The organism is Herminiimonas contaminans, from assembly GCF_015645465.1.
Lineage (GTDB): Bacteria > Pseudomonadota > Gammaproteobacteria > Burkholderiales > Burkholderiaceae_D > Oxalicibacterium > Oxalicibacterium contaminans.
Genome location: NZ_JADOEL010000007.1, coordinates 1 through 57671 on the forward strand (window position 1 = coordinate 1; position 57671 = coordinate 57671).

Here is a 57671-nt window from a genome sequence, read left to right on the forward strand (position 1 = left end):
GCTCGCGCCAATCGGGTATATTCCTCCTGCCGAAGCGGAAAGAAACTACTACCGGCAAACAAGCGAACATCCTACCGTGCAGACTTAACTTAAACCAACCAGCCTCCACGAAACCCGGGGCGGTTCACATAGCCGGATCAAGGAATTTCTAAGCACCTTAAAGCGCAGCCTAAAGAATTTTATATTTTCTTTTTTTTGGCCCAGTAGTCATACCCTTTTGGCAAAACCTCTTCTACGAATATTTTGTGTTTCAGCTCGCGAATTTTGGTTTGTGGAATAAAGTGCACATGCTCAAAAAGATTCGCAAAACTTTTTTCTCCTTCTCCCAGCAGTGCATAATCAGGTTGCTCCAGTTCTGTGTAGAGGTTTGGTGTGGCTTTCCTGTTCGAGGTCGGCAGGGCAATTGCAATCTCTGCTTTTTCAATCAGTTTCGCCCCGCTGTGTGCTGCGAAGTTATTTCTGAACGCTATGGCCAAGTCATGCACCTCACGAAACTCCTCAGAAACTTGTCTGCGCTCTAGTTTCACTCTGCGACCATCGGCTTGTGCAAATGCCTTGCCATAAAAAGTTAATGCAGCAACAAACAAGCCCTTGACGAGATTGTATCTCTCCCTGTCCGGTGAGCTGCGGCTGCCATTTTTGTCTTGCGCTGCATCGTCACCACGTATCTCATCAATATGACTGAGCCACCCTTGCGCACTTCGAATGTCTTTTTCGATAAGGACATAGCCAGCTAGCTGTTTTGCCATCGGAGAGTCTAAAACGATGCGCTTACAAACTTTCCCTTTAAAGGAATAGATGCGGTGAATTTCGCCAGCTTTTGGCTCCACAAATTCTTTAATCGACCAAGGCGATTTCTGCTGGAGCATATGTATAGGCAATGTAGGCATGAATCTATCCAGGTAATAACGAGCTGTTGTGACATTATTTCGTAAGGCAAACTATTCGGATAAATTCGAGCGGTTGACTGCATCCACGTATTTACGTCGTATTTCTATGGTTGTATCTACGAAAGGTTCCGGCGTTGTTTTGAGAGATAAAGCGCCGCAAATTTCGCCTCAACTAAACCGACATATTGCATTTAAAAGTTGTATCCAAGGCCGAAACCGGACATCAATTGTTGGGCGCAAGTCTGCTTTCAATAGCATCATTTGGTATCATCATTTGGTATCTTCATTGCTTTAAAAAGTCGCATCAGTTAACCCGCCTTTTTTAATCTTAGCAGCACCGAACTCCCGCCCGACGGGCATGACATTTCCCCATACTTCATTGCCGCGCTGTAGGGGATCAAAATACCGCATGCGTTCCTTTAGCCATTTCTCTTCACGGGATCTCTGCTGATACCCAAAATAAAAATGTCTTTTCTTGATTCTATTTTTCATATTGATTCCGTTGTTACTGGTTCATGGTTTTTAACTGACAAAAGCCATTCTCAGTAGTCAAAAAGTCTATCTAGTGATTTCTTTTTTTGATTTCGCTCTATTTCCTGCAAGACGGGATTGTGAGCGACTTACATAAGGCTTTAGTGACTCTGGATGAGCATGCCCTAGCTCGACAGCTACAGATGCAGCAATAGACAAAGCGCTGGTATCCATACCAAGCGTTAATCGTCGTTGTATCTCATCGACCACCCGACATTCAGCAAATTTCCGCCGAAAGGAATGGAGACCTGCCCCCTTGGGCCTTCCAATTACTTTAAAAGCATTACCGAATATGCGCGATATCGCTTGATCGGTGAGAGGCTTTCCATTTCGAGCTGAAATAAAAATGTGATCTTCAGTTCTAGCTTCGTCCCATCCCATTTCAGCCAATAAGAGGGCGCGCTCGATATTAATAAAATTTAAAATGCGGTTGGCGAGAGCAAACTCCACTTCAAAAAACCACCCATATCCGAATTTTTGTTTAGCCGGAGCGATTCGAATCTTCTCTGAGGATCCTTCTCCTGCAGAGAATTGAGCGCATTTTAATGAGTTAATAGAGCCGCGGCGCCATCCTTGTGCATCTGCAATATCCATTAATAGTACGTTGCGAGTAAATGTGAACGTAGTCCCATTGCGCGCAAAATATTCGCCAAGTGCAGATCGATCACTATCAGTAGCAAAATACCCTTGATCGGGACCTATACCAGCTTGCGCTTTGCGATAGAGAAGGGGGAAATCATTAGTCGCATTGTTTCGAAAACCGCCACGCCATTTTATTCCTTTAATTTGATCGCAGCGCGCTGTCACTTTGCAGTTGTAAGCACCAATTGATCCGCTACTCAATCTTTGGGATTCTTGGCACCAGATTATAAAAAGATATGCACGGCGCAACTTCATATTTACTGTTCGACGCGCAGTTACTTCAGAACCTCGCGATATCTTATTCTCGAGCGTCCGTGAAAGTTCCAAATCTCTAAATTTTAGCAATAGCGAATCGTTAATATTTTTAATTGAAAAATTCGGAATAAGAAATTCGAATAGAGATTTCAAAAGTACAATTTCATTGATAACTGTTTTTGATGAAAGGCTCTCGCGTTGAGAAAGATGATCAGCATAATCCATCAATTCAGGCACAAGCTGGTTACGAATCAAATCGTACGCAACTAACCTTAGGCCACCACATTGATGCCATGACAATCGAATTTTCCGATCGAGCCCCATCTTATTTTCCCTTGTTGCCAGTAGCATCGCCAACCGTTCGTTTGACGTGCGGCAGGCGATCGCGATTGCTTCTAGCGAGGGCTTGCAAAGCGATGTTTTGATCACGAAGGCGATCGTTGTCTAAATTCATTTGGGCAATAGCTCGGCGACATTCAATTAGTTCGAGTTCGATAATTTTTCGTAATGCCTCTGACTCTTTCAATTGCTCGTTGAGCTTTCTCAATGGATTAGAAGTTGTACGCTTTCCTAGGTGAACGCAGTGCTCGTTAAGTTTTGTAATTACAACAGCTGTGCGACGATGAAGCACTCTGTGTTTTTTTAGCGTTTCGTTGGCATTTTTTGAGACTTTTGCAATTGTAAGATTGGGATAGTTGTCGGCACTGTCTGAATCCCAAAAATTGAATTGACGAATTGTCTTTGGAAAATCGCAATACACACCGTTAGCTCTGGGAAGGGTACCAACTGGAGTCTGAATTGCCTCAAGTCCAAGTGCTTCGACAAGCAAGAACTCTAGCGCGTCGATTTTTGCGATGATATTAGATTCAGCTTTTTTTTGATTGACGAATGCGATCGCTGGCTTGATCGTTTCTTTCTTAATCATAATTATCCCGATGAATTAAACATTCTCTTCTTAAAAAATTTCAAAGCTTGTCGCAGATTTCCAATCTCATTTTCGGTTGCAAGCCATTTCACTGAGTTGCGAGGCTGCAACTGCAAAGCCTTTTGTAACTCCCGTTCATCAGCCTCCAAATTGGTCAAATAAGCTGGTGACGTAAGATGGAATATACAAGTTGAGCATGTTAACGGCGTCGCATTTTCCCGTCGAAGTTTGCCGTTTAAAGGGTCAGAGCAGTGCGCAGCTCTCTTCTCGATAACGCTCCCAGCCATACACTGACCGTGCCTCATGGGTTTAGGAAAATTTCCACGTTGTTTAAGGGCGGCAACCACAGCAGTAGCACCCTCCATAGTATTCACATCGAAGCTGACAATCTTTGCGAGCCGATTCTGTATTCGTCGAATATATTTGGAATAGCCTCCGGCATATATACCACCTGACAAAATTGCGAAAACATCTGCAATATGCTTTTCCGTTCCAGTCTCTTGGATTTGTTCGTCAACCTCGCGAACATGTTCCTTCCAAATCAATTTTCTTTCGTCGTCTGAAGATCCGATAGTGTTTGTGATTAACTCAAAATCCTTTCTCGACGATGGATCAGTAATATAAATCAATGTTGATGAGAGACTGAGATGTCCCAACTGAAGAGCAAGCGCTTGTAGGTCTGGATTTTCATATTGGTAGAAGAAAATGAGCGCATAGAACCTGCGAAACATGTGAGGAGTCACTACTTGAGTTGCGCCCGCCCCCAGGGCTAATTGAAAAAATAATGCAGCATCTGTTTCATGCCCTCGATATAAAAATTTGAAATAGTTTGTTCCAGGCGCAAAGCCTCTCGTGAGACTCATTCTTTTATACGAAAACAAATGTCTTTGACTCGAGCCGGAATGATTCTCATCAAAGTCGGATCGAGGCAATATACCAAGAACACTGTTGAATGATTCAAGCATTTGAATTGCGTCAACCGTGATTTTGTTCACGTAAAACGGAACACGTTTTCTATAAGATTTTTCTACATAAAAATTCACTTCATACAAACCTAGTGTCTCGTCGACCAACTGGAGATCATTAGAGCGCAATCCATATTTCGGGTGCAAAATTTCGTCACGTCTCCTCGCGTTCATAGTGGCTATGATCACGAAACATGCCGACATCGCGCATAGCAAGGCATTACGTAAGGAGTGGCGGCCGTTAATACTTCTGTGACCGAAATCCAAGAAGTCAATTTTGAAGGGGAATTCCGCCGGGTCGCTTGTCCGCTCACCCAATTCCTTAACATACGAAGATAAGCGTAATCGCAATGGTGTCTCGGTAGAACGAGAATTTTCCTCAATAATTCGAGCCAACTCTGAATAAAATTTCAAAACTTGAGGAGCATACTCGTATAGCCATTTTGCTGCATCGGCCACCAATTTTATAGCGGCAGCGGCAGGCAGATTACCCGTCCGCCCCCGCGATAGACCTAGCCTCTTGGCAGTCAAACCAACATTTGGAAAGGGGTGGAAGTCAATTCCAAACTGACTGTCCAAGTAGTGGAGATTGTTAATGACTTCTAGATTCTGAAAAAGAGTGCTCTCGGCATATGGCGTGTCTTTTTTTTGTTCTTCAGCCATTTTCTATATTGGTTATATATGTGGTTAGTACTTGACCCTAATGCCAACTGCAAATCTCGTTGCCTACCTTGTTGCCCTTGATGCAGTGAGTATGGTTTCTTGCTCGTGGTTAACGCTTCGTATTGAATGAGAGGCAAACTTTCAATCCTCGATCCAAGTTCGAGAGCCTTCCACCATCCGCCTTGCGCGAGAAGTCGAGGAAGATGCTCAACGTGCCTTGGGCAGAGCCGCTTAAGATCGACTATGTTTTGAAGCCATACATATTCGATGAAGCGTAAAGAAACGAACAAATATAACTGAGCTCTTTCGGTTCGAGATTTCGAATTGGTACATCGATTGAGATATTCTTGTACAGATAAAACTATGGTTGCAATAAGTTCTGGATGGTTGATTAGCAGAGATGTGTGTTCGTAAATTGCGTTGCCGGGAAGTTGCACTTGGCTGAAGTCGTATCTCCAATAATTGTCTTGGTCAAAGTGTGCCTCCAGTCTCTTAACGGTCAGAATATAGTTATTCGAGATCGCAATATCGGAATGATCCAATAATGCTCTCAACCGCTCCATTACCGATGCTTCAAGTTCATCATTAGCTACCCGCAGTTTAGTCATCGCGATCCTCGACGGCCCCAAAAGCATCTATAACTTCGCAAACCTTGTCGCGATGAATACTATTTTTCAGGAAACTCAGCAGCGCAAAGTTCATGATAATCGCGGGGCCATGCAATTTTTCAAAAGCATCCGTGTTAGCTTCGTATAGCCTTTGCCAGTTTCGCTCGTAGTATCCATTCCAACATACAAGCTCTTCTATTCTTTCCCGCGTCACTTCTATCCGACTGTTGATACACCCCTCTCCCGAATGACAATGTCTTGCGTCACAGGTGCCATTTACCAACCAAGTTTCAAATGGCGGAGTTCTAGGATTAACGCAGCTTGTTCCATCTCCAACGAGATATAAAGCGCGCTGCATATTTTCTTCAGGGCCACATAGCTTTCGTGCAAGACGATTCTGGAAGTCAAGATTGATGCTTTTACTGAGAATTTTTTGCAGGAATTGATCGAGATACGTTCCGGTCACATCAATCGATGTATGGCCTGCAATACGGCTTACATCTTCTATGGACCTGCCACGAACTTTGTGCCTTAACAACATGTGAGTTCTGAGTTGTTCTAAACTGAAAGGAGCTATTCCATTCCTAGAACAAATCCGTAAGATGTATTGAGTGATGTTTTTTATGTGCTCGACTTCACAGGGATATCCGCCTCTTTTCCAAGTGGCCCACGCTTCGTTATTGCTATCAGAAATGATCTTAAGCTTTTTAAGCTGATGGTGATTCCACATCAACAAGTTCAGCGCTTGAACCGCGCCTCTGCTAGCTGAATCAAGAACAACCTCTGACGTATATTTCCCCGTTTTACGCTTGAAGCTTTTAATCAAAAAACTACTTCCATCCTGAACTATTGAGTCAACTTGTAGCGCTCTCAGCGTGTCGGCGTTCCAAGCCGTATGGATCATTAGCAAAATAAAAGCTGCCGATAATTCGCAAACGTGCGAGTGCCGATTCATCTGCAAAATTTGCGCGTGAGGGACAGGTTTCATTTGATCAAGGCTAGCCACATCTTCCAGCATAGCCCTCGATAGGGCCGAGGTTTTACTCCAACCTTTGCTTCTAACAACTGCAAAGTCGTGATTTAAAGTGATATTGGTTACATGCACTATTGCACCAAGCAAACGTTTAGGCTCCATGCAAAGAAATTTTTTTGCATAATAGCCGCTAGGGATTCCCTCTAAGATGTAACTATTCGCGTTGCGTAACTCATCTTCTGTGAATTGCAGCATCGAGTGCGCCATCAGAGTTTGGCGAACGTCGTCCCAAAAATTTAACTCAGCTATGCAAGCATCAATCAAGGCGCTTATTTGACTATCCAGTAGGGTACTAATTTTCCGCTTGAGTTCATCGACGTCACTGTGGGGCAATGCGTCTAAAGGCATTTCGCCCGGATTTTGAGGAAGGATTGGTCTAGAGGATCGAAAATTGGAAAGTCGGGAGCGGAAGGGGCGCCCTACGAATTCGTACATTACCCCATCGTTAGAAATCGCCATCAAATATCTACGGAATAACCCCGACGTTCTAAATTGAACAGCTCCGGACCAGCTGGATTTTTCCTCAGCCAATATAGATTCCATCATCGTGAAAAGCGAATGTATATCTCGTCTTAAAACGGCAGTAACCGGTTTGGATAACAGATTTCTACAGTCGGGGTTGGTCGCTACTATCGTTAATGCATTTTTGAACGATCTGACATCTGCGGTGAAATATTGTTTCAAATTGCTGTCTCGCGCCATCCGCGCGATTGCATGCGCGAGCCATCCGTCAGATGCCACCCCATAGTCGGTTAACAGAAAATCAATCTCATAGCTAAATCTACGAGCATTGTTAATCGAGGAAGTGCGTACAGTATATTTACTCATGACGAGTTACATAGGCTGATAGCTTGAAAGGGTGATAACCGCTGGACTAGGCTACATTGTTCAATGTAACCACACTACATTAGTCAATACCGTCAACCTGGCTCCTGCAGATCTGCCCAAGGAATCCGGTCGCTTCGATCTCCCTATCGCCCTCGGCATCCTCGCCGCTTCGCAGCAAATGCCTGCTGATACCTTGGAACGATACGAGTTTGCCGGTGAGCTATCGCTATCCGGTGAACTACGCCCGATACGCGGCGCACTTGCCATGACTTATGCGATGCACCATCGTGGTGATCAGAATCGCCAACAACGTGCATTTATCCTGCCGCGCATGAACGCGGATGAAGCCGCTCTGGTTGCAGATGTCACCATCCTGCCCGCCGATTCGCTGTTGCAAGTATGCGCACATTTCGCCGCACATGATCCTGATGCACGCCTGCAACGTCATGTAGCCACACCAGTCACTGCCTTGCCTGACTATCCGGATCTGGCCGAAGTAAAAGGACAAGCTCAGGCCAAGCGCGCACTGGAAGTGGCTGCTGCTGGCGGTCATAGCGTGTTGATGGTCGGGCCGCCAGGCACCGGCAAGTCCATGCTGGCGAAGCGTTTCGCAGGTATCCTGCGACCGATGACGGATGAAGAAGCGCTGGAATCCGCCGCCGTGCAATCACTGACCAGCGGCTTTAGCAGTGCGCGCTGGAAGCTCAGGCCATTCCGCGCGCCGCATCACACAGCATCCGGTGTCGCATTAGTTGGCGGTGGCGGCACACCGCGCCCCGGAGAAATTTCACTCGCCCATCACGGCTTACTCTTCCTTGACGAACTACCTGAATTTCATCGCTCAGTACTGGAAGTTTTGCGCGAACCGCTGGAGTCTGGCCACATCACGATTTCGCGTGCAGCGCGACAGGCTGATTTCCCCGCACAGTTTCAATTGATAGCAGCGATGAATCCCTGTCCTTGTGGCTATCTCGGACACACGTCAAATCGATGCCGCTGCACACCCGATCTGATCGCACGTTATCAGGGAAAAATTTCCGGCCCTTTACTGGATCGTATTGATATGCAAATCCAGGTCGGTGCACTGCCACATGAAGACTTGCTCAAGCAGGCTGATGGCGAATCATCTGCCGGTATTGCCATGCGCGTCGCACACGCGGCAGCGACGCAACTCGCACGTCAGGGAAAACCCAATCATGCCTTAACGGGAAACGAGATCGAACTGCACTGCCAGCCGGATAACAGCGGCGAACAATTACTGCGCACCGCGATGAGTCGCCTCAACTGGTCGGCGCGTGCTTATCATCGTGTCTTGAAAGTGGCGCGCACCATCGCCGACCTGGGCAATGAAAGCACTATCAGCAAACCGCATGTGGCAGAAGCGATTCAATATCGCAGAGCCTTGCGTGAGCAATGAGTCCCGAGCAAACACTGACATGTCACTGGCATGATCATTGCTAAACCATCACTGCCGAATTGAAAGCGGTGGTTGCACGTGATGACATTGCCGGTCGATATTTTTCCCTTTTATCGATCGGCAATCGAGCGTTTCAGATCTTTAGCAACGCATCAACGCGCGTCAACGATCTCCGGCTCACCATTCGGATAAGGATGCAGGCAATAGACTTTGCCGGTCTTGCCCTGCATATGGGCTTGCGGCCACTTGCCGCGTATTTTGTAGAGAATGTCGCCAGCAAACAGGACCGGCCCCTCGATTAGCTTGGCATTCTTCAAACCGCTTTTTTGCAGACATGCTTGTTGCGTGCTTTTATATAGAGCATCCCACGCATCTGGTGATGAGGCATGAGCAGATACATTGAGAAAAGCAAATGCTGCAAATACAAGGATGTGACGCATAGCGATTTCCTTCTCAGGTATGCAACAGGTCAGCAAACTTATTCGACCGGGATGATTTTGGTTTCATACATTTTAGCCAGTGGCTTTTTCGCTTTGGCCCACGCCACTGCTTGTTGCGCTTCGGCCAGACTCATGGTCGAGGCCTTGTCCTTGCTGCGTATGAAGGAGACTCCCTCAAAAACGCCTTCCTTGCTTTTCATCAGTTTGGCATAGACCGGCAAGTCTTTCTCCTGCGGGCCCGTTTTGCGTTGTTCGATAAAATAAAGTTGTTCTTTATCAGTCATAAGATTCTTTAAATAGTGGCGAGAGAGGCTTAACCCAGCTTGCTGTTGTCGAAGGCCAGCATATTCCAGGTCACACCCATGCGTACATCGTCTTTCAGTGCGACCAGCTGACGCGACATATACAGCTGATCCTTATCCTTGCGCAGCTTTTCACCCAGGGTGTTTTTAAGGATGCCGGCACCCGCCATGATGCGATCAATATTGCCGTAACTTTGCAGCAGCTTGGCGGCAGTTTTCACACCCACTTTGGACACACCAGGAATGCTGTCCGATACATCGCCCATCAGGGCCAGCAAATCGGTGAGCATTTCCGGCGGCACACCGAACTTGGCTTCCACCCATTTGCTGTCGTGCCATTCACCCTTGAAGTGATCCCAGATTACCGCGCCATGTTCTATCAACGTGTGCAAATCTTTATCAGTAGACGCAATGATCGCTTCACCACGGCCTTCACCCAGCCAGCGCAGCACGCCAGTCGCGATGACATCATCCGCCTCCACTTCGGGAATCGACACCACATGCAGACCCAGCTCCGCCAGTTGGACATAAAAATCAGGCAGGCGCTCCTTCAATGCGTCCGGCATAGGCGCGCGATTTTCACGATAGCGCGCGTACACATCATGGCGCCAGGTATGCCCGCCAAAATCAAAAGCAGGCAAGACATGCGTAGGTTGATGCGCCGTCAGCAACTTGCGAAAGGAGGCGACAGAATGGCGCAAGGCGGTATCTGCCTTGATGGCTTCATCCTCTTCCATATTCGCTTCATAGACGCGCCGCACTATATTCAGGCCATCTATCGCAAGCAGTTTTCCCATTAGTCCCAACCTTATGCAAACATGCGCTGAAATATGCCAACGCGGGTAAAGATGGTCATTTTACAAGCCTTTCTCCGACTCACTAAACCCTTGAATTGCCATTGTCACAAGCAAAATGCAACTGATATGTCGCATATTTGATGAAATCTGAAAAAACATAATGTTTCCACATGGAAATATTGCTCATTTCCGTCGATAATATCGTCCGATTCACTGCAAAGCCGTGCCATCTTCCGGCTACGCCAACTTCTTGCACACCCATGGCAAGACAGTCGCAAGCAATCCATAAGCTTCAACGTACGTCGCGCAGCTTCGTTATTCCACCCTGCCGTATCTTTGGAACAGACCATGAAAATCACAAACTTGAAAATCAGTACGCGTCTCAGCCTCGGCTTCGCCCTACTGCTCACCTTGATGGTCGTCATGACCGTCGTCGGCATCCTGCGCCTGCAGCAAGTCGGCACCTCAACACAAGTCATGGCTGATACCATGCTGCCGAAAGAACGTCTGGCGCAGGAATGGTTGTCAGCCGTCGACGTCAACGGTGCGCGCACACTCGCGTCCGTGAAGACCACCAGCGCCGAAGATCAAGCTTTTTTCCAAAAGCAAATGGAAGCGACCAGCACACGCGCCAGCGAACTGCAGAAAATCATAGAAGGCATGGTCAAGACGCCGGAAGACAAGCGTCTGATCGAAGCAGTAGGCGTCGCGCGTAATAGCTACCGCGACATCCGCCAAACCGTACTCAAAACCAAGGCCAGCGGCCAGATCGCAGAAGCGCAGGCCATGATCAACGAAAAAATGCTGCCTGCGATGGAAGCGTATAGCAAGTCCATCGATGCAGTTCTGCAAAACGAAAAGAAAATGATCGATGAAGCCGGTGCCAGCATCCAGGCCGCCTTCCTGTCTGGTCGCAGCCTGCTGATCGGTTTGCTGGTCGCAGCAGTTGCGCTCGGCGTGTTCTTTGCGTGGCGCCTGGCCATCAGCATTACACGTCCGTTGAACCGTGCCGTCACAGTGGCACGCACGGTCGCTTCCGGTGATTTGTCGGCCAGGATAGATGTCGCATCGAATGACGAAACCGGTCAGCTGATGCAAGCGCTGAAAGACATGACGCAAAGCCTGAACAAAACCGTCACCGAAGTGCGCAGCGGTACCGAAACCATCGCCACTGCGTCACGTCAGATTGCATCCGGCAATTTGGATCTGTCGTCGCGTACCGAAGAACAAGCCAGCTCGCTCGGCGAAACCGCAGCTTCTATGGGCCAGCTGACATCGACTGTGCGCCAGAATGCGGACAACGCACGCCAGGCCAATAGCTTGGCTATGTCAGCTTCGGATGTCGCAATCAAAGGTGGCTCGGTAGTCTCCGAAGTTGTCGACACCATGGAATCCATCAATGAATCGGCACGCAAGATCGTCGACATCATCAGCGTCATCGATGGCATCGCATTCCAGACCAACATCCTCGCGTTAAATGCCGCGGTCGAAGCTGCACGCGCAGGCGAACAAGGGCGCGGCTTTGCTGTTGTCGCAACTGAAGTACGCAATCTGGCGCAACGCTCGGCTGCTGCTGCCAAGGAAATCAAAGTACTGATCGGTGACTCGGTAGGCAAAGTCGAAGCAGGCAGCAAACTAGTCAATGAAGCAGGCAGCACGATGGGTGAAATCGTCGATAGCGTTAAACGCGTGACCGACATCATGGCTGAAATCATGGCCGCCAGTCAGGAACAAAGCTCGGGCATCGACCAGGTCAATCAGGCCATCGGTCAAATGGACCAGGTCACACAACAAAATGCTGCGCTGGTTGAAGAAGCAGCGGCTGCCGCTGAATCGCTGCAAGACCAGGCCAGCAACCTGGCGCGCGTGGTTAGCCAGTTCAAACTGGATGGCAATCAGGTTTCCCTGACCAATACACTGGATGACATCCCGCTGGTACGCAGCAACACCCCTGCAATCCGTACGGCCGCCGCCAAACCATTGTTGTCCAATCCGGCACACGCACCGAAACGCGAAAAAGCCACCGCCGGTGCCGATGACTGGGAAGAGTTTTAATCAGGCATCAGTCAGCCATATCAGGCCAGCCTAGCGCTGGCCTTTTTTATTGCGGCCATCTGCGGTGTACCATAAGCATCCATTTATCTTCATACGCGCCCCCTACTGCTTACGCTCATGAAATCTGCCAGCCGCTCTGTTTTCAGCATCGCACTGCTCAATACCTGTTTGCTGCTCGCTGCCTGCTCACCAAAATTTGATTGGCGCGAGATCCGCAGCAACGACGCGCCGTACGCAGTCGCCATGCCGAGCAAACCAAATACGGTGACACGTCAGATCGATTTAAATGGCAGCCAGGTGGCGATGACGATGACGGTGTCTACAGTGGATGGCGTCACTTTCGCAGTAGGGACTGCAGAGTTGCCGGATGCAACGCAGGCGCAAGTTTCATTGAACTCTATGAAAACTGCACTGGTCAAAAATATAGTCGGCACCATCAAGGAAGAAAAAGTGCTGACGATGCCGCACGGCACGGCAGGCGGACAGTTGGCCATAACGGAAATACAGGCGCTCGGCGCTGCCGGAGCAAACGGAGATGATCAGGTAAGGGTGTTGTTTGCCCGGTTCGTAGCAAAAGATAAACGGGTGTACCAACTGGTCGTTACTGGTGCAGAAAAAGTCGTTAAACGTGAATTGGCGGATACTTTCTTTACGTCCTTTAAATTGAACTAAAAACCAACTTAAAACATCACTCAACACCCAGCATAACTTCGCTACAACACTTGCAGAAATCGTGCTAAGGTTTAAGCGTCGTTCACTTCAAGGAGGCTGCTCATGTTAATCACGTTCAAATCCAAAGCCGCAGCCGAGGTACTGATGTATGAAGAGCATGCAAAACGCATACTCGACCTTCTGCACAAAGACCACAAACGTGGCGTCATTACTGCAGCAGAAACCGCAAATGCCATCAAATTGCTGGAGCAGGAAATCACCGAAAGCAAAGCCCACTTCGCCTCGGAAGCAGTACAACGCGATGTCGTCGCACATCATGGCGAAAACGGCGACGACAACGAACACGAGCAACCGGAACCAGTACGCTTCTCCTCGCGCGCCTATCCTTTACTGGAAATGTTGCGTGCAGCCCGCGCCGAAAACCAGGACATCGTCTGGGGCGTATAGCCCGCATGGCGCAAATATAGCCGTCTAAATCTTCCTTCCAGGCAAACCCTGGTTTCCGACAGCAGACGCGGAGCAGTTTGCAGCAGAAAACTGCCTCCGCGCTTGCGTCCAAGCCAGGACTGACACCGCTTTGGCAGCACTGGAATACCTCGTTTATCCCTGATATTCCCGATTTTTTTCGATTTATCTGCCCCGCAAGCGCGTTTCGTGCGCTCGCACCGCTACAATCACGTCATTGAAAAATTCAGGAACCGGTGAGCATCGGTTCTGGCTGGACCATGCAACGCAGGCAAGTCATGCGCGTACGCATCAGCTTTAACGAAAAGATAACGTGACCACCATCAATTTAAAGCCCGATTCCCTAGCCTTCAGTTTGCATGGTGCGGCACAAGCCGTCGCTGCCGTCGGCCGCGGTGTTGCGCTGCCACAAGCACTCGCGCAAATCTTTGCGCAAACCCATGCCATACCGCAAGCGCGCGGCGCGATCCAGGACCTTTCTTACTACAGCATGCGCCATATCGGCCGCGCCGAATCATTGCTCAATGCAATGACGACCAAACCAACTGAGCCTGCCGTTTTGCATGGTCTGCTGTGCTGCGCACTGGCCCTGGTATCGGATACGCAGGAAGCTGAACCGCGTTACAGCGATTTCACGGTGGTCGATCAGGCTGTGACCGCTGCTGCGGCAGATCCCGACATGGCGCATGCCAAAGGGATGGTCAATGCGGTATTGCGCCGTTTCCTACGTGAACGCGATGCATTAATGAAGAGTGCGGCGGGCAAACAATTTGCGCGCTGGAACTACCCGGACTGGTGGATAGACCGTATGCGTTCGGCTTATCCGGAAACCTGGCAGGCCATACTTGAAGCAGGTAATGCTGCGCCGCCGCTGACCTTGCGCGTGAATCGTCGCAAGACGACGGTGGACGACTACCTCGCGATGTTGGCGACACAATCCGTGCTCGCTACCCGGGTCGGCACGGACGCCGTCAAGCTGGCGCAACCGACGCCAGTCAACCTGATCCCCGGCTTCAATGAAGGTTTGGTCTCGGTACAGGATGCCGCCGCCCAGTTGGCTGCACCGTTGCTGGGCTTGCGCGACGGCATGCGGGTACTCGATGCTTGCGCCGCACCGGGCGGTAAAAGCGGGCATATTCTGGAAAGCGCTGATGTAGAACTGATCGCGCTCGACAATGAAGCGCGCCGTGTACCACGCATCGCAGAGAATCTGGAACGCCTGCAATTACAGGCACAGTTATTGACCGGCGACGCCAGCAGCACCGACTGGTGGGACGGCAAGCCGTTTGACCGCATCCTGGCTGATGTACCATGCACCGCCTCCGGCATCGTGCGTCGTCATCCGGACATACGCTGGCTGCGCCGCAAGGGAGATACAACACAGCTGGCGGCAATTTCTGCCAAAATTCTCGACAACCTTTGGCAGATGCTGCAAGCGGATGGTAAATTGCTGTTTGTCACCTGTTCGCTGTGGCCTCAGGAATCGGAAGCGCAGGCAGCAGCATTTGCCGCACGCAATAATGCAACCCGCTTACCCGCACCCGGCCAGTTGTTGCCAACGGCAAATGCGGATAATGACCACGACGGTTTGTTTTATGCATTGTTTCAAAAAACCGTATCCTGAACGATTAACGCTGCAACCTAACTTATCAGGCAGTTGAGCTGCCCTCCGAAGACGCGTGAAACGAAAACTTTTCTTACCCCTTTACTGGCTGTGCGCCATTATGTTGCTGGCGTTCTCGCTGCAACATAGCAATGCACAGGCGGCGGAAGGCATAGAAATCGTAGAAGCGCATCTGGAAGACAGCACGGAAGGTTATCGCCTCGCAGCAACCTACTCGTTTGATTTGAGCCGGGGCCTGGAAGATGCGTTGACACGCGGTATCCCTCTCTACTTCACCACCGAAATTGAAATCAACAAACCGCGCTGGTACTGGTTCGATGCCAAGGAAGTAAGCGAAAGCCAGACCATACGCATTTCCTACAACGTCCTGACGCGCCAGTATCACGCCGCCATCACTGGCCGGCTGCAACAAAGTTTCGCCTCACTGGATGACGCCCTGTCTATGGTGCGCCGTCCGAATCGCTGGGTCATCGCCGATCGCAACACGCTGAAAGTAGGCCAGACCTACGAAGTCGCGGTGCGCATGCAACTGGATGTGGCGCAATTACCCAAACCGTTCCAGGTCCACGCGATGAACAGTAGCGACTGGCGACTGTCGTCGAACTGGAAACGCTTCACCTATACGGCGGAACGCCAGTGACCCGACTACTTCGGTATCTGCTGGTTGTCGGCGGGGCGGTAGTCAGTATTCTGTTGTTCCTGCTCGCGTCGGCATCTGAAAATTCCAACCTGTTTGAACAAAACTATCCGTGGCTGCTGATCCTGAATGCAGTCGTGGCCGGTGCTTTGCTGCTGCTGGTCATCCTGCTACTTGTACGATTGTACAAACGCTACAAACGCGGCAAATTCGGCTCCAAGCTGATGGCGCGGCTGGTGCTGCTGTTCGCCGTCATTGGCATCTTGCCAGGTGCGGTGATTTACACGGTCTCGGTGCAATTCGTCTCGCGCTCCATCGAATCCTGGTTTGACGTAAGGGTGGAATCAGCGCTGGAATCCGGCCTCAACCTCGGTCGTGCCGCGCTCGACTCGTCACTCAGTGATTTGCAAACCAAAGCGCGCAATATGGCGCTGGAACTCTCCGACCTGTCGGATGCGATGCAGATCACCCAACTCTCACGCATGCGTGACCAGAACCTGCAGCAGGAAGCGGTAATCGTCACCAGCAACGGCCAGATGATCGCCAGCTCCGGCTCGCAACTCAGTTCCTTGCTGCCGGATCTGCCTACCGCCGCCATGTTGCGTCAGGCACGCCAGACCCGTTATTACGCGGTCATCGAAGGCAATAACGAATTCCAGGACGAGACCGGCAACAGCAAACCACGCACCAATACCAATCCGGTCGCCAACAATGCCAACAGCATGTATTTGCGCGTCGTGGTTGAAATCCCGACTTCCAGCAAAGCCTTGCTGCTGCAAACCGATACCCGCTACCTGCAATTGCGCCAACCGGTACCTGAGCAGCTGGCGACCAATGCGGAAGCCCTGCGTCTCGCCTACAGCGAATACCAGGAGCGTTACCTGGCGCGTACCGGCTTGCGCAAGATTTACATCGTCACCCTTACGCTGACCCTGCTGCTGGCGATCTTCGGTGCGATCGCCGCTGCGTTCCTGATCGCCAGCGACCTGGCCAAACCACTGCTGTTGCTGGCGGAAGGCACCAAGGCGGTGGCCGAAGGTAATCTGTCGCCGCGACCTATCGTAGCGTCGAGGGATGAGCTCGGCACCCTGACGCAATCGTTTAATACCATGACGCGTCAGTTGGCCGATGCACGCGCCTCGGTCGAGAAGAACCGCTCCGAACTGGAAAATGCCAAAGGCTATCTGGAATCGGTGCTGGCGAATATGTCAGCCGGGGTGATGGTGCTGGACCGCAACTTCAGACTAGTCACCTGTAACGAATCCGTAGAGCGCATACTGCAGCACGACTTTGCCCAGCACATAGGCAAACCACTGAAGGATATAGATGGTCTCAGCACCTTCGCACAGGTGATCACGCAATCCTTCTCGGAACAAAGTGCACAATCGGCCGCTGGTCGCGCCGGTGGTGAAAGCCTGCACTGGCAGCATCAAATCGATGTGCCGCGCCGCATGGGTGGGCCGGAAACCGAAAACGATATCTCGCTGCTGGCGCGCGGTTCACGCCTGCCGGGTGCACGCGAGGGTAGCTATGTGGTCGTGTTCGATGATATTTCCGACGTCATCTCGGCACAGCGCTCGATTGCATGGGGTGAAGTCGCACGTCGCCTCGCCCATGAGATCAAAAATCCGCTGACGCCTATCCAGCTTTCGGCAGAACGCTTACACATGAAACTGGAAGGCAAGCTGGAAGAAGCCGATGCCAAGGTGCTGGAACGCAGTACCGAAACAATTGTGAACCAGGTCACGGCCATGAAGCGCATGGTGGACGACTTCCGCGATTACGCGAAAACCCCACCCGCAGTATTGTCTTCACTTGATCTGAACGCATTGATCGAAGAAATCCTGCACCTCTATCTCAACGGCGACGGCGGCGATATCATCCATGCGTCACTGGCACAGGACTTGCCACTGATCATGGGCGATCCGACGCAGCTGCGCCAGGTCATTCACAACCTGCTGCAGAATGCGCAGGACGCGGTGGCTGATCGTGGTGAGCAGGCAGCAGCGCCACGCATAGATATCATTACCGAGGAAATCCATTACCGCAGTTCCGACGGCGCCGTCAGCAATGCAGTACAACTGACCATCACCGACAATGGCCCGGGTTTCACGCCGAAAATCCTGGCGCATGCGTTCGAGCCGTACATCACGTCGAAACCACGTGGCACCGGACTCGGGCTGGCCATGGTCAAAAAAATTATCGAAGAACACGGCGGTCGCATAGATATTCAGAACCGCAGCGATACGAACGGTGCGAAAGTAGCTATTTTGCTGTTAAAGTTATCCTCCGAATGAAAGCTGAAATAAAACACAGCGCATTAGGGGGGCAATCAAGATGAGGGAGGGAAACAGATGGCAAATATTCTAGTTGTTGACGACGAGATGGGCATACGCGAATTGCTCTCGGAAATCCTGGGGGATGAAGGGCATGTCGTGGCAACCGCAGAGAATGCCCAGCAGGCGCGTGAACTGCGTGCCGCTGCCAAACCGGATCTGGTCTTGCTGGATATCTGGATGCCTGACACGGACGGTGTCACCCTGCTCAAGGAATGGCAACGCGATGGCATGCTGACGATGCCGGTCATCATGATGTCGGGTCATGCGACGATAGATACCGCCGTCGAAGCAACCCGCATCGGCGCACTCAACTTCCTCGAAAAACCGATTTCACTGCAAAAATTATTAAAGGCGGTACAGCAAGGCCTGACCCGCGGCCAGGAAGTCACGCGCATAGCCAGCATGCCGGTACGCGCACCGATCGCCCCCGCCGATCATCATCACACTCCGCTGGACAAAGCACTGCCTGCCACCTCCAGCCAGATGTATCCGCCTATCGCCAGTGCGCCGCTGATGTCAGCCGACACGCAATTCTTTACCGCTTCGTTTGAACTGCCTTTACGCGAAGCACGCGATGCCTTTGAACGTGCCTACTTCGAGCATCACCTCGGCCAGGAAGGCGGCAGCATGACCCGCGTCGCAGAAAAAACCGGTCTGGAACGCACGCACTTGTACCGCAAGCTCAAGCAACTCGGCGTCGAACCAGGCAAGATTGCAAAAAAAGGGGTATGACGCTTACCTCGCTCGTGCTGGGCGGACGCGCCGCCAACCGCGAAGCTACGATCCATAGCCGTATAGACGCCACGCAAGACACTGCCATCATCCTCGAAGGTTTGCCCGACGGGCACAGCGCCCTCGATGACTTGCCCGCTGCCACACAGCTCCTGAAAATCGCCCGTATCGCCCCCGGCTGCATGCACTGCACCGGCAACCTGATCATGCGCGTCACACTCAACCGCATCCTGCGCGACAAACCGGCACGTCTCTACATCAGCGTCGCCAACACCGAACATCTGGAGCAATTGCGCCTATTTCTGACGCAAGCACCGTATGACGCCTGGCTCACCCTGAGCGAAGACATAGATTGCAGCCAGGCAACGAACTGAGACCCTGTTTTGCCTGAATTGTTAACATTTCTTTCCGGCACTTAATTTCTTTTCTTACAGTCCGTTACCAACTTATGGGCGGAATCCCTGTCCAACACTTGAAATTGCTCCGAACAACGCCATTTCCCTATCAACGCGATGATTTCTTCATTGCAATAGCGACAGGAGATTATATGAACGTGATCTACAACAGCGAGCAATACAGCGTCGTAGAATTCGGTGCTGATGACGGGCAGGACGCCCTGCGCTTTGGCGGCTATGAAATCATGGATAAGCCAGCCAAACGTGAGATATTCATAGCCGGTGCTTCGGCCGAGTCCTTCCGCAAAAATGTCCGCGATTTGATCGCCACCGAACCCAGCGTCGAAGAAATCGATGAGTTTCTGGCCAATTACGATGTCTACATGAGCCAGGCACTGACGATACACTAAGCCGCTTTTTCCATGCCTGCATAGCCCTTTGCGGACTATGCAGGCATAATTCCGCCTTCTCCCACAGCGCTTCATCGCGATGTACGCGAACTCCCATTTCATCACCAGCAGCCAGACCGAGGCACACGCGCAATTGCAAACGCAGGTAGAGCGCCATGCGCAGCATCCGTTTCGCAAGCCCATCACGGACTACAATCGCAGCGCGTTTGACGACAGTATTGCGCGCTGGCAAGCCGCTGGCAGCAAACCGTTGATACTGGACGCGGGCTGCGGTGTCGGCTTATCCACCTTCAACCTGGCACAGCAATACCCGGATCATTTTGTAATCGGCGTCGATCAATCCGAGGACCGCATTACGCGCAACACACAATGGCCGGATGCAATACCGGACAACTGCCTGCGGGTACGCGCGGACCTGGTCGATTACTGGCGTCTATTAATGGACAGCGGCATACGTCCGCAGCGTCATTACATCCTGTATCCGAATCCGTGGCCCAAGATAGGGCATTTGACACGACGCTGGCATGGCCATGCGATCTTTCCGACCGTGGTTGCGCTGGGTGGTGCGTTGGAATGCCGCAGTAACTGGCAGATTTATATCGAAGAATTCGCTGCCGCTTTACATGTGTTGACGCAACAGGAAGTCGCTTGTGAAAGTTACGCTCCCGATCACTGCATCACACCATTCGAGCAAAAATATCTCGCGTCCGGGCATGGCTTGTGGCGTTGCCGGATACAACTGGCAGGCGGTTAGACTATTTACGCTCGCGCAGTATGTCGAGCAACTTATGTCCGGCCACATCCAGCGGGCCGCTATTATCCAGTCGTATCACTTGCCCCTGTGTCGATGGCACGAACTCCTTAGCGCGCTTGAGTCGCTTCAACAAAGCCGGGCCTTCTTCGCGCTGGCGCGCTTCCAGGCGTTCACGCAATATATTTTCATTCGCCTCTATCCAGACCACAATCGCATCCGGAAACGCCTGCAGCAATTGCGGCACATAGGCGCGCGAGCCATTGATCACGACATCGCGCCCGGCTTTCAGGTCGGCTTCTATGCCGCGCCGTACGCCGTAACATAAATCATTTGCCTGCCACACCATCGCGAACTGACCACTGGCAGCCAGCCGCCAGAAAGTTGGCGTATCCACTGCCTCGTGTTCTTCATTCCCTTGCGTCGCACGCGTAATGGTTCTTTGTGCGAATACCAGTTGCTCGTCATTGGCACACTGTTCGCGCACCCAATTCAGCAAACTATCCTTGCCTACACCCGACGGACCGACACAGAAAAATATGCGTCCGCTAATCGGTAAACTCGCACGCTCGGATTGTGCAGAAAAGGGGATGCGCTGCCACTCGACAAATGGTGCGCCCGGGTGTTCTTCACGCGCTATCGTCAATGCATCTATCGTCAGCGGTGCGCTCGCAGCCGCAACGGCAAAGTGCTGTTCCGCCGCCTTGCGTATCGTGTAAATCACATCCGCATCGGCATGCATCAAAGCATCCGTCAGTGTCATATGGAAACGGAAGAATTCCTCGGTATATGGATAGCCCCAGCGCTGCAATAAAGTGCTTTGGCGCGCCGTCAGCCCTGCCTGCCGACGCTTGGCCAGCTCAGGCTCGGTCAAAGGTGCCCGCAATAAATCGAAGTAAGTAACGCAACGCATCGCCAGTCCGCCTATCTCATCCAGCGGCCCATTCACCTGCAAAGCCAGGAAATCCATCAATGGTCGTACCCGTACTTCTTCCAGCACGATCGCTTTCTGGGTAGTACAAAAGGCGCGCGCCATCTGCAACAGATGCTCTTCGGTAAAACCTTCAAACAGGCGAAAGGGCGCTTTCAGCGTCGCATGGAAACCATAGCGACGGGCATCAGCGGTCAGGCTGGCGAGTAAAAGTCTGGGTATGCCTGGAATTTGGACTTGCTCGACCGCCTCGGGACTGGCGTGGTGTCGCCCCAGCCAGCTGCTACCAGCCTGGGCCCACGGCGAGTCGTTTGCAGGCGTATAGTAAAGGGCATAGCGCGTCATGTTTACAGATGATACTCGCACGCCGGGCACAGGGCTGCCCAAATCACCGTCAGCCTGTGCGCCCTGCACGAAACCGGTACTGCCGTGCATCAGCAAATCCCGAGTGCGCATACGTCACCTGTATATGGGTTAGTTGCAGCCATGCTAGTCGCCGATTGTGACCGGACTTTGACATGAGCCGAATCTCACTCCATGCCGTGCAATAAATGCTACAGCGCGGATTACGGTCAACGCTTCCCAAGAAAACTCTATTTCCGGGAGCGCTGCTTTAGCGACAAGGATGACTAGGTAATATGCCTGATCCAAATTACAACTAGCCTTCCTTATACCAAACGGAGCTTGTCATGACAGCAAAACGCTTACTCCATCTGGCACTCATCAGCCTCGTCATCACACTGGTGGGATGCTCAACAACGCCTATCCCTGCGAAGATCAAATCGCAAATGAGCACCAGCCAGGCCATCGTTGCTTATTTCGGTAATGGTGAGACAGCGCAAAGCTGCAACTGCATATCTGAAGTCGATGCTAACTACTCTGCAACACCGGTTCCCAATGGCTATTACCGTGTCCTACTCGGGCGCAATGCCGAGGGTCTGTTCCTGATCCAGGATTTTTATCAAAAAAATAAGCGCGCGCAGTCCTCACCCGTGTGGGTCAAAGAACCCAATGATCTCTTCAACTTCAATAGCAATGTCATCATAGGCTCCGCGACGCTGTACTACCCTGACGGCAAGATACTGGAAGTATTTACCAATACCGACCGGGATAGCAGAAACGGGGAAGGCTTCTATAAAACCGGGCAACGCGCGACCAAGTACGTCGATGATAATACCGGCACCCAGTTTGAATTCTGGTATCAGTCCGGCAAACCGGCGGCAAAATACACGCGATCAGCATCTGGTGAGTTGACCTATGCAGAAGCCTGGGATGAAAGCGGCAATAAAGCCGAAGACATTGATGCCATCATCAATGAAATCACCAAGAAAATGGATACCGAATCCTGATCATCCATGCCGTCAGCGAACCTCACAAACAAGCGCGACCATACCATCCGCTCGAACCGATGTTTTTGTGTGAAAATTGAGCCCATGTGTCACTGCGTCGCGTTTCTCAATATCAGCATGTCGCCCCGCAAAGTTGCGGGCGATTCCAGCTATCCCTTGTATCCCACAAGCTTTTGAGCCGGCAGACCACCCTAACTAAGGAAGAAAATGTGCCAGCTACTCGGAATGAATTGCAATGTCCCGACTGACATTGTGTTCAGCTTCACCGGCTTCGCCACGCGCGGCGGTCGTACCGATGTCCATAACGATGGTTGGGGCATCGCATTTTTCGAAGGTGCGGGCGTGCGCCACTTTGTCGATCATCAGGCTGCTGTAGAGTCCCCGGTCGCTGACCTGATCCGCCGCTACCCGATTAAATCGAAGAATGTCATCGCGCATATCCGCAAGGCGACGCAAGGCCGTGTCGCACTGGAAAATTGCCATCCTTTCGTGCGCGAATTATGGGGCCGTTACTTTGTGTTCGCCCACAATGGCGACCTGAAGGACTTCAATCCGGAATTGAACGGCCCTTACCAGCCGGTCGGCACCACCGACAGTGAAGCTGCATTCTGCTACATCCTGCAAGAGCTGCGTCGTCGCTTTGATGATGCTTTGCCTATGCTGCCGCAATTGACGGCCGCCATCGCCGAACTGACCAAAGAGATCTCGCAATACGGCACATTCAACATGATGCTGTCGGATGGCTCTGCGCTGTTCGCGCATTGCTCGACCAATCTGCACTACATCGTGCGCCAGCATCCGTTTGCGGAAGCAAGCTTGTGCGATGAAGATGTGAAAGTGAATTTTTCGGAAGTGACGACGCCGAATGATCGCGTCGCCATTATCGTGACGGAACCGCTGACCACGAATGAAACATGGACGGCGTTCAAAAGCGGGGAACTGAAAGTATTTATCGACGGTGCGCCGCTGGCCTGAACGGGTTTAAACCGTTTCAGCCAGCGACGGTCTGCATCAGGACAGGTTAGGTGCGAGCCAGCGCTCTACATCTTCTTTCGCTACACCGCGACGTTGCGCCATATCGCTGACCTGGTCGTCACCTATCTTGCCGACCACGAAGTACTTCGCTTCCGGATGTGCAAAGTAGAAACCCGATACCGCCGCGCCCGGGAACATCGCGTAGGAATCGGTCAGCATCATGCCTATCTCTTCTGCCTGCAAGGTGTCGAACATTTCTCTCTTGACGGTGTGTTCAGGGCAAGCAGGATAGCCAGGAGCAGGGCGGATACCGCTGTACTCTTCCTTGATCAGCGCTTCATTCGCCAATTTTTCATCCGGCGCATAACCCCACAAGTCTTTACGCACACGTTCGTGCAAATGCTCGGCAAACGCTTCCGCCAGACGGTCCGCCAGCGACTTCAGCATGATGGATGAATAGTCGTCATGCGCATCTTCGAAACGTTTTTCATACTTCTCGATACCCAGGCCAGCGGTCACCGCAAACAAACCAATGTAGTCGGCAACACCGGATGACTTGGGCGCAATGAAATCAGCCAGACACTGGTTAGGGCGTGCGACACCATCGATCACCGGCTTCACGGTTTGCTGGCGCACACCATAGTAGGTGAACGCAACTTGTGTGCGGGTCTCATCGGTATAGATTTCGATATCGTCGTCATTCACTGAATTGGCCGGCAGCAGTGCAATCACACCATTCGCCTGCAACCAGCGACCTTCGATGACTTTCTTCAGCAGGGCCTGGCCTTCGGCAAATACCTTGGTCGCCGCCTCGCCCACCACTTCATCCTTCAGGATGGCCGGATACGGACCCGCCAGATCCCAGGTCTGGAAGAACGGGCCCCAGTCTATGTACTGCGCGATGGTCGCCAGATCCACATTTTTGAAGACACGACGGCCGATGAATTTTGGTTTGACCGGTGCAAACTTACCGGTGAATTCCAGCTTCATCTTGTTCGCACGCGCTTGTTCCAGCGTCAGCATAGGCACGGCTTTTTTATTGGCGTGTTGTTCGCGTATGCGTTCGTAATCCGCTGCGATCTCGGCGATATAGGCGTCACGCTGTTCCGGTGTCAGCAACGATTGCGCAACCGAGACCGAACGCGAGGCATCCGGCACATACACCACCGGGCCGTCATAGTTGTGTGCGATCTTGACCGCAGTATGTGCGCGGCTGGTGGTTGCACCACCGATCAGCAAAGGCATTTTCAAACCACGGAAATATTCGTCGCGCTGCATTTCTTTCGCGACATAAGCCATCTCTTCCAGTGACGGTGTGATCAGGCCGGAGAGACCGATGATGTCGGCGTTCTCTTCCTTGGCTTTGGCCAGGATTTCGGAGCACGGCACCATCACGCCCATGTTCACGACTTCAAAGTTATTACATTGCAGCACGACCGACACAATGTTTTTGCCGATATCGTGCACATCGCCCTTGACGGTCGCGATGACGATCTTGCCTTTTGGTTTGCTGACGATGCCGGTCTGTTCCTGCAGCAAACGCTTTTCTTCTTCGATGAACGGAATCAGATGCGCGACCGCCTGCTTCATCACGCGCGCCGATTTCACCACCTGCGGCAAGAACATCTTGCCCTGCCCGAACAGGTCGCCGACGATGTTCATGCCATCCATCAGCGGACCTTCGATCACATGGATAGGACGACCGCCATTCGTCAACAATTGCTGACGCGCTTCTTCGGTGTCTTCCACGATCCATTGCGTGATGCCCTGTACCAGCGCATGTGCGAGGCGCTCCTGCACGGTACCGTTACGCCATTCCAGCGTGGCTTCTTCCTTCTTGTCGCCAGCCTTCAGCGTCGCCGCAATTTCAATCATGCGTTCGGTCGCATCTTCGCGGCGATTCAGCACCACGTCTTCGACTCGCTCGCGCAATTCTGCCGGCAAGTTGTCATAGACGCCGACCATGCCTGCATTGACGATACCCATCGTCATGCCGGCCTTGATCGCGTGATACAGGAACACTGTGTGTATCGCTTCACGTGCCGGGTCATTGCCGCGGAAGCTGAAACTGACGTTGGATACACCGCCACTGATTTTTGCGTGCGGCAGGTTTTCCTTGATCCAGCGTACCGAGTTGATGAAATCAACTGCATAGTTATTGTGTTCTTCGATACCGGTCGCGATCGCGAAAATGTTCGGATCAAAGATGATGTCTTCCGGCGGGAAATCCACTTCATTCACCAGCAGCCAATATGCTCGTTCGCAGATTTCTATCTTGCGCTCAAAAGTATCGGCCTGACCGCGTTCATCAAACGCCATGACGATGACCGCGGCACCGTAGCGACGGCACAGCTTGGCTTCATGCAGGAATTTCTCTTCGCCTTCCTTCATCGAAATCGAGTTGACGATGGCTTTGCCCTGCACGCATTTCAAACCCGCTTCGATCACCGACCATTTCGACGAGTCGATCATGATAGGCACGCGTGCGATATCCGGTTCGGAGGCGACCAGGTTCAGGAAACGCGACATCGCAGCCTGCGAATCCAGCATCGCTTCATCCATATTGATATCGATGATTTGCGCGCCGTTCTCAACCTGCTGGCGTGCGACTGCCAAGGCTTCATCGTATTGTTCGTTGATGATGAGACGTGCGAATGCTTTCGAGCCGGTGACGTTGGTACGTTCACCGACGTTGACGAACAAGGACTGGTCATCAATGATAAAAGGCTCGAGGCCGGACAGCTTCAGGGTCGGCTCTACCGTCGGGATCACGCGTGGCGCGATGGTCTTCACAGTCTCGGCGATCGCCTTGATATGGTCAGGTGTAGTACCGCAGCAACCACCGGCCACGTTGACGAAACCACTCTCTGCGAAATCTTTCAGCAACGACGAGGTCACATCCGGCGTTTCATCGAAGCCGGTATCGCTCATAGGATTAGGCAAACCCGCATTCGGATAGATACAAACATAAGTGTCCGCTATCTTCGATAACTCTTCCGCATACGGACGCATCAGCGCCGCACCGAGTGCGCAGTTCAGGCCGACCGTCAGCGGCTTCGCATGGCGAATGGAATGCCAGAACGCAGGCACAGTCTGGCCGGACAGGATACGGCCCGAAGCATCGGTCACCGTACCGGAAATCATGATGGGCAAACGCTTGCCGGATTCTTCGAAGAACTGGTCGATCGCGAACAATGCAGCCTTGCAGTTCAGCGTATCGAAAATGGTTTCGACCAGCAGCACGTCAGCACCGCCTTCGACTAGGCCACGGGTCTGATCCAGATACGCAGCGACCAGTTGATCAAAGGTGACGTTACGCGCAGCAGGATCGTTCACATCAGGTGAAATCGACGCAGTCTTCGGTGTAGGTCCGAGTGCACCCGCGACAAAGCGCGGCTTGTCCGGTGTCGAATACTTGTCGCAGGCAGCACGCGCCAGGCGCGCTGAAGCCACGTTCATTTCATAGGCCAGATGACCCATGTGGTAATCGTCTTGCGCAACGGTGGTGGCACCGAAGGTATTCGATTCGATCAGGTCGGCACCGGCGGCCAGGTATTGTTCATGGATCTGGCTGATGACGTCCGGACGTGTCAGCGACAGCAATTCATTATTGCCTTTGACGAACAGCTCCTTGCCCGGCACCGCGAAGTCAGCGAAACGCGTACCGCGATAATCCGCTTCCGTCAGCTTGTATTGCTGAATCATGGTTCCCATCGCGCCATCCAGGATCAGGATGCGGCGCGCCATCAGGTCGCGCAGGAGAACTTCGGTAGGGCAGAGTGCGTCGCGTTTCATCTTTAATTCTTTATCTATTCGTTATCGGTTCAGCCACATAAAGACAAAAACCCGGACACAGGCTGCGCCGGGTTGTACGTGTATGAAAACTAAGGACAAATTATACGCCAAAGCCCCGCTCCCCAGTCGCTTCCGGGGCGAGCTGCCATGCTTTACTTGGCATTTCCGCAACAGGCCGTATGGGCTGCGGGAGGACTAAAGGGCAGCAGTTGCCTCCACTACGTGGCCAGAGCCGGAATGCAAAGTACGTGGCTCGTTCATTTTAAGGGTCAGGCATTTAGCCGCGCCACCTGCCTTCATGAACTCGGTCAGCGCAATTTGCTGCACGGTGTAGCCCCAGCGTTCCAGTTGCGCACACAGGGCTGGTGAAGCCTGGTTCAGGAACACATGTTTACCACTGTTGACTGCGTTGCAAGCAAAGCTGAGTGCATCCTGCTGCGTCACTGCATAACGTTTGTGCGCAGGAACACGCGCCGCGATGCGCTCTTGCGCAGCAGCATCAAACGCGCTGGGGTAGTACAACAGATAACCACCCTGCAAAGGACAGAAGCAGGTGTCCAGATGATAGAAGCGCGGATCAGCCAGCTTCAGCGGCTGCACCTCTATCTCCAGCATGTCGGCAATGACAGCGGCACAGCCTATATCCGAGCGATGGCCATGACCCAGCCACAAGAGTTCACTGCCACGATCCAGCAAGGCATCACCCGCACCTTCGAATGGCAAACCCGCAGGCATGCGCAACACCTGCAAACCACGCGCCGCAAACCAGGCCGCGAAGTGCGCTTCTTCCGCTTGCCGCTCCACATGCTTGAACGCTGACAAAATCACTTTATCGTCGAGTACCAGTCCGCCGTTTGCAGTGAACACCATATCCGGCACGCCGGCTGCAGACGGCATGCAGTCGACTCGCGCCACGCTGCGCAGCGCGTGCACCAGTTCCTGCCATTGTCCCTGCGCCGTCAGGCGATCGCCATGTGCGACATTGCCTTCCATCCAGGGATTGATGATGTAAGCGACTTCGAAGTGCTCAGGTGCGCACATCAGGAAGGTATCCTGCGTGATTGTTGTCATGTGCAAACCTCCATATGTGTGGTCGGAAACGTTGCGAATACGTGCTCGATGATGTGCAAGGCAGCATCGACCTCATCCGCGCTGATAATCAGTGGCGGAGCGAAGCGCACCACGGTGTGATGCGTTTCTTTCGATAGGATGCCGTTCTCCATCAGGCGTTCACAAAAAGTACGCGCCGAGATCAAATCGGGATCCAGTTCCAGTCCTATCAACAAACCCTTGCCACGCACACCGCGCACTGCCGGATGCCGTATCGCACGCAAACCTGCGCGCAACTGCTGACCGCGCAGCTCCGCCGCCTCTATCAATTCGCCATCGCGCAATAACGACAAGGCCGCATAAGCAACCGCCGCGGACAAAGCATTCCCACCGAAGGTGCTGCCATGGTCGCCAGGCGTAAACACATCCATCACATCGCTGCGCGCGAGGAAAGCCGAGACTGGCAACAGCCCACCGCCAAGTGCCTTGCCGAGGATCAGGCCGTCCGGCCGTATGCCTTCATGGTCGCAAGCCAGCAAACGCCCGCTGCGACCCAGCCCGGTTTGCACTTCATCGCAGATCAGCAAGACATTACGACGCGTACAGATCTCGCGGCATTGCGCGAGGTAGCCATCCGGCGGCACGATGATGCCGCCTTCGCCCTGTATCGGCTCAACCAGAAAAGCTGCGGTGCGTGATGTGATCGCTGCTTCCAGTGCCGCTGCATCGCCATAAGGAATAGTCACGAAGCCACCGTCGAACGGGCCGAAACCGTCGCGATATTGCGCTTCCGAAGAAAAGCCGACGATGGTGGTGCTGCGTCCGGCAAAATTACCGGCACAGACAATAATTTGCGCCTGTTGATCCGGCACGCCCTTGACCTGATAGGCCCATTTGCGTGCCGCTTTCAATGAGGTCTCGACCGCCTCGGTACCGCTGTTCATGGGCAGCGCCTTGGCCATACCCGTCATCTCGCACAGCAGTTGCAGGAACTTGCCTAGCTGATCGCTGTAAAAGGCACGTGAGGTCACGGCCAATTGCCCAGCCTGATGCGTAAGTGCAGCGACCAGTGCCGGATGGCTATGGCCAAAACTGACGGCAGAGTAGGCCGACATCATGTCCATATAGCGCTTGCCGTCTTCATCCCATAACCAGACTCCGCGTCCCCTGCTTAATACCACCGGCAGCGGTGCGTAGTTATGCGCGCAGTAGCGATCTTCGAGTGCAATGCGTGGGCTGCTCACGATGGCCTCCTCAAGGAAACAGGACAGGGCAATGACGACTACATGGTAAGGCTTATTTAGTGAAATATTTCTGCGTTTTTGAACGCAAATTAGGTATAAAGTGAACGTATCTTGCACGCAAGGAGGGATTTGTGGAGAAATTCGACCGTTATGATCGTATCCTGCTGCAAACCCTGCAAAACAAGGGGCGCGCTTCCAATGTGGAGCTATCCGAGCAGGTGAACCTGTCGCCGCCGCAATGCTATCGACGCGTGCAAAGGCTGGAACAGGAAGGGGTGATACGCGGCTATAGCGCGCAAGTCGATGCAGCAGCACTCGGGCTGGGCGTGACGGCTTTCGTGAACCTCAACATCGCGCGTGAGCAATTCAAGCAAGTGCGCGAACTGGAAAAGGCGATCCGGCAATTTCCGGAAATCCTCGAGTGTTACACCATCTCCGGTGACTTCGATTATTTGCTGAAGGTGGTGGCGGTGGATCTCAAGTCACTGTCGTCTTTCCTGACCGACCGGCTGATGCAAGTACCCGGCGTCGCTGGTGTACGCTCGATGGTGTGCCTGGAAGAGATCAAACCCGCCAGCCCTTTACCGCTGCCGGATTAACTCTTACTCCATCAAGCGACCGCGTTCGCCGCAACCTTGCAGTTTGCGCTTGCCTATCGTGACCTCAGCCGTCCACGGATATTGAGCGCCTGACATATTGTCGATACAGACTTGCTGCAGCATGCGGATCTCGATAGTCGTATGTTCGTTGCGGGCTTTGTAAGTACGCGTGCTGTCCTCGTTTCCGAATTCCGAATACGGAAAGTATTCAGCTGTTTCACCCAGGCTCTCGAAACGTACCTTGCCGGAGTCTGCAGTGAATTTCCAGAATGGCTCATTGCCATGCGCCCACCAGATCACCACATTCGCCATCAGGAGGTTGCGTTCCGGCGCAGATTCCGGCGTTCTCTCCTTGATGGCATCCGGACTTTGGCAGGCTGCCAGGAATAGCGTCAATAAGATCAGACCACGTCGCATCGCATAGCTCCAGTCTTTGCAGATCAAACAGAGTGTATGAACTTACTGGAAGCGCTTGTCTTCCAGCGTAAAACCTTTGAGGAATTCAACTGCCGACAAACGTTTGCCGCCCGGTTTCTGCAGCTCGGTGACACGCAAGGCGCCATCGCCACAGGCAACGATGACACCATCATGCGGATTGGCTGCGATCACCTGCCCAGGTGGCAATTGATTCGATGCCGGCACAGCTTGCGCATGCCAGAACTTGATGAGGGTACCGTCGCAGGTCGCAGCAGCTCCGGGGAAGGGATTGAAGGCGCGTATCTTGCGCGCCAGTTGCTCCGCGGGTTGCGTGAAATCCAGCGTCGCTTCCTCTTTCAAAATCTTCGCCGCATAGTTCGCGCCATCCGGCTGCGGCACCGCATGCAAATCGCCTTGCTCCATCTCGCGCAAGGTCTGCACAATCATCTCACCACCCAGCGTCGCCAACTTGTCATGCAGGCTGGCAGTCGTGTCATCAGCTGCAATCGGCAAGCGTTGCATCGCCAGCATAGGTCCGGTATCCAGCCCCAGCTCCATCTTCATGATGGTGACGCCGGTTTCTGCATCGCCACTTTCTATCGCACGATGGATAGGCGCAGCACCGCGCCAGCGCGGTAGCAGGGAAGCGTGGATGTTGATGCAACCACGTGGTGGAATATCGAGTATCGATTGCGGCAGGATCAGGCCATAAGCCGCCACTACCATCACATCATGCGGCGTGGCCTTGAGCAGTGCGTGTGCTTCTGCTGCCACCTCGGGATATTTGCCATCCAGGCGCAGGGAGACTGGTTGCGCCACCGGAATGTCATGCGCCAGCGCAAATTGCTTGACCGCGGATGCGTGCAATTGCATGCCGCGACCGGCAGGGCGATCCGGCTGTGTGAGCACCAGCGGGATTTCAAAGCCTGCAGCGTGCAAAGCCTCAAGGGCGACTGCCGCGAATTCCGGCGTGCCGGCAAAAATGATTTTCATGGGATGGATTGTAGTACGGGCAGCGCCGGATGCGAACCCGGGCGTGCCTAATGATATTAACGAGGGGAACTGCAGGCCCGATGGGCCTGCCAGTGATCAGCGCTGTGCAACGCGCTGTTTATTGGCGCGGTTCAACTCGCGCTCTTCCTTGATCATCTTGGCTTTGATGCGATTGCGCTTGAGCGGCGACAGGTATTCGACAAAAACCTTGCCCTTGAGGTGATCCATTTCGTGCTGGATACACACTGCCAACAAGCCATCTGCCTGCAACTCGAAGGGCTGGCCGTCCGCATCAAAAGCCCGCACTTTGACTTCGGCATGACGCTCGACGCCATCGTAGACGCCAGGTACCGACAGGCAACCTTCGTCGTAGACCTTCATTTCCGGGCTGGCCCAGATGATTTCCGGATTGATGTAGGCGCGCAGTTCGGTACGGGATTCCGAGGTATCGATCACGATGACCTGTTCATGCACGTCGACTTGCGAAGCGGCCAGGCCCACGCCCGGCGCGTCGTACATGGTCTCTGCCATGTCTGCGACCAGGGTTTTGATGCGTTCATCGAACACGGTGACTGGCTTCGCAACTTTATGCAGCCGTGGATCGGGATAACGCAAGATATTTAATATGGACATACGTGCTTTTGCGCAACATGGCGACTGGTTGAGAGCGTGGTTCTTCTTGCTACTTCAATGATTTATGTGCAGAATTTGATTCAATTTGGCAAGTTTTTTGACGAATTCCTTGATTCGTTATTAACATGCAGCAGCGCGGTAATGGCGTCACAATAGGTCAAGCTCACCGGACAAACCATGAAAAATTTTAGCACAGCTGCACTCTTCCTAGCATTTGTCTCAGCCGTCATACCCGTCAGCGCACTTTCCCAAACAGCAACAAACAGCACTCCGGGCAGTACCCGTTGCACTTTCTTGCCAAATGCACCAGATCAGCACGTGGTAGTACGCGGCGATACCTTGTGGGACATTTCTGGAAAATTCCTGCAGCGGCCGTGGTGCTGGCCACAGGTCTGGGACATGAATCGTGACCAGATACGCAATCCGCACTGGATCTATCCTGGCCAAATCGTCTATTTCGACCGGGTTGCCGGCAAACTGCGCCTCGGCAAAGGCGTAGGCACAGACAATAGTGGTGTGCCTACCGTGCGCCTGTCGCCGCAAGTTCGTTCGACCGACGCGGCATCGGATGCCATCACCACCGTCTCCTTCAAATCAATAGAACAATTCCTGACCAAACCGCTGATAGTGGAGCTGAACGAGCTGAAGGATGCACCACGCATAGTCGCCACACAGGAAGGCCACGTCTTCCTGGCGAATGGCGACAAAGCTTATGTACGCGGCGACCTGCAAGGCAAAACCAGTTTTGAAGCCTTCCGCCCGGGCAAGCCACTCAAAGACCCGGTCACCAAGCAAATCATCGGCTATGAAGCCATGTACCTCGGCACACTCAAGGTGCAACGCGTCAGCAAGATCGATACCGAACCGCATACGCTGACTGTACTGACAGCGAAAGAAGAAATGGGCGTCGGCGACCGCCTGGTCCCGACCGAACCGACACCGTTCATCAATTACGCGCCACATGTACCGGCACAACAAACTGATGCGCGCATCATCTCGGTCTATGGCGGCGTATCGCAAGCCGGACAAAACCAGATCGTCGCCATCAATCGCGGCAGCAAGGATGGCATCGATATCGGTACCGTACTGGACCTGCGCCGCCTCGGCATGATGGTACCGGACCGTACCACCGGCAATGGCCGCGGCCTGATCAAGCTGCCGGATGAGCAATACGGCGAGCTCTTCATCTTCCGCGTATTCAATGGCATTTCCTACGGCCTGGTGATGCAGGTGCAGGATACGGTGCAAGTCGGCGACATCGCCACCTCACCGGAATAAACCACAGGACACGCCACGCATGCCCGCCCCGGACGATCTCGCAGACTGGCTCAGGCTGGAGCAGACGCCCGGTGTCGGAGCCGAAACCGCACGCAAGCTGCTATCAGTATTCGGCCTGCCGCATAACATCTTCAACAGCAGCCTCGCCGCACTGCAGGACATCACCGGCAGTCGCATCGCCCATATACTGCTGGCACCACCGTCCGACACCATACTGGCGCAGATAGCACGCACCCAGGAATGGGCAGCGCATAGCGAGAACCACGTCTATACACTGGGCGATCCGGATTATCCGAAGGCACTACTGGAGATCCACGATCCGCCCATCCTGCTATATGCCAAAGGTCGCGTTGATCTACTTTCCCAACCTTCATTCGCCATCGTCGGCAGTCGCAACGCCAGCGCACAAGGCAACAGCAACGCCGAGCAATTCGCCGCTGCACTCAGCAACTCCGGCCTGACCATTATTTCCGGTCTCGCGCTCGGCATAGATACCGCCGCACATCAGGGTGCACTACAGGCACTCTCACAAAACCCGCAAGCTGGTTCCACCCTCGCCGTCATCGGCACCGGCGCCGACATCGTCTACCCGGCACGCAATCGCAAACTTGCGCACCAGATCGCCGAACATGGCTGCATCCTCAGTGAATATCCACTCGGCATGCCGGCGATCGCTTCCAACTTCCCGCGCCGCAATCGCATCATCAGCGGACTCGCTCGCGGCGTGCTGGTAGTCGAAGCCGCCTTGCAATCCGGCTCATTGATTACCGCGCGCATGGCGGCAGAGCAGGGCCGCGACATGTTTGCCATACCCGGCTCGATACACTCACCGCTAGCCAAGGGTTGTCACCTGTTAATCAAGCAGGGTGCGAAGCTGGTGGAGTCAGCACAGGACATACTGGAAGAACTGGAATATGCAAATGCGCCTGTGCCGCAACGTTCCATTTGCGAACCACCGGACGACGACGCACCTTACGCGCACGTGTTGCAGCATATGGGCTACGACGCGGTAGATGCCGATACGCTGGCGCAACGTTGCCAGCTCGACATGGCAGAATTGCACGCCCACCTGCTGGCGCTGGAGCTGGACGGACACGCGGAAATGCTGCCGGGCGGATGGTATCGCCGCATTGCCTGAACGATATCTACGATTTCAATTTGTTATCAGTCACTAACAAAAAATTCGTCCGCTATAGTCAGCATCATTTTTAATGGTATGCTTGTCCTCAGTAAGCGCTGTTTTTGATCTGCCGCTGTCGTAACACCTCTTTGTAGTGTGTGTTGTGTAAAGAGCGTGATTCATACGCATCCGATCCTGACGGCACCAAATGGTGACGTCTTAACCCAAGCGCTACGGTGAAGCCATGTTTGACGTCCTAGTCTATCTGTACGAAACCTATTACCGGCCTGATGCCTGCCCGGACTCAGAGGCGCTGGTAAAGAAACTATCCGCTATCGGCTTTGAAGAAGAAGAGATCGCGAAGGCTCTCGGTTGGCTGACTGCGCTGGCTGAGACCACCAACGAACTCTCCGACTCCTATCCGCATCAGACGGCGTTCTCCTTCGGCATCCGCATCTACGCAACGCAGGAAATGGATGTGCTGGGCACACCTGCGGTCGGCTTCATCCAATTCCTCGAATCGGCCAAGCTGATCAATCCGGTGCAACGCGAGATCGTCATCGAACGCGCACTGGCAGCCGGTGAATCGCCGATCTCTCTCGAAAAGCTGAAAGTCATCGTGCTCATGGTGTTGTGGAGCCAGGGCAAGGAACCGGATGGCCTGATTTTCGATGAGCTCTTCGTTGACGACGAAGATGCACCACCACGGATGTTGCACTAAGCTGCAGGCCGAGCAGGCATGTCCACCCACACCGGACATGCCTCTTCAACAACATCTGTTTTGTCTCCCGCTTGCGGATTTCCCAGCAACGCGCTTATCATTGGCCGCTTGACGGCTATGCAATTATTATATTAGGCGGCTTTTTCATGGGAAATTGCCTCTGCGATATGCTGCAAGCCGTGTACCGCACATTCAGAGATGTGCCACTTTCGAGACCCTATTTACTATGACAAAGACCCTCATCATTGCCGAGAAGCCATCCGTCGCGAACGATATCGCGAAGACGCTCGGCGGCTTTACCAAGCACGATGAGTACTTTGAATCCGACGAATACGTCCTTTCCTCCGCGGTCGGCCATCTGGTCGAAATCACCGTCCCGGAAGAATATGACGTCAAACGCGGCAAATGGACCTTCACCCATTTGCCGATGATTCCGCCGCATTTCGCACTCAATCCCATCGCCAAGACTGAATCACGCCTGAAAGTGCTGAACAAGCTCATCAAGCGCAAGGATGTCACCGGCCTCATCAACGCATGTGACGCCGGGCGCGAAGGGGAATTGATTTTCCGCCTGATTGCGCAATACACGAAGGCCAAGCAACCGATCAAACGCCTGTGGTTACAGTCGATGACACCGGCCGCGATTCGTGAAGCGTTCAAAAACCTGCGTAGCGATGAAGAAATGCTGCCGCTGGCAGATGCCGCCCGCTGCCGCAGCGAAGCTGACTGGCTGATCGGTATCAACGGCACCCGCGCCATGACCGCTTTCAACTCGAAAGAAGGCGGCTTCTACCTGACCACCGTTGGCCGCGTCCAAACACCAACGCTGTCCATCGTGGTGGAGCGCGAAGAAAAGATTAAGAAGTTCGTCCCACGTGATTACTGGGAAGTGCGCGCGGAGTTCATCTGCGCTGCCGGTATCTACCAGGGTCGCTGGCTGGACACCGCCTTCAAGAAGGATGAAACCGATCCGGAACGTCGCGCCGAGCGCCTGTGGAGCAAGGCTGCGGCCGAATCCATCGTTGCCGCCTGCCGCGGCAAGCAAGGCAATGTCACTGAGGAATCGAAACCGACCACTTCGATGGCGCCGGCCCTGTTCGACCTGACCAGCCTGCAACGCGAAGCCAATGCACGCTTCGGCTTCTCCGCCAAGAACACACTGGGCCTGGCGCAGGCATTGTATGAAAAGCACAAGGTCCTGACTTACCCGCGTACTGATTCGCGCCACCTGCCGGAAGATTACCTGCCGACCGTGTTGCAGACGCTGGACGTGATTGCCGAAAACAATAACTACCATCAGTTCGCGAAACAAATCACGGACAACAAATGGGTCAAGCCGAACAAACGGATTTTCGACAACACGAAAATCAGTGATCACTTTGCGATCATCCCGACCACCCAAGCACCGAAGAATTTGTCGGAGCCGGAACAAAAACTGTACGACCTGGTGACACGTCGCTTCATGGCGATCTTCTTCCCGGCCGCAGAGTTCCAGGTCACCACACGCTTTACCGAAGTCTCCGGCCATCAGTTCAAAACTGAAGGCAAGGTCATGACCAATCCGGGCTGGCTCGCGGTCTACGGCAAAGAAGTCATAGACGAAAAAGATCCGGAAAACAGCGGCACGCTGGTACCGGTCGCCAAAGGCGAGAAAGTCAAAACCGAATCGGTGGTCGCCAACGGCCTCGTCACCAAACCGCCAGCACGTTACTCTGAAGCGACGCTGTTGTCGGCGATGGAAGGCGCAGGCAAGCTGATCGACAACGACGGCTTGCGCGATGCGATGGCAGGCAAAGGCCTGGGCACACCAGCGACCCGCGCAGCCATCATCGAGGGCTTGCTGAATGAGAAATACCTGCTGCGCGAAGGCCGGGAAATGATCCCGACCGCGAAGGCCTTCCAGTTGATGACCTTGTTGCGCGGCCTCGGCGTGAATGAACTGACCGCACCTGAACTGACCGGAGAATGGGAATACAAGCTGTCGGAAATGGAACGCGGCAAAATCAGCCGTGAAGAATTCATGCGCGAAATCGCGCAAATGACGCAAATCATCGTCAAGCGCGCCAAAGAATACGACAACGACACCATCCCTGGCGATTACGCGACACTGAAAACCCCGTGCCCGAATTGCGGCGGCGTAGTGAAAGAAAACTACCGTCGTTTCGCCTGCACCAAGTGCGAATTCTCGATGAGCAAAACGCCGGGCAGCCGTCAGTTTGAAATCGATGAAGTCGAAGAATTGCTGGCCAACAAAACGATAGGACCGCTGCAAGGCTTCCGTTCGAAAATGGGCCGCCCGTTCGCTGCCGTGCTGAAAATCTCGCGCGACGAAGAAATCAAAAACTACAAACTGGAATTTGATTTCGGCCAGAACGACGATGATGAAAACGCAGAAGCAGTCGACTTCAGCGGCCAGACTTCACTCGGCCCGTGCCCGAAATGCGCAGGCGGTGTCTACGAATTGCCACTGTCCTATGTCTGCGAAAACTCGGTAGCCAAACCGAAGACTTGCGATTTCCGCAGCGGCCGCATCATCCTGCAACAGGAAATCCTGCCGGAACAAATGAGCAAACTGCTCAACGAAGGCAAAACCGATTTGCTGCCTGGCTTTGTCTCGCAACGCACACGTCGTGCGTTCAAGGCTTACCTGGTACGCGGCAAGGATGGCAAAACCAGCTTTGAATTTGAACCGCGCAAGGAAAAAGCGCCAGCCAAAGGCAAGGCTGCAGCCAATGCAGACGACGCGGCAGACGCAACTGCAGAAGTAGCAGCCAAACCGGCGAAGAAGGCAGCGGCCAAACCCGCAGCCAAGAAAGCCGTAGCGAAAAAGAAGGCGCCAGCCAAAAAAGCGGCTGCTTAATCGGTGAGTCGTACTGCGCATCGATACTCGATGCGCAGTACAATCTTTGCATCACAGGTAAGCGAACACGTATCACACGGCCTTGATCGTTAATCTTGTATCAGCTACCGAGGGGAATACCATGGATCAACTCGAACCACGCGTCCCAAGCAAAGACGAATGCAATATCGCGATGCTGGCCCACCTGCTCGGCATCTTTACCGGCTTCCTCGGCGCACTCATCATCTGGATCCTGAAGAAAGATGATTCCGCCTACATCTCCAACCAGTCCAAGGAAGCACTGAACTTCCAGATCACCATCACCATCGGTTTTGTCATCGCATGGGTGCTGGCCTTCATCCTGATCGGCTTCATCTTCATACCGGTGCTGCTGGTACTTAACCTGATCTTTTGCATTATCGCCGCGATGGCGGCATCCAAAGGCCAGGACTATCGCTATCCGCTGACACTGCGTCTGGTGCAATAAACTTCGCATTCATCTCCTGAAGGGCAGCGCAACTCGCAAGAGCGCTGCCCTTCATTTTTCTTATTACGACGCCATGGCTGACAATCTGCTCAACCCTCCCTCTGACCTGCCGGTACCACAAAATGACGGTGCCTGTGATCACCTGCGCGGCATGCAAGTGCCTGCCATCGGCTTGCGGGCAACATCGGGCGTAACCGTGAATCTGGCGCAAGAGGGTGCGCCATGGGTGGTGGTGTATTGCTATCCGCGCACCGGCAGACCCGGGCAGGAATTGCCCGGCGGAGCCGATGCATGGAATGCGATACCGGGTGCACGTGGCTGTTCGCCGCAGTCCTGCGCATATCGTGATCACTACAGCGAATTACAGGCGCTGGGGGCGACCGTGTACGGTTTGAGTACGCAAGACAGTGATTATCAAAAGGAAGCGACAGAGCGCCTGGAATTGCCGTTCCCGTTGCTCAGCGATGCACAGCTCGCGTTCGCTAACGCCTTGCGTTTGCCTACCTTCAGCTTTGCCGGACTGGACCTGATCAAACGGCTGACCCTGATCATCCGCGCCGGACGGATAGAAGAAGTGTTCTATCCGGTCTTCCCGTCCGACTCGGATGCCGGACATGTGGTGGCCTGGCTCAGCGCGCACCAGGACAAATAATCAATTAACAGCGACGCCTTCCAGCGCCAGCAGGAAGCGTTTGCGTTCCACGCCACCAGCGTAGCCGGTCACAGCACCGGACGAACCGATGACACGATGGCAGGGTACGATAATCGATACCGGATTCTTGCCTATCGCCGACCCCACTGCGCGCAAAGCCTTGGGGTTACCCAGCTTTTGCGCGTGCTGTGCATAGCTGACGCTGGCACCGAACGGAATCGCACTCAGTTCCTGCCACACCGAACGCTGGAAAGCAGTACCACTCATATCGAGCGCCACATCAAACTCGGTACGCTGACCGGAAAAATACTCATCCAGTTGCTGCGCCGTGGCCTGCAAATGCTTCCATGCCGGCGAAGCCGTTGACGCCTGTTGCCAGCCATCCTTGCCCTTGAAGTGCTTGTGCTCTTCAAAATAAATACCGCTCAGGCCTTGCTCCGTCGCTGCCAGCAACAGACGTCCGACCGGACTTGGGTGTTCTATATAAAAAATCATGATGCTTCCTTTGTCTCTATCGCTACGATCAGCTTAGTGAGTTCCACAACAACAGCGCGGTATACGCACGCCACGGTGACCAGTTAGCAGCACGCGCCAGCAACTCTTTCTCCGTCAGTCGCGCACCGCCTGCCACTTCCACCGCCGCCTTTTGCAAACCCAGGTCGCCAGCCGGGAAGGCATTTGGAAAGCGCAAGGCGCGCATCGCCACATACTGCGCCGTCCATTCGCCTATGCCGCGTACGGTTTTCAGGCTGGTCACGCATTCTTCCAGCGAGGCACCTGGTTTCATCTGCAAACCACCTTCCGCCGCAAACAGCGCCAGGCTTTGTATCGCCAGCGCACGGGCACCGGGCATACCCAGGCCAGCGATATCAGACACGCTGGCTTGTGCCAGTCTTTCCGCTGTCGGGAAGTGGCGGTTGATACCAATGAACGGCGTCTCGGCAGGCTCGCCAAAAGCATGCACCAGGCGTCCGGATACCGTGGTTGCGCCAGCCACACTCACTTGCTGCCCCAGCACCGCACGTATCGCCAGTTCAAAGGTATCGAAGGTGCCGGGCACGCGCATGCCCGGCACCGCCCTGATTTGCGCCGCCAACAATGGATCGGCAGACAGATGGGCGGCTATTACTTCCGGATTCGCATCGAGGTCGAACTGTTTGCGCACACGTGCCAGCATAGGCATCAATACGGGCGCAAGATTAGCGGGTAGCGATAATTCCAGTTGTTTGCGTGCGGGCAGATGCTTCACGCGCAACCAGCCAGCTACGCCATTCAGCATCACGCTGCGTGCGTAGGAGCGTGTACCGGGCGTTTCCTCGATTACCCCTTCGACACCGGGTATCGCACGTCCGGCCAGATAGTCCAGCATCGCTTCCCATGCATATGGCGGGCGGTAAGCAAGACGTAACGTAATCGCATCCTGCCCGTTTGCAGGCGTCACACCTGCGGCACGCCGTATGCTGGTCGGTGCCATGCCGTAGCGTGCCAGGAAGAGCGCATTGAAGCGGCGTATGCTGCCGAAGCCTGCCGCATAGGCCACATCACTCATGGGCAGGTTAGTTTCCTGCAGCAATTTCTTGGCGAATAACAAGCGTTGCGTCTGCGCCAGCTCAACCGGCGTCACGCCGAAATGTTCAAGCAAGACACGCCGCAGTTGTCGTGACGACAAACCCACCTCTGCCGACAATCTTTCCGTATCACCATCATTCAGCGCACCTGCCGCTATCCTTTGCCATACCGCATATGCCAGGTTTTGCTGCAAGGCGTAGGGTGCCAGCTCCGGCCTACAGCGCAGACAGGGACGAAAGCCCGCGGCCTCAGCCGCAGCGGCGGTGCTGAAGTAAGTACACGAAGATTCACGCGGAGTTTTAACCGAGCAGACCGGACGGCAATATATGCCGGTCGTTTTAATTCCAACAAAAAACACGCCATCGAAGCGCGCATCCTTGGCCGCCAGTGCGCGATAGCAACTCGCCGGAACCAGCAGCGGCGTGTGTTTTGATGAGTCGGGAGTGAGCGTATCCATGGCGTATTTATACGCGTCGGACGGGATAGCGTCTAGCCGTTTTCGGACAAGATCCCCGGCAGGATATTTCCATGCGGCGATGGCCGCATGGGGCAGGAATTACTTATCAGCGCCAGCCTGCTTTTGCATCTGGAAGGCCAGCGAGATATGGGCAAACTCGATCAGGATGTCCTGTGTGCCGCCATTGAAAGTGCTAAATGAATTACCGGTACGCACCACCAGTCGTGGCGGAAACAACCAGCTGAGAAAAGGGATGCCTATCATCTTCGCACTGCGTACATCGCGCCATTCGACCTGTCGGTTATACAACCAGGTTTGAGTGATGCCCTTGTCATCGATGGTGATGGTTGAGCGCAGGAACCAGTAATAGCTGACCACCAACATGACAGCTGCGCCAAACAACAGGACTTTGACACTCAGGCCATACTCCAGCAAAGGAAAGCGTCGCGTGATATCGATCGCATAAACAAACAGGCTGATCGAAAAAACACTGGCCAAAATCTTGAACCACAAACTATAGGCCGGGCCAGTGACGGTTTTTTCCGGCTTGTAAAAATTCATTGTCATATTATTACTGCTCGATTCATGGGCGTGGCGGCATCATCGCACATCTGCCCGCTACAGTCGAAATTAGCGTGCAGCAGGACCTCGCAACGCGGTCCGGCGCACGATGATGTCGCGCCAGATTTGTCGTCTGCCGTCATCGTCTATCGCGCCCCAGACCGTGATCTCGTCTATGGTGCGCATACAACCGCTGCAATAAGTTGTGCGCGGGTCGACCCGGCAGATGCCTATGCAGGGCGAGGGCAAAGACGTCGCATCGATATCGAGGTAAGAAATCAGGACGTCGAGATCTTCAGGGTGCGCAGGTTTTCGGCGCATGGGACGGATACCGGAGAATGACAGATAGCCGCAAGTATAAACGGCTGCCGACCACTAAGGGCGGGCAGCCGTCTGAATGATGCAATACCGCTTAGGCGGCGAGTGCGACCGACATCGAAGGACGCAGCAAGACCGGGATCGATTTCGAGGTTGGCGTATTGCAGACATCACCGACGCTATTGAGCGGCACCAGCGGATTGGTCTCCGGATAGTAGGCACCGATACAACCGCGTGGAATATCGTATTCCACCAGCAGGAAGCGATTCGCATGACGTTCTATGCCATCGTCCCACACGGTGCTCATATCCACCCATTCACCAGCCTTGTAGCCCAGCATCAGCAAATCTTCCGGGTTGATAAAGACTACACGACGCTGACCGAAGACACCACGATAACGGTCATCCATCGCATAGATAGTCGTGTTGTACTGATCATGCGAACGGGTCGTCATCAATGTCATCAGCTGTGCACCGTGTTGCTGCTTGGCGCGGCGGATAGGCGTGTCTTGCTGGATGTTGTGCACGATGAAATTCGCTTTGCCGGTATCGGTCAGCCACTCACGTTCACGCGACGCCACACGCAGGTGGAAACCACCTGGTTTCGCAATGCGTTCATTGTAGTTTTCAAAACCATCGAGCACCTGCTCGATCGCATCACGCACCAGCGAGTAGTCAGCCGCATAAGCAAGCCAGTCGACTTTCTCCGAGCCCAGTGTCGCATGTGCGATGTTGGCGACGATGGCGGTTTCCGACATCAGGTTTTTCGACGCTGGTGTGTTCATGCCGTAAGAGATGTGCACCATGCTCATCGAATCTTCCACCGTCACGCCTTGCGCCACACCGTTTTGCTTATCGATCTCGGTACGACCCAGCGTAGGCAGGATCAGTGCATCGGCACCATGCACCAGATGGCTGCGATTCAGTTTGGTGGTGATATGCACGGTCAGGTTGCACGAACGCAGCGCGTCAAATGTACGCGGGGTATCCGGCGTCGCCATCACAAAGTTACCGCCCAGGCCGATGAATACTTTTACATGGCCTTCCAGCATTTCATGGATGGTTTCAACCACATCGTAGCCGTGTTCGCGCGGTGGCTCGAAGTTGAATACTTTGCCCAGGCTGCTCAGGAATTCCTGCGATGGCTTTTCTTCGATGCCGACGGTGCGATTACCCTGTACATTCGAATGGCCACGCACAGGGCACAGGCCCGCGCCTTCGCGACCGATATTCCCGCGCATCATCATCAGGTTGGACAGCATGTGCACGGTCTGCACCGAGTTTTTGTGTTGGGTAATGCCCATGCCCCAGGTTGCGATCACACGTTTGCCATTGACATAGATGCGGCTCAGTTTTTCGATATCGTCACGCGACACGCCGGACTCATCAACCAGCTCCTGCCAGTCCTGCATGCGCAAGTCGGCGGCGAAGGCGTCAAAACCTGCGCAGTGCTCTGCGATGAAGGCGGTATCCAGTACGCGCTCGGTACCGAGTGCAAGCGCTTCGTCATCCAGCTCCAGCGTGCGTTTGGCCACGCCTTTGATCAAAGCGAAGTCACCACCCAGTTTAGGCTGGATGAAAGTCGAGGCAATCTTGGTGCTCGACAAGGTCAGCATTTCCACCACGCTTTGCGGATCGGCAAAACGTTCAAGACCGCGTTCACGCAAGGGATTGATGGAGACGATCACTGCGCCACGCTTCGAGCATTCACGTAATTCACCCAGCATACGTGGATGATTGGTCGCAGGATTCTGACCAAAGATCAGCAACGTATCAGCATGTTCAAAGTCATCCAACGTTACTGTACCTTTGCCGACGCCTACGGTAGATGGCAGGCCACGGCTGGTTGCCTCGTGACACATATTCGAACAGTCAGGGAAGTTGTTGGTGCCGAACATGCGCACAAACAATTGATACACGAAAGCCGCTTCATTACCGGCACGACCCGAAGTATAGAAAGCAGCCTGGTGCGGATTGTCCAGTTGATGCAGATGCGATGCGATCAGCTTATACGCATCAGCCCAGCTAACAGGCACGTACTTGTCTGTCTTGGCGTCATAGCGCATAGGGTCGGTCAGGCGACCGTGTTGCTCCAGCTCGTAGTCGGATTGCTCGAGCAGTGCTGCTACTGTGTTCTTTTCAAAGAAGGCAGGCGTCACACGTTTGCTGGTCGCTTCCGCTGCAACCGCCTTCACGCCATTTTCACAAAACTCAAATGTCGACGCATGCTGACGATCAGGCCAGGCACAGCCCGGGCAATCAAAACCTTCAGGCTGGTTTTGTTTGAACAGCGTACGATATTTACCGCCAGCGACTTTTTCCTTGATCATATTGATGGCGACATACTTCACCGCTCCCCAGCCACCGGCCGGATGATCATAGGTTTCTATAGTGCCTTGCGACTTCGACTTTTCCACGTTTGCTTTCCTTTTCGCGGGCCCACCGCCATGCAGATAAGTCATGCATGATCACCTTGTGTGCCACGTACATGCAGCTTAGGACCGCTATGATTTTGAAGAGCGTACACATTGAATGAAATAAAAAGAGTACAGTTTGAGTAGCGACAAATCTGTGCTTTATTCGGCGCGTTAAGGAAACGTAAATCCATCTGGAATGCCGCATCAACACTAGGATATTTTGCAAACGTATATGTCTCATTACAGGCGAAAAAATTAACATGACAAGCAGCAGGGGCATTTGTGAAGCTGTATGAAAAGCTGGCAAAAGATATTGAAGAGCTGATCGAGAACGGCGTGTTCCGACCAGGTGAACGCTTGCCGTCTATACGCCAGACCAGTCAGCATCACCGCCTCAGCATCACCACTGTCGTGCATGCATTCCTGCTGCTCGAAAGCAAAGGCGTGATCGAAAGTCATCCGCAATCCGGCTACTTCGTACGCGTGCCGCCGCAATCGACAAATGGCAAAGTGCCGCAGGAATTGCGCACTTCACAACCGCTGGCTATCTCGTCACAGGTTGACGTCAGTCATCTGGTGCTATCGACGCTGCGTTCGATCACCAACGATGCGGTACCGCTAGGCTCACCTTACCCCGACCCTAGTTTGTTCCCGTCAGAAAAAATCAATCGCTATGCATACGGCATCACCCGTCGACAAACCAAGTGGGGCGTCACCGATGCTTTGCCGCCCGGTCATCCCGACCTGATACGGCAAATCGCCAGACGCTATCTGGAAAACGGCAGCGCTATCGATCCGAATGAAATCGTCGTTACTGTCGGCGCTACCGAAGCGATCAATCTTTGTCTGCAAGCGGTCGGCAAGGCCGGCGATATCGTCGCCGTTGAATCACCTACCTTCTATGCGATGTTGCACGCGATCGAACGTATGGGTATGCGTGCGATAGAAGTCGCCACTCATCCGCGTGAAGGTATAGACCTGGCAGCGCTGGAAGAAATACTCGACCAGCATGAGATCGCCGCCTGCATGATCATGCCCAATTTCCAGAACCCGCTCGGCTTCCAGATGCCGGATGAAAAGAAACGTGCGCTGGTCGAACTGATTACCAAGCGCCAGGTGCCTGTCATAGAGAACGATGTCTACAACGAGCTGTACTACGGTGACACGCATCCGACTTCACTCAAGTCCTACGACACCGAAGGTCTGGTCTTGCACTGCGCATCATTCTCGAAGAGTCTGACCTCTGCTTACCGCATAGGCTGGGCCATGCCGGGACGTTATCGCGACCAGGTAGAGAAACTGAAATTCCTGAACACGCTGACCACACCAACCATCCCGCAGCTGGCGATAGCCGAGTATCTGGAACATGACGGCTACGAACATCATCTGCGCCACATTCGCAAAATCTACGCGCAGCAAGCCAACATCATGCGCGCCGCAGTCAAGCGCTTCTTCCCGGAAGGCACGCAGACCTCGGAGCCCAAGGGCGGTTATGTGCTGTGGGTAGAGCTGCCACCGCAAGTCGATTCGATGAAGCTGTATGAGCTGGCCTTGCAGGCCGGCATCACCATCGGTCCCGGCTATATGTTCTCGACCACCAACGGTTATAACAACTTCATCCGCCTGAACTATAGCTATCCGTGGTCAGCCAGCATAGAAGATGCACTCAGAACGGTAGGCAAACTGGCCGGCGATTGCATACGGCAGGCAGAACGTGCGCTTGCTGCGCGCACGCGTGAAAACTATAATACTTAGAACTCATTTCATAAGTATCCGTGAGATGCGTTCTACATCAGTAACACGGCAGGTCAGATACTGCCGTGCGCATGACGCTCCACAGAGAGCGCAGCGGAGACGGGATGTCCGATAACAATACAAGCAGGCCGGACATCAGCACTAGTGCATTAAAAGGAAGCCTCTCATCATGGCGAACGCAACAGCGCAACACGAGGACGATCTGGATCCGATCAAAGTCACCATCCTGCGGCATTTATGGGAAGCGTCGCAAGAGAGCGATGGTAAAGCGTGGTCGCTGGCCAAACTCAGCAAGCGCACATGCGTACCCATGAGCACCTTGCGCCGTACGCTGAGCGAATTTGAAGATGCTGGCATCGTTGAAGTGACGAATCATGAAGACGGTCGTATCTTTGCGGCACTCAATGACACCGGCATAGAAATCTTCCCCACGCTGTTCAGCACGCAATAGACATTACTGTTCAGCAGCATCCGGTAGCAACTGCCACGTCCACATCTGACCATCCTCCGCATCGTCGAACACAGCTGCAAACTGGAAACCGAATTTCTTCAGTATCGCGTTCGATGCATTCTCTTCATTCGCCGTATGTGCGATCACAGTCAGCTGCGGCTGCGCTGTTTTTGCGATCTGCAGTAATTGCTGCACCATCGCAGTAGCAACGCCTTGTCCTTCATGATCAGGAAAGGTGAGATAACCTATCTCTACCTTGCCATCCTGCGGCGGTGCCTTGAATGCGCAGGCCCCCACCAGCTTGCGATCCCGCTGCGCGAGATAGCCCAGCCACGGCGGAGTGTAGCCCGCATCCGCATACAAACGCGTAGTCGCAGCACACACTTGTCGTGCGATGTCGCTCAATACGCCGACCTTACCCATCGGTTTTCCGTGCACATTAATTTGAATCAAATCGATATCAGACATGGCTGGGATTCCGCTCACTGTTTGTAAGCGTCACGTAAGAAAAAACACAGCGACGATCACGCGTTGAAAAATATTTGAGGTATTTAATCAGAATAACTGCAGCGCCACAAACGCGCCTTTGTTACATCGAAACGCTCGCCATCTTGGTGCATGTAAGTTCCGTGCAAGCTTTCGTTTGTCACTTTCCAGAGTTGGAAAAATCGCGTGTTTTCCCTATGAAACAGACTCTGGTTTTCAACTAAAAATTCCACCGGAAAGCAGCAAAAAAAAATCTCCGGCATCCGTCATCTACATTTAACACATACGATTTTTTAATGGTGATTTTTAAAAATCGCGCGAAAAATAAGGGCTTACTTGTTGCGATGCAACTTGACATATGCATACGAAAGCGCATTCTACGCACGTCAGTACTGCCGCCATTAAAAATCAATGGATGCTACCTGTCGGTTGATGAATCAAAGTGATTTCTAAAAAATATAAAAGGAGATACACAATGAAGAAGAGCCACAAGCAGAATCAGACGACTACCTCCTCCCGCCGCAAATTCCTGGGGACCGCAACAACCGCAAGCGCAGCAGCCGCACTTAGCTTCCCAATGATTTCGACAGCGCAGACTGTCACCCAGATGCGCTTCCAAAGCACCTGGCCTAGTAAAGATATTTTCCACGAATACGCGCAAGACTTCGCCAAGAAGGTCAATGATATGACCGGTGGTGAGCTCAAGATTGAAGTTTTACCAGCAGGTGCTGTAGTGCCAGCCTTCGGCCTGTTGGATGCGGTATCGAAAGGTACACTCGACGGCGGCCACGGTGTGATGGGCTACAACTACGGCAAACAAAGTGCAATCGCATTGTGGACATCCGGTCCGGTATTCGGCATGGATGCGAACATGGTGCTGGCATGGCATAAATACGGCGGCGGTAAAGAGCTGCTGGAGAAACTGTATACCTCCATCGGTGCCAACGTCACTTCCTTCCTGACCGGCCCTATGCCGACTCAACCACTGGGATGGTTCAAAAAACCGATCACCAAGAAAGAAGACCTGCAAGGCCTGAAGTTCCGTACCAACGGCCTCGCGATTGATCTGTTTACCGCGATGGGCGCAGCGGTGAATGCCTTGCCAGGTGGCGAGATCGTACCTGCCATGGACCGCGGCCTGCTGGATGGCGCTGAGTTCAACAACGCCAGCTCGGATCGTGTCCTCGGCTTCCCTGACGTTTCCAAAGTCTGCATGCTGCAAAGCTTCCATCAAAGCTCCGAGCAGTTCGAGATCACCTTCAATAAAACCAAGTACGAAGGACTGCCGCCGAAGATGAAAGCCATCATCGCGAATGCGGTGGAAGCTTCGTCAGCAGATATGTCATGGAAAGCCATCGACCGCTATTCGAAAGATTATCGCGAGATGCAAACCAAGGATGGCGTCAAATTCTACAAAACGCCGGACGCCATACTGCAAACCCAACTCTCCATCTGGGATGACGTCGTCGCCAAGAAAGGGGCCGACAACGCATTGTTCAAGGAAGTAGAGAAATCACAAAGAACCTTCGCCGAACGTGCCATGAAGTGGGACATGGACACCAATAACAACAGGCGCATGGCATACAACCACTACTTCGCCCGCACCGCTCCGAAGAAAGCCTAAGCGGCATCGATCGCGTTTTCTACGACACCATCCAGGACATCGGATGGTGTTTTATTAAGCGCAGACAAACGTCGCGGCTGCGGCTACATCCCCTGTCTTTGAATCGGAGCCTTTATGCAGAACCTTTTATTTTTCATCGACAAGGTCAGCAGTTGGGTAGGTCAATTATTTTCCTGGCTTATCGTTATTTTGACCTTTCTCATTTCGTGGGAAGTGTTCGCACGCTATGCGCTGAACAGTCCCAATCCCTGGTCCTTTGACCTGATGATCATGGCGTATGGCACTGCCTTCATGATGGCGGGTGCATACACGCTGGCAAAGAACGGCCATGTCCGTGGCGACGTGCTGTACGGTTTTTTCCCGCCACGCCTGCAAGCCGGGCTGGATCTGACCTTGTACTTTGTTTTCTTTATTCCTGGCGTCATCGCCCTGGTATGGGCCGGCTATACCTACGCCGCCGAATCACTGGCCATCAAGGAACATTCAACACTTACTGCGAACGGTCCACCGCTTTATCCGTTCAAGATGGTGATTCCGATCTCGGGTGTACTCCTGCTGATGCAGGGTGTGGTCGAAATCATCCGCTGCATCATCTGCCTGAAAGAGGGTGAATGGCCTTCGCGTGAAAAAGACGTGGAAGAAGTGGACGTAGATAAACTCAAGGCGATGGTACATGTAAAAGATAAAGACATCGCCGCCGTTGACCAGCTCATCGTCAACAACACAGGAGGTAAGCCATGAGGAAAGAAGTCTGGTTCGGCCTGTCCATCCTGATTGCCATTGTGATTGGTTTGTTTGTCCTGATGCCTTCACCCGAGCATATGACCAACGGTCATCTGGGCTTGCTGATGCTGGCACTGGTTGTAGTTGCCATCATGCTGGGTTTCCCTACCGCGTTTACGCTGATGGGCATGGGCGTGATGTTTGCATGGTTTGCGTTCTATAGTCGGGACCCCAGTCTTGCCACGCAGCAGACGCTGGACCTGATGGTGCAGCGTGCTTATTCGGTCATGGCGAATGATGTGCTGATCTCGATTCCCTTGTTCATCTTCATGGGATATCTGGTCGAGCGCGCCAACCTCATCGAAAAGCTATTCAAGAGCCTGCATATCGCCATGGCACGGGTTCCTGGTTCACTGGCAGTCGCCACCATTGTTACCTGCGCCGTGTTTGCCACGGCTACCGGTATCGTTGGTGCGGTCGTCACGCTGATGGGCTTGCTGGCATTGCCAGCCATGCTGAAGGCTGGTTACAGCACCCAGCTGTCAGCAGGTGCAATCACCGCCGGTGGTTGCCTGGGCATCCTGATTCCGCCCTCGGTCTTGCTGATTGTGTACGGCGCGACTGCAGGTGTATCGGTAGTCAAACTGTATGCCGGTGCTTTCTTCCCGGGCATCATGCTGGCCGGTCTGTACATAGGCTATGTGATCATACTGGCGAAACTGAAACCCAGCGTGGCCCCGCCATTGTCTGCAGCGGAACGTCATGTCGACCTGCCAGCTTACGCGGAAAAAATCTCCACCTCCGTCAGCAATAATGTACTGCCCGGTTTGTTAGGTGCACTCAAGGGACGTCGCAATGCAGATGTCTCCACCCGCACCTTGCTCTCGCAACTGGGCATAGCGCTATTGCCTGCGCTGGCATTCGCACTGGTCATGGGAACCACCTATCGCCTGGTGACCAGTCCGGAAGCAGCACCGGTCGAAATCATGGAGATGGGGACAGGAGCAGAAGAGAGCGCTACTGAATCCGGCTCGCTCAATGATGGCTTCGGTGAACCACCGGCCGAAGGCGGCCTCAGCGAACCGCCGGTAGAAAATGCAACGGCAAGCACGGCAGAAGCTGCATCCCCGGCAGCTGCGGTAGCTGAACCACCGGCGGCAGCGAGTGCACCGACGGCACCGACCACACCAGCCGCGCCACAATCCAAGGCTGCACCGCAAAGCTACTGGATCGCATTCGGCATAGGTTTCGCGGCAATGATTGTGTTCTACGCGTTCTTCACCTTTGCCCGGCTGGAAATCTTCAAGATGTTGCTGGGTTCATTATTCCCGCTCGCCTTCATGATACTGGCGGTGCTGGGCAGCATTGTGTTCGGCCTGGCAACCCCGACTGAAGCGGCGGCCATGGGTGCATTCGGCGGCATCGTGCTGGCAGCCTGTTACCGTCGCTTCAACTTCGGCATGTTGAAAGAGTCGGCTTACCTGGCAACCAAAACCAGTGCCATGGTGTGTTGGCTATTCGTTGGTTCCAGTATCTTCTCCGCCTCCTTTGCACTACTGGGTGGACAAGAGATCATCAACGACTGGGTACTGTCGCTGGATATGACACCGCTGCAATTCATGATACTGGCGCAAATCATTATCTTCTTGCTGGGCTGGCCGCTGGAATGGACGGAGATCATCGTGATCTTCATGCCTATCTTTATTCCACTACTGGCACACTTTGATATCGATCCGCTGTTCTTTGGCTTGCTGGTGGCGATGAATCTGCAAACGGCATTCCTGTCTCCACCGGTCGCGATGTCGGCCTTTTACCTGAAAGGCGTCGCACCTGCACACGTGACCTTGAACCAGATCTTCCTCGGCATGATGCCCTTCATGGCGATACAGATCTTTGCACTCATCCTGCTTTACATGTTCCCGGCCATAGGTTTGTGGCTGCCGAACGTACTGTATAACTAAGCAGGCGCACGACAAAAAAACGGGATGTCAGCTCAGGCTGCATCCCGTTTTTTATTGGCCAGCCTGATGCAGGCTTAGCCGCAACTTGCCCCGCGTTTAGCCGCGATCGCATTACCGGCACGGCTGACCGCCTTGCGGCCCAGCTGCTCCGAAATAAATTGTCCGGCATCGACCACTATATCGAAATCGATACCGGTCTCTATGCCCAGGCCCTGCATCATGTAGAGTACATCTTCGGTCGCTACATTACCGGTCGCACCTTTGGCGTACGGACAACCACCGAGGCCTGCCACCGACGCGTGATAAATCGTGATACCGACTTCCAGGCTCGCGTAAATATTCGCCAGCGCCTGGCCGTAAGTGTCGTGGAAGTGACCGGACAAACGGTCGATAGGGAATTCCTCTATCGCGCGCTGCATCACCGTTTGCACATGGCGCGGTGTGGCCACGCCTATGGTGTCGGCGATATCGATTTCATCGCAGCCCAGTTCACGCAACTGGCGCACCACATCAGCCACGCTATCAGCTGTCACCTCGCCCTGGTACGGGCAACCGAAAGCACAACTCAGGGCACCACGCAAACGTAAATTGTGCTGCTTGGCCGCCTGCGCGACATCGCGGAAGCGCGCGATTGATTCAGCGATAGAGCAATTGATATTCTTTTGCGAAAAAGCCTCCGACGCCGCAGCAAAGATCACCACTTCATCGACACCTGCTGCCAGCGCGGCTTCGAAGCCCTTCATATTCGGCACCAGCGCCGAGTAGAGCGTACCCGGACGTCGGGTAATACCGGCCATCACTTCGGATGAAGTCGCCATCTGCGGCACCCACTTCGGCGACACAAAGGAAGCTGCTTCGACATTCGCAAAGCCTGCTTGCGACAAACGGTTGACCAGTTCTATCTTGGTCTCGGCGCTGATGGTTTGCGGTTCATTCTGCAAACCATCGCGCGGGCCGACCTCGATGATTTTGACGGATGCTGGCAGTGGCTGGGCAAGATTCAATTGAGGAACCTCAACTTGGCGGTGGAAGGAAAAACGGCCGGTCGAAAGTATCAACCGGCCGCATCAATTTCAAAAGTTACGAATTACGACGGCGTGACATCGCAGCGCGCATCGATAGCGGTACTGCGGGTATGCATGCCGAGTTTTTCCAGCAAGTCCTGATCGGCCATCGCTTCAGGATTACCGGTAGTCAGCAATTTGTCGCCGTAGAAAATCGAGTTTGCACCAGCAACGAAACACAGTGCCTGGATCGCTTCGCCCATTTCGCGACGACCTGCGGACAAACGCACACGAGCTTTAGGCATGGTGATACGCGCGACCGCAACGGTACGCACGAACTCCAGCGGATCGATCGCTTCGGTACCGTGCAAAGGTGTACCTTCAACCTGTACCAGGTTATTCACCGGCACCGATTCAGGATAAGGATCCATATTGCACAATTGCGCGATCAGGCCCGCGCGTTGCAGGCGCGATTCACCCATGCCGACGATACCGCCGCAGCAGACTTTGATACCGGCACCACGCACACGACCCAGCGTGTCGATACGGTTTTGGTAATCACGGGTCGAGATCACGTTCGAGTAAAACTCGGGCGCGGTATCCAGATTGTGGTTGTAGTAATCGAGACCGGCGTTTTTCAGTTTCTCGGCCTGGCCTTCGCCCAGCATGCCGAGGGTGGCGCAAGTTTCCAGGCCCATGGCCTTCACTTCACGCACCATCTCTTCCACTTTTTCCAGATCGCGGTCTTTAGGTTCGCGCCATGCCGCACCCATGCAGAAACGGGTCGCGCCGTGTGCCTTGGCTTCACGTGCAGCGGTCAGGACTTCTTCCAGCGGCAGGATTTTTTGTGCGGTCACGCCGGTGTCGTAGCGTGCAGCTTGCGGGCAATAGCCGCAATCTTCCGGGCAGCCACCGGTTTTGATCGACAACAGGGTCGCCAGCTCAACTTCAGTCGGATCGAAGTTTTCACGATGCACGGTTTGCGCACGGAACATCAATTCATTGAACGGCAGATTGAACAAGGCCAGCACATCGTCCACTGGCCAGGCAGTAGGGATGATAGGCGTTACTGGCGCTTGGAATGTTACTGGTTGCGACGACATCGAAAAACTCCTGACTAAAATTTAAATCGGGTATTCGCCAGATCAGGCCCGAGGCCAGTTCGGCAAACACGAAAAATCCAGATACGAAGCAGCAGCGGCTGGCAACGGTGCCGGCAAGCGCGGCACACAACCCAGCAAGGGCGCGGACAAACGTGCGCGTAATGCTTCGACATTATCCTCGGCAAACGGCATGGCAGCATCTACTGTATTTGCCACCCAGCCCACCAGCTTCAGGCCGCGTGCGGCAATCGCATCGGCGGTCAATAAAGCATGATTCAGGCATCCCAGCCGCAGCCCGACCACCATTATGACGGGCAAAGCCAGTTCCTGTGCTAAATCTGCAGTATCCGCATGGTCAGACAAAGGCACGCGGAAACCGCCTACACCCTCGACCACCACGGCATCCGCCATCTCACGCACCTGCGCATAACAGCTCTTAATATGCGCGATATCTATAGCAACGCCTTGCAACTCCGCCGAAACATGCGGCGCGCAGGCCTCACTCAGCAAATACGGCGTCGCCAATTCGCGCGGCAAAACCACATTTGCAGCCTGCGCCAGCGCGTCAGCGTCGTCATTGTGCCAGACCTGACCCTCACTTGTCTGAATTGGCGTGGCTCCGGCCGCCACACTTTTGATGGCCGCCGCCCGTACCCCTTGTTGCACCAGGGCATGTAACAAGGCGGTGGAAATCATGGTTTTACCGATTTCGGTATCGGTGCCGGTCACAAAACAATTAAAAGTAGCCGCCATTTTTATCCTCTGAGTTCCAGTTGCTGCAGCGCCTCGACCAGTTGCGTCACTTCAGCCGCAGTATGCGCCGCCGACAGTGTCACGCGCAGGCGCGCCGTATTGGCCGGTACGGTAGGCGGCCGGATCGCCGGCACCCACAGACCTTGTTCATATAAAGCAGCAGCGATCTTCATCGCCTCATCGTTGGCACCGATGATGACCGGCTGGATCGCGGTATCCGATGCCAGCGCCTGCCAACGCTGCGGCTGCAGTGCGCAACGCCATTGCGCGATCAGGGTTTGCAGATGTGCACGCCGTTCGCTGCCTTCTGCACCCTCTATGATGTCGAGGCTGGTCAGCAAGGCATGCGCAATCGCCGGTGGCGCAGCAGTTGTATAAATATATGGCCGTGCGCGCTGCACCAGCCATTCGATCACGCTCTTGTGGGCGGCGACGAAGGCACCGGCCACACCAGCCGCCTTGCCGAGCGTCCCCATATACACCAGGTTGGGTGAACTCAATGCATAGTGCTCCAGCACACCGCGACCATGCTCGCCGAGCACGCCAAAGCCATGCGCATCATCGACTACCAGCCATGCATCATGCTGTTCGCATAAAGCCAATAGTTGCGGCAAGTCGGCCAGATCGCCATCCATGCTGAATACGCTATCTGTTACCACCATCTTGTTGCTGGCTGTACTCGCTGCCAGCAAGCTGGCAAGTTGGGTCAGATCGCCGTGCGGATACACCTGCACATTCGCGCGCGACAAACGTGCGCCATCTATCAGCGACGCATGGTTCAGTGATTCAGAAAACAGGTCGGTACCGCTGCCGGACAAGGCACTGAGGATGGCGATATTCGCCATATAGCCAGTGCAGAAATACAATGCGCGCGCATCGGCAATCTGCGGCGCGACGAACTCTGCCAGTCGCTCTTCCAGCTCGGCATGTGCACGGCTGTGACCACTGATCAGATGCGAAGCACCGCTACCGGCACCGTACAGGCTGGCACCTTCCTGCAAGGCATTCACGATGCGTGGATGCGCCGCCAGGCCGAGATAATCATTGCTGCAGAATGCCAGCATGTCACGACCATCAACTTGCACACGTGGTGCGCATGGCGACTCGGTAATGCGACGGCGACGACGCAGGCTTAGAGCATCGATTTGCGCGAGTTGTTGTTCCAGTCCTGCGATCAGCTTGCTCATGCGCGCATGACCTTTTCAAAAACGGTTTGCGTACGTGCGGCCAGTCCATCTATCTCTTCATTGCTCAGGATGTAGGGCGGCATCAGATAAACAGTATTGCCGATAGGGCGCAGCAATAATTCATGCTCGAGCGCAGTCGTGAAGAAACGGCGCGAGAAGTTTGCTGCGGCGGCGGCATCAGCTATCACTGCATCGAAAGCCCAGATCATGCCGCGCTGGCGGAAGTTGCTGACTTGCGGATGCGCAGCCAACGGTGCCAATGCTTCAGTCAGACGCGCCGCTTTAGCCCGATTCGCATTGATCACATCATCTTCTTCAAAAATCGCCAGTGTCGCCAGTGCCGCACGGCATGCCAGCGGATTGCCGGTATAGGAATGCGAATGCAGGAAGCCGCGCGTCACATCACCGTGATAGAAGGATTGATAGATGTCATCAGTTGTCATCACCAGTGACAGCGGCAGGTAACCACCGCTAATGCCTTTGGACAAACAGAGGAAATCAGGCCAGATCGCCGCCTGTTCGCAAGCGAAGAAAGTACCGGTGCGACCACAACCGACCGCGATCTCATCCGCAATCAAATGCACCTGGTACTTATCGCACAGTGCACGTACTTCCTGCAGATACACCGTGTCATACATCGCCATGCCGGTCGCGCATTGCACCAGTGGCTCGACAATGAGGGCGGCGATATGCTTGCCGCGTTCCTGCAGCAGTGCCTCCAGTGCCGCAGCAGCGCGACGTGCGACATCGGCAGCAGTTTCACCGTCGCGTGCAGCACGCGCATCCGGGCTCATCACCACATGCGCATGTTGCAGCATGGAGTCGTACGCATCGCGGAAGATAGCGACATCAGTCACCGCCAGCGCACCTATGGTTTCACCGTGATAGCTCCCTTTCAGGCAAACAAATTCGCGCTTGTCGGCAAAGCCATTATTACGCCATGAATGGAAACTCATCTTCAGCGCGATCTCGACTGCCGATGCACCATCTGATGCATAGAAGCAGTGACCCAAAGCATGACCTGTACGAGCCGACAATTGCTCCGACAACTGCACTACGGGTTCATGCGTGAAGCCAGCCAGCATCGCATGCTCCAGCATATCGAGCTGGGAACGCAGTGCGCTGTTAATGCGCGGGTTGGCGTGGCCAAACATATTGACCCACCAGGAACTGATCGCATCCAGATAACGCTGACCATCGGTGTCATACAACCATGCGCCGCGACCGTGACTGACCGGTACCAGCGGCAAGGTTTCGTGATGCTGCATTTGCGTACATGGATGCCAGACGCTGCGCAGGCTGCGCGCGACCAGATCGTTATCCTTGTGCGGCGCTTTATTAATTGCATCCACCATTGAGTGTCTGCCTCTCTGCAATAATTTATTCGGGGAAGACGCCGTCTATATAAAACCAGCGTCCGTCTTCGCGTACGAAGCGGCTGATCTCGTGCAAACGCTGGGCACGACCACCGCTCTTGGAACGCGCGACAAATTCAACCGTCGCCTCATCCTGCCCGGGTACAAACTTGCGCACTTCCAGCCCCAGCCATTTGGTCGCGGCATCATGTACAAAGTCGGTCAGTGGCGGACGGGTCGACGCATGCCAGGTCGCGTGCACATAGTGCATCAGACCCAGGGCATACGCGCTGTAGCGCGAGCGCATCAGCGCTTCGGCAGTCGGCGCAGACGTGCCATCGTGATACGGTTTGCAGCACGTCGCATAATCGCCTTTGCCGCAGGGGCAAGCGGTCGTGATTGTTTTTGCCATCTTCTGTCCTGCTTGTTCAAGTTGCAATGACGTAATCCGAACGAACACCGTAGAATGACGTCATGCATTTCCGTCGG

General features: G+C 53.8%; 53 protein-coding genes. 25 read left to right on the forward strand and 28 right to left on the reverse strand.

Features of this window, described 5'->3' with window-relative positions; all coding sequences use genetic code 11:
• Positions 1 to 179: 179 nt before the first annotated feature.
• From IXC47_RS10130 to IXC47_RS10155, 6 genes are all read right to left on the reverse strand, one after another.
• Complete coding sequence (locus tag IXC47_RS10130) at positions 180 to 890, reverse strand: hypothetical protein (protein WP_195875561.1); 711 nt, start codon at positions 888 to 890, stop codon at positions 180 to 182.
• 291 nt (positions 891 to 1181) lie between these two features.
• On the reverse strand, positions 1182 to 1382 hold the full coding sequence (locus IXC47_RS10135) for a hypothetical protein (protein WP_195875562.1): 201 nt from the start codon (positions 1380 to 1382) through the stop codon (positions 1182 to 1184).
• Between the two features lie 66 nt (positions 1383 to 1448).
• Positions 1449 to 2642 carry a site-specific integrase gene (locus IXC47_RS10140; RefSeq protein WP_195875563.1) on the reverse strand — a complete coding sequence of 398 codons (1194 nt, stop codon included), beginning with the start codon at positions 2640 to 2642 and terminating at the stop codon, positions 1449 to 1451.
• A 1-nt stretch (position 2643) separates the two neighbouring features.
• Complete coding sequence (locus tag IXC47_RS10145; protein WP_195875564.1) at positions 2644 to 3243, reverse strand: hypothetical protein; 600 nt, start codon at positions 3241 to 3243, stop codon at positions 2644 to 2646.
• A 2-nt stretch (positions 3244 to 3245) separates the two neighbouring features.
• Positions 3246 to 4871, reverse strand: coding sequence for a site-specific integrase (locus IXC47_RS10150; protein WP_195875565.1), 1626 nt, complete (start codon positions 4869 to 4871; stop codon positions 3246 to 3248).
• A 600-nt stretch (positions 4872 to 5471) separates the two neighbouring features.
• On the reverse strand, positions 5472 to 7340 hold the full coding sequence (locus tag IXC47_RS10155; RefSeq protein ID WP_195875566.1) for a site-specific integrase: 1869 nt from the start codon (positions 7338 to 7340) through the stop codon (positions 5472 to 5474).
• 31 nt (positions 7341 to 7371) lie between these two features.
• On the opposite strand from IXC47_RS10155, the gene IXC47_RS10160 reads away from it, so the two are divergent.
• The gene (locus tag IXC47_RS10160) at positions 7372 to 8757 is read left to right on the forward strand and encodes a YifB family Mg chelatase-like AAA ATPase (protein WP_326838395.1); all 1386 of its coding nucleotides are present in this window, start codon (positions 7372 to 7374) and stop codon (positions 8755 to 8757) included.
• Positions 8758 to 8909: 152 nt separating this feature from the next.
• Here the strand turns inward: IXC47_RS10160 and IXC47_RS10165 are convergent, their stop codons facing one another.
• Genes IXC47_RS10165 through IXC47_RS10175 form a run of 3 tightly spaced genes read right to left on the reverse strand, consistent with a single transcriptional unit; the run spans position 8910 to position 10296 of the window.
• Positions 8910 to 9197 (reverse strand): hypothetical protein, encoded by a 288-nt coding sequence (locus IXC47_RS10165; protein WP_195875567.1) that lies wholly within the window; start codon positions 9195 to 9197, stop codon positions 8910 to 8912.
• A gap of 38 nt (positions 9198 to 9235) precedes the next feature.
• Positions 9236 to 9481 carry a hypothetical protein gene (locus tag IXC47_RS10170; protein ID WP_124573109.1) on the reverse strand — a complete coding sequence of 82 codons (246 nt, stop codon included), beginning with the start codon at positions 9479 to 9481 and terminating at the stop codon, positions 9236 to 9238.
• Positions 9482 to 9510: 29 nt separating this feature from the next.
• Complete coding sequence (locus tag IXC47_RS10175; RefSeq protein WP_195875568.1) at positions 9511 to 10296, reverse strand: 5'-3' exonuclease; 786 nt, start codon at positions 10294 to 10296, stop codon at positions 9511 to 9513.
• Positions 10297 to 10644: 348 nt separating this feature from the next.
• Here IXC47_RS10175 and IXC47_RS10180 point away from each other — a divergent pair, with 348 nt between their 5' ends.
• The 10 genes from IXC47_RS10180 to trmB all read left to right on the forward strand — a co-directional run bounded on the left by IXC47_RS10180 (position 10645) and on the right by trmB (position 20379).
• Positions 10645 to 12351, forward strand: coding sequence for a methyl-accepting chemotaxis protein (locus tag IXC47_RS10180; RefSeq protein ID WP_195875569.1), 1707 nt, complete (start codon positions 10645 to 10647; stop codon positions 12349 to 12351).
• A 117-nt stretch (positions 12352 to 12468) separates the two neighbouring features.
• A complete protein-coding gene (locus IXC47_RS10185; RefSeq protein WP_195875570.1) occupies positions 12469 to 13023 on the forward strand; it encodes a hypothetical protein in 555 nt (184 codons plus the stop codon).
• Positions 13024 to 13125: 102 nt separating this feature from the next.
• Complete coding sequence (locus IXC47_RS10190) at positions 13126 to 13470, forward strand: DUF1840 domain-containing protein (RefSeq protein WP_175624265.1); 345 nt, start codon at positions 13126 to 13128, stop codon at positions 13468 to 13470.
• Between the two features lie 331 nt (positions 13471 to 13801).
• Positions 13802 to 15112, forward strand: a complete 1311-nt coding sequence (gene rsmB / locus IXC47_RS10195; RefSeq protein WP_195875571.1) for a 16S rRNA (cytosine(967)-C(5))-methyltransferase RsmB — start codon at positions 13802 to 13804, stop codon at positions 15110 to 15112.
• A 100-nt stretch (positions 15113 to 15212) separates the two neighbouring features.
• A complete protein-coding gene (locus tag IXC47_RS10200; RefSeq protein WP_175625171.1) occupies positions 15213 to 15752 on the forward strand; it encodes a DUF4390 domain-containing protein in 540 nt (179 codons plus the stop codon).
• Complete coding sequence (locus IXC47_RS10205; RefSeq protein ID WP_195875572.1) at positions 15749 to 18046, forward strand: sensor histidine kinase; 2298 nt, start codon at positions 15749 to 15751, stop codon at positions 18044 to 18046. The genes IXC47_RS10200 and IXC47_RS10205 overlap by 4 nt, the downstream gene beginning before the upstream one ends.
• Before the next feature lie 57 nt (positions 18047 to 18103).
• Positions 18104 to 18820, forward strand: a complete 717-nt coding sequence (locus tag IXC47_RS10210) for a response regulator (RefSeq protein WP_175624268.1) — start codon at positions 18104 to 18106, stop codon at positions 18818 to 18820.
• Complete coding sequence (locus tag IXC47_RS10215; protein WP_175624269.1) at positions 18817 to 19194, forward strand: GTPase; 378 nt, start codon at positions 18817 to 18819, stop codon at positions 19192 to 19194. The genes IXC47_RS10210 and IXC47_RS10215 overlap by 4 nt, the downstream gene beginning before the upstream one ends.
• Positions 19195 to 19367: 173 nt before the next feature.
• Positions 19368 to 19625 (forward strand): BTH_I0359 family protein, encoded by a 258-nt coding sequence (locus IXC47_RS10220; protein ID WP_124573092.1) that lies wholly within the window; start codon positions 19368 to 19370, stop codon positions 19623 to 19625.
• 79 nt (positions 19626 to 19704) lie between these two features.
• A complete protein-coding gene (gene trmB, locus IXC47_RS10225) occupies positions 19705 to 20379 on the forward strand; it encodes a tRNA (guanine(46)-N(7))-methyltransferase TrmB (RefSeq protein WP_195875573.1) in 675 nt (224 codons plus the stop codon).
• A 1-nt stretch (position 20380) separates the two neighbouring features.
• Here trmB and phnN read toward each other — a convergent pair whose 3' ends face one another.
• Positions 20381 to 21763, reverse strand: a complete 1383-nt coding sequence (phnN, locus tag IXC47_RS10230; protein WP_195875574.1) for a phosphonate metabolism protein/1,5-bisphosphokinase (PRPP-forming) PhnN — start codon at positions 21761 to 21763, stop codon at positions 20381 to 20383.
• A 233-nt stretch (positions 21764 to 21996) separates the two neighbouring features.
• Here phnN and IXC47_RS10235 point away from each other — a divergent pair, with 233 nt between their 5' ends.
• Positions 21997 to 22656, forward strand: a complete 660-nt coding sequence (locus IXC47_RS10235; protein ID WP_195875575.1) for a toxin-antitoxin system YwqK family antitoxin — start codon at positions 21997 to 21999, stop codon at positions 22654 to 22656.
• A 207-nt stretch (positions 22657 to 22863) separates the two neighbouring features.
• Positions 22864 to 23631, forward strand: coding sequence for a class II glutamine amidotransferase (locus IXC47_RS10240; RefSeq protein ID WP_175624273.1), 768 nt, complete (start codon positions 22864 to 22866; stop codon positions 23629 to 23631).
• Positions 23632 to 23667: 36 nt separating this feature from the next.
• On the opposite strand, the gene metH is transcribed toward IXC47_RS10240, so the two are convergent.
• From metH to rocD, 3 genes are all read right to left on the reverse strand, one after another.
• Positions 23668 to 27426, reverse strand: a complete 3759-nt coding sequence (gene metH, locus IXC47_RS10245) for a methionine synthase (protein WP_175624274.1) — start codon at positions 27424 to 27426, stop codon at positions 23668 to 23670.
• A gap of 195 nt (positions 27427 to 27621) precedes the next feature.
• The gene (locus tag IXC47_RS10250) at positions 27622 to 28497 is read right to left on the reverse strand and encodes a dimethylarginine dimethylaminohydrolase family protein (RefSeq protein WP_195875576.1); all 876 of its coding nucleotides are present in this window, start codon (positions 28495 to 28497) and stop codon (positions 27622 to 27624) included.
• Positions 28494 to 29720, reverse strand: coding sequence for an ornithine--oxo-acid transaminase (rocD, locus tag IXC47_RS10255; protein WP_195875577.1), 1227 nt, complete (start codon positions 29718 to 29720; stop codon positions 28494 to 28496). Before rocD ends, IXC47_RS10250 begins: the two co-directional genes overlap by 4 nt.
• A gap of 131 nt (positions 29721 to 29851) precedes the next feature.
• On the opposite strand from rocD, the gene IXC47_RS10260 reads away from it, so the two are divergent.
• Positions 29852 to 30319: an Lrp/AsnC family transcriptional regulator gene (locus IXC47_RS10260; RefSeq protein WP_175624277.1), complete on the forward strand. Its 468-nt coding sequence runs from the start codon at positions 29852 to 29854 to the stop codon at positions 30317 to 30319.
• A 3-nt stretch (positions 30320 to 30322) separates the two neighbouring features.
• On the opposite strand, the gene IXC47_RS10265 is transcribed toward IXC47_RS10260, so the two are convergent.
• From IXC47_RS10265 to def, 3 genes are all read right to left on the reverse strand, one after another.
• Complete coding sequence (locus IXC47_RS10265) at positions 30323 to 30736, reverse strand: COG3650 family protein (protein ID WP_195875578.1); 414 nt, start codon at positions 30734 to 30736, stop codon at positions 30323 to 30325.
• A 42-nt stretch (positions 30737 to 30778) separates the two neighbouring features.
• Positions 30779 to 31729: a methionyl-tRNA formyltransferase gene (fmt, locus tag IXC47_RS10270; RefSeq protein WP_195875579.1), complete on the reverse strand. Its 951-nt coding sequence runs from the start codon at positions 31727 to 31729 to the stop codon at positions 30779 to 30781.
• A gap of 96 nt (positions 31730 to 31825) precedes the next feature.
• Positions 31826 to 32362, reverse strand: a complete 537-nt coding sequence (gene def, locus IXC47_RS10275; RefSeq protein WP_175624280.1) for a peptide deformylase — start codon at positions 32360 to 32362, stop codon at positions 31826 to 31828.
• Positions 32363 to 32539: 177 nt separating this feature from the next.
• Between def and IXC47_RS10280 the strand changes: the two genes are divergently transcribed.
• The 6 genes from IXC47_RS10280 (at position 32540) to IXC47_RS10305 (ending at position 39459) form a co-directional block, all read left to right on the forward strand.
• Positions 32540 to 33640: a LysM peptidoglycan-binding domain-containing protein gene (locus IXC47_RS10280; protein WP_195875580.1), complete on the forward strand. Its 1101-nt coding sequence runs from the start codon at positions 32540 to 32542 to the stop codon at positions 33638 to 33640.
• Between the two features lie 19 nt (positions 33641 to 33659).
• Positions 33660 to 34778 (forward strand): DNA-processing protein DprA, encoded by a 1119-nt coding sequence (gene dprA, locus IXC47_RS10285; RefSeq protein ID WP_175624282.1) that lies wholly within the window; start codon positions 33660 to 33662, stop codon positions 34776 to 34778.
• Positions 34779 to 35004: 226 nt separating this feature from the next.
• Positions 35005 to 35481, forward strand: a complete 477-nt coding sequence (locus tag IXC47_RS10290; RefSeq protein WP_011979366.1) for a DUF494 family protein — start codon at positions 35005 to 35007, stop codon at positions 35479 to 35481.
• 226 nt (positions 35482 to 35707) lie between these two features.
• Entirely contained in the window at positions 35708 to 38341 is a 2634-nt protein-coding gene (locus tag IXC47_RS10295) for a DNA topoisomerase III (protein ID WP_195875581.1), read from the forward strand.
• 121 nt (positions 38342 to 38462) lie between these two features.
• On the forward strand, positions 38463 to 38807 hold the full coding sequence (locus IXC47_RS10300; protein ID WP_175624284.1) for a DUF4870 domain-containing protein: 345 nt from the start codon (positions 38463 to 38465) through the stop codon (positions 38805 to 38807).
• 73 nt (positions 38808 to 38880) lie between these two features.
• Positions 38881 to 39459 (forward strand): peroxiredoxin, encoded by a 579-nt coding sequence (locus tag IXC47_RS10305; protein WP_175624285.1) that lies wholly within the window; start codon positions 38881 to 38883, stop codon positions 39457 to 39459.
• Here the strand turns inward: IXC47_RS10305 and IXC47_RS10310 are convergent, their stop codons facing one another.
• The 5 genes from IXC47_RS10310 to IXC47_RS10330 all read right to left on the reverse strand — a co-directional run bounded on the left by IXC47_RS10310 (position 39460) and on the right by IXC47_RS10330 (position 44780).
• Positions 39460 to 39954 (reverse strand): methylated-DNA--[protein]-cysteine S-methyltransferase, encoded by a 495-nt coding sequence (locus IXC47_RS10310; RefSeq protein WP_175624286.1) that lies wholly within the window; start codon positions 39952 to 39954, stop codon positions 39460 to 39462.
• A 28-nt stretch (positions 39955 to 39982) separates the two neighbouring features.
• Positions 39983 to 41485: a DNA-3-methyladenine glycosylase 2 gene (locus IXC47_RS10315; RefSeq protein WP_195875582.1), complete on the reverse strand. Its 1503-nt coding sequence runs from the start codon at positions 41483 to 41485 to the stop codon at positions 39983 to 39985.
• Between the two features lie 99 nt (positions 41486 to 41584).
• Positions 41585 to 42052 carry a hypothetical protein gene (locus tag IXC47_RS10320; RefSeq protein ID WP_175624288.1) on the reverse strand — a complete coding sequence of 156 codons (468 nt, stop codon included), beginning with the start codon at positions 42050 to 42052 and terminating at the stop codon, positions 41585 to 41587.
• A gap of 63 nt (positions 42053 to 42115) precedes the next feature.
• Positions 42116 to 42367, reverse strand: a complete 252-nt coding sequence (locus IXC47_RS10325) for a DUF1289 domain-containing protein (protein WP_195875583.1) — start codon at positions 42365 to 42367, stop codon at positions 42116 to 42118.
• A 91-nt stretch (positions 42368 to 42458) separates the two neighbouring features.
• A complete protein-coding gene (locus tag IXC47_RS10330; protein ID WP_326838396.1) occupies positions 42459 to 44780 on the reverse strand; it encodes an FdhF/YdeP family oxidoreductase in 2322 nt (773 codons plus the stop codon).
• A 282-nt stretch (positions 44781 to 45062) separates the two neighbouring features.
• Here IXC47_RS10330 and IXC47_RS10335 point away from each other — a divergent pair, with 282 nt between their 5' ends.
• Positions 45063 to 46535 carry an aminotransferase-like domain-containing protein gene (locus IXC47_RS10335; RefSeq protein WP_195875585.1) on the forward strand — a complete coding sequence of 491 codons (1473 nt, stop codon included), beginning with the start codon at positions 45063 to 45065 and terminating at the stop codon, positions 46533 to 46535.
• 169 nt (positions 46536 to 46704) lie between these two features.
• Positions 46705 to 46986 carry a winged helix-turn-helix domain-containing protein gene (locus IXC47_RS10340; RefSeq protein WP_175624292.1) on the forward strand — a complete coding sequence of 94 codons (282 nt, stop codon included), beginning with the start codon at positions 46705 to 46707 and terminating at the stop codon, positions 46984 to 46986.
• A 3-nt stretch (positions 46987 to 46989) separates the two neighbouring features.
• On the opposite strand, the gene IXC47_RS10345 is transcribed toward IXC47_RS10340, so the two are convergent.
• Positions 46990 to 47454: a GNAT family N-acetyltransferase gene (locus IXC47_RS10345; RefSeq protein WP_175624293.1), complete on the reverse strand. Its 465-nt coding sequence runs from the start codon at positions 47452 to 47454 to the stop codon at positions 46990 to 46992.
• A gap of 493 nt (positions 47455 to 47947) precedes the next feature.
• Between IXC47_RS10345 and IXC47_RS10350 the strand changes: the two genes are divergently transcribed.
• The 3 genes from IXC47_RS10350 (at position 47948) to IXC47_RS10360 (ending at position 51780) form a co-directional block, all read left to right on the forward strand.
• The gene (locus IXC47_RS10350) at positions 47948 to 49096 is read left to right on the forward strand and encodes a TRAP transporter substrate-binding protein (RefSeq protein WP_175624294.1); all 1149 of its coding nucleotides are present in this window, start codon (positions 47948 to 47950) and stop codon (positions 49094 to 49096) included.
• A gap of 114 nt (positions 49097 to 49210) precedes the next feature.
• The gene (locus IXC47_RS10355) at positions 49211 to 49837 is read left to right on the forward strand and encodes a TRAP transporter small permease subunit (protein ID WP_175624295.1); all 627 of its coding nucleotides are present in this window, start codon (positions 49211 to 49213) and stop codon (positions 49835 to 49837) included.
• Complete coding sequence (locus IXC47_RS10360; RefSeq protein ID WP_195875586.1) at positions 49834 to 51780, forward strand: TRAP transporter large permease; 1947 nt, start codon at positions 49834 to 49836, stop codon at positions 51778 to 51780. The genes IXC47_RS10355 and IXC47_RS10360 overlap by 4 nt, the downstream gene beginning before the upstream one ends.
• A gap of 74 nt (positions 51781 to 51854) precedes the next feature.
• On the opposite strand, the gene IXC47_RS10365 is transcribed toward IXC47_RS10360, so the two are convergent.
• The 6 genes from IXC47_RS10365 to IXC47_RS10390 form a co-directional block, all read right to left on the reverse strand.
• Complete coding sequence (locus tag IXC47_RS10365; RefSeq protein ID WP_175624297.1) at positions 51855 to 52784, reverse strand: hydroxymethylglutaryl-CoA lyase; 930 nt, start codon at positions 52782 to 52784, stop codon at positions 51855 to 51857.
• A gap of 83 nt (positions 52785 to 52867) precedes the next feature.
• Positions 52868 to 53887 carry a biotin synthase BioB gene (bioB, locus tag IXC47_RS10370; protein ID WP_195875587.1) on the reverse strand — a complete coding sequence of 340 codons (1020 nt, stop codon included), beginning with the start codon at positions 53885 to 53887 and terminating at the stop codon, positions 52868 to 52870.
• A gap of 42 nt (positions 53888 to 53929) precedes the next feature.
• Positions 53930 to 54640, reverse strand: a complete 711-nt coding sequence (bioD, locus tag IXC47_RS10375) for a dethiobiotin synthase (RefSeq protein ID WP_195875588.1) — start codon at positions 54638 to 54640, stop codon at positions 53930 to 53932.
• Between the two features lie 2 nt (positions 54641 to 54642).
• Complete coding sequence (gene bioF, locus IXC47_RS10380; RefSeq protein ID WP_195875589.1) at positions 54643 to 55827, reverse strand: 8-amino-7-oxononanoate synthase; 1185 nt, start codon at positions 55825 to 55827, stop codon at positions 54643 to 54645.
• Positions 55824 to 57182, reverse strand: coding sequence for an adenosylmethionine--8-amino-7-oxononanoate transaminase (gene bioA / locus IXC47_RS10385; protein WP_195875590.1), 1359 nt, complete (start codon positions 57180 to 57182; stop codon positions 55824 to 55826). The genes bioF and bioA overlap by 4 nt, the downstream gene beginning before the upstream one ends.
• A 25-nt stretch (positions 57183 to 57207) precedes the next feature.
• Positions 57208 to 57594 carry a YchJ family protein gene (locus tag IXC47_RS10390; RefSeq protein WP_195875591.1) on the reverse strand — a complete coding sequence of 129 codons (387 nt, stop codon included), beginning with the start codon at positions 57592 to 57594 and terminating at the stop codon, positions 57208 to 57210.
• Positions 57595 to 57671: the final 77 nt, after the last annotated feature.

What these genes read in the sequence shown, in the direction of transcription:
- IXC47_RS10130 (WP_195875561.1), bottom strand. Translation starts at nt 890, where the DNA reads ATGCCTACATTGCCTATACATATGCTCCAGCAGAAATCGCCTTGGTCG.
- IXC47_RS10135 (WP_195875562.1), bottom strand. Translation starts at nt 1,382, where the DNA reads ATGAAAAATAGAATCAAGAAAAGACATTTTTATTTTGGGTATCAGCAG.
- IXC47_RS10140 (WP_195875563.1), bottom strand. Translation starts at nt 2,642, where the DNA reads ATGGGGCTCGATCGGAAAATTCGATTGTCATGGCATCAATGTGGTGGC.
- IXC47_RS10145 (WP_195875564.1), bottom strand. Translation starts at nt 3,243, where the DNA reads ATGATTAAGAAAGAAACGATCAAGCCAGCGATCGCATTCGTCAATCAA.
- IXC47_RS10150 (WP_195875565.1), bottom strand. Translation starts at nt 4,871, where the DNA reads ATGGCTGAAGAACAAAAAAAAGACACGCCATATGCCGAGAGCACTCTT.
- IXC47_RS10155 (WP_195875566.1), bottom strand. Translation starts at nt 7,340, where the DNA reads ATGAGTAAATATACTGTACGCACTTCCTCGATTAACAATGCTCGTAGA.
- IXC47_RS10165 (WP_195875567.1), bottom strand. Translation starts at nt 9,197, where the DNA reads ATGCGTCACATCCTTGTATTTGCAGCATTTGCTTTTCTCAATGTATCT.
- IXC47_RS10170 (WP_124573109.1), bottom strand. Translation starts at nt 9,481, where the DNA reads ATGACTGATAAAGAACAACTTTATTTTATCGAACAACGCAAAACGGGC.
- IXC47_RS10175 (WP_195875568.1), bottom strand. Translation starts at nt 10,296, where the DNA reads ATGGGAAAACTGCTTGCGATAGATGGCCTGAATATAGTGCGGCGCGTC.
- IXC47_RS10180 (WP_195875569.1), top strand. Translation starts at nt 10,645, where the DNA reads ATGAAAATCACAAACTTGAAAATCAGTACGCGTCTCAGCCTCGGCTTC.
- IXC47_RS10185 (WP_195875570.1), top strand. Translation starts at nt 12,469, where the DNA reads ATGAAATCTGCCAGCCGCTCTGTTTTCAGCATCGCACTGCTCAATACC.
- IXC47_RS10190 (WP_175624265.1), top strand. Translation starts at nt 13,126, where the DNA reads ATGTTAATCACGTTCAAATCCAAAGCCGCAGCCGAGGTACTGATGTAT.
- IXC47_RS10200 (WP_175625171.1), top strand. Translation starts at nt 15,213, where the DNA reads ATGTTGCTGGCGTTCTCGCTGCAACATAGCAATGCACAGGCGGCGGAA.
- IXC47_RS10210 (WP_175624268.1), top strand. Translation starts at nt 18,104, where the DNA reads ATGGCAAATATTCTAGTTGTTGACGACGAGATGGGCATACGCGAATTG.
- IXC47_RS10215 (WP_175624269.1), top strand. Translation starts at nt 18,817, where the DNA reads ATGACGCTTACCTCGCTCGTGCTGGGCGGACGCGCCGCCAACCGCGAA.
- IXC47_RS10220 (WP_124573092.1), top strand. Translation starts at nt 19,368, where the DNA reads ATGAACGTGATCTACAACAGCGAGCAATACAGCGTCGTAGAATTCGGT.
- trmB (WP_195875573.1), top strand. Translation starts at nt 19,705, where the DNA reads ATGTACGCGAACTCCCATTTCATCACCAGCAGCCAGACCGAGGCACAC.
- phnN (WP_195875574.1), bottom strand. Translation starts at nt 21,763, where the DNA reads ATGCGCACTCGGGATTTGCTGATGCACGGCAGTACCGGTTTCGTGCAG.
- IXC47_RS10235 (WP_195875575.1), top strand. Translation starts at nt 21,997, where the DNA reads ATGACAGCAAAACGCTTACTCCATCTGGCACTCATCAGCCTCGTCATC.
- IXC47_RS10240 (WP_175624273.1), top strand. Translation starts at nt 22,864, where the DNA reads ATGTGCCAGCTACTCGGAATGAATTGCAATGTCCCGACTGACATTGTG.
- metH (WP_175624274.1), bottom strand. Translation starts at nt 27,426, where the DNA reads ATGAAACGCGACGCACTCTGCCCTACCGAAGTTCTCCTGCGCGACCTG.
- IXC47_RS10250 (WP_195875576.1), bottom strand. Translation starts at nt 28,497, where the DNA reads ATGACAACAATCACGCAGGATACCTTCCTGATGTGCGCACCTGAGCAC.
- IXC47_RS10265 (WP_195875578.1), bottom strand. Translation starts at nt 30,736, where the DNA reads ATGCGACGTGGTCTGATCTTATTGACGCTATTCCTGGCAGCCTGCCAA.
- fmt (WP_195875579.1), bottom strand. Translation starts at nt 31,729, where the DNA reads ATGAAAATCATTTTTGCCGGCACGCCGGAATTCGCGGCAGTCGCCCTT.
- def (WP_175624280.1), bottom strand. Translation starts at nt 32,362, where the DNA reads ATGTCCATATTAAATATCTTGCGTTATCCCGATCCACGGCTGCATAAA.
- IXC47_RS10280 (WP_195875580.1), top strand. Translation starts at nt 32,540, where the DNA reads ATGAAAAATTTTAGCACAGCTGCACTCTTCCTAGCATTTGTCTCAGCC.
- dprA (WP_175624282.1), top strand. Translation starts at nt 33,660, where the DNA reads ATGCCCGCCCCGGACGATCTCGCAGACTGGCTCAGGCTGGAGCAGACG.
- IXC47_RS10290 (WP_011979366.1), top strand. Translation starts at nt 35,005, where the DNA reads ATGTTTGACGTCCTAGTCTATCTGTACGAAACCTATTACCGGCCTGAT.
- IXC47_RS10295 (WP_195875581.1), top strand. Translation starts at nt 35,708, where the DNA reads ATGACAAAGACCCTCATCATTGCCGAGAAGCCATCCGTCGCGAACGAT.
- IXC47_RS10300 (WP_175624284.1), top strand. Translation starts at nt 38,463, where the DNA reads ATGGATCAACTCGAACCACGCGTCCCAAGCAAAGACGAATGCAATATC.
- IXC47_RS10305 (WP_175624285.1), top strand. Translation starts at nt 38,881, where the DNA reads ATGGCTGACAATCTGCTCAACCCTCCCTCTGACCTGCCGGTACCACAA.
- IXC47_RS10310 (WP_175624286.1), bottom strand. Translation starts at nt 39,954, where the DNA reads ATGATTTTTTATATAGAACACCCAAGTCCGGTCGGACGTCTGTTGCTG.
- IXC47_RS10315 (WP_195875582.1), bottom strand. Translation starts at nt 41,485, where the DNA reads ATGGATACGCTCACTCCCGACTCATCAAAACACACGCCGCTGCTGGTT.
- IXC47_RS10320 (WP_175624288.1), bottom strand. Translation starts at nt 42,052, where the DNA reads ATGACAATGAATTTTTACAAGCCGGAAAAAACCGTCACTGGCCCGGCC.
- IXC47_RS10325 (WP_195875583.1), bottom strand. Translation starts at nt 42,367, where the DNA reads ATGCGCCGAAAACCTGCGCACCCTGAAGATCTCGACGTCCTGATTTCT.
- IXC47_RS10340 (WP_175624292.1), top strand. Translation starts at nt 46,705, where the DNA reads ATGGCGAACGCAACAGCGCAACACGAGGACGATCTGGATCCGATCAAA.
- IXC47_RS10345 (WP_175624293.1), bottom strand. Translation starts at nt 47,454, where the DNA reads ATGTCTGATATCGATTTGATTCAAATTAATGTGCACGGAAAACCGATG.
- IXC47_RS10350 (WP_175624294.1), top strand. Translation starts at nt 47,948, where the DNA reads ATGAAGAAGAGCCACAAGCAGAATCAGACGACTACCTCCTCCCGCCGC.
- IXC47_RS10355 (WP_175624295.1), top strand. Translation starts at nt 49,211, where the DNA reads ATGCAGAACCTTTTATTTTTCATCGACAAGGTCAGCAGTTGGGTAGGT.
- IXC47_RS10360 (WP_195875586.1), top strand. Translation starts at nt 49,834, where the DNA reads ATGAGGAAAGAAGTCTGGTTCGGCCTGTCCATCCTGATTGCCATTGTG.
- bioB (WP_195875587.1), bottom strand. Translation starts at nt 53,887, where the DNA reads ATGTCGTCGCAACCAGTAACATTCCAAGCGCCAGTAACGCCTATCATC.
- bioD (WP_195875588.1), bottom strand. Translation starts at nt 54,640, where the DNA reads ATGGCGGCTACTTTTAATTGTTTTGTGACCGGCACCGATACCGAAATC.
- bioF (WP_195875589.1), bottom strand. Translation starts at nt 55,827, where the DNA reads ATGAGCAAGCTGATCGCAGGACTGGAACAACAACTCGCGCAAATCGAT.
- bioA (WP_195875590.1), bottom strand. Translation starts at nt 57,182, where the DNA reads ATGGTGGATGCAATTAATAAAGCGCCGCACAAGGATAACGATCTGGTC.
- IXC47_RS10390 (WP_195875591.1), bottom strand. Translation starts at nt 57,594, where the DNA reads ATGGCAAAAACAATCACGACCGCTTGCCCCTGCGGCAAAGGCGATTAT.